The organism is Mesorhizobium sp. WSM3626 (assembly GCF_000513935.1).
Lineage (GTDB): Bacteria > Pseudomonadota > Alphaproteobacteria > Rhizobiales > Rhizobiaceae > Mesorhizobium > Mesorhizobium salmacidum.
The window spans coordinates 1-51151 of record NZ_AZUY01000046.1 but is presented as its reverse complement, the minus strand read 5'-3'; the positions used below and the strand labels follow the sequence as shown (position 1 = coordinate 51151).

Genomic DNA, 51151 nt, shown 5'->3' with positions numbered 1-51151 from the left:
ATTATCCGTTTCACGACAAGGCCGTCATCGTCACCACCTGCGGCCGCATCTGCTATAACAGAAAGAAGATCAATCTCAGCCTCGTCTTTGCCGGCCAGACCCTCGGCATCAAACAGGTCGAGGATCACATCTGGTTGGCCAGCTTCATGGACTATGATTTGGGATATTTCGACGATGAGACATGCAGGCTCGAACCACTCCAAAACCCGTTCGGGCCAAAAGTGTTACCCATGTCTCCGGTATAAACCGTAACCCATGTGTCCGGAACGGACCCCTGAAATTATGGCGATCCCGACAGGATTCGAACCTGTGACCATCGGCTTAGAAGGCCGGTGCTCTGTCCAGCTGAGCTACGGGACCGTCGGCCGGCCCACGGGCCGGCTGAAATACTTGGCACTGGCCGCAGTCAATGCGTCCAGGGCGCCTACGCCGAAAAGGAAGGACTTGCCCTCCGTGTCGAGGAACCGAAAGAGACCAAGCGCCGCCAGATTTCCTATGCGGAGAATTTCGGCCGTGACCGCAGGACGTTTCTAAACTGCCGGGCGGAAGGTGACCGGCAGGCGCTGCGGGCAGCGAATGACGTAAGACGGCATATAGACGACATCCTCCGCGGCGATGGTCAGCGCAAGATCCTCCAGCCGCCCGAACAGCGCGGGGAAGGCGCAGCCCAATTCCAGGCGCGCCAGCGCGGCGCCCATGCAGACATGCGGCCCCTCGCCGAAGGACAGGTGCGGGTTGTGCCCCCGGGTGACATCGAATCTGTCGGCGCCGGGACCGAAGGCCTTTTCGTCCCGGTTCGCCGCATGGAACACCATCAGGACGGCGTCGCCGCGGCGGACCCTGCATCCGTCGATCTCCACGTCCTGGGTGGCATAGCGGAACGGCAGATTGGCCACTGCGCTGCCCCAGCGCAGGATCTCCTCGATCGCCTGTGACCACGGAACTTTGCCGCTGCGCACCAGGTGCAGTTGCTGCGGATGTGTGAGTAATGCCAGCACGCCATTGCCAATGACGCCGGTAGTGGTCACGAAGCCCGCGGAGAGAACCATGAACAGCATGTCGATGAGCTCGGTGTCGGAAACGATCTCGCCGTTGTCGCGCGCGACGATCAGGGCCGAAGCCAGATCGTCGCCGGGCTGCCCCCGCTTGAGCGCGATCAGGCGACGGAAGAACTCCGGGATGCGCTGCCGCGTCTGTCGCACCTCTGCGGCTGTGGCTGAGGTGTTGGCCAGGCTGTAGGTGAGCTCGACGATCTCCTCGCGCTGTTCCTCCGGCAAACCGAAAAGTTCGGCGATTACGATGGTGGGCAGCGGAACGGCGAACTCGCACATCAGATCGGCACTGCCGCCGCGCTGCGCCATCTTGGCCAGGAGCCGATCGACGCATTGTTCGATCCGTGGCGCCAGCAAGGCCATACGAGTGGGCGCGAAGCTCCTGGACAGCAGGCCACGCAAGCGCCGGTGATCGGCGCCATGCGCCGTGACCATGTTGTCCACTTTGCACATCCCGATCAGCGGATGATCCTCGGGAATCTCGCCGTCCTGCAGCGCCCGCCACTGTCGCCAGTCCCTGTTGAAACGCTGGTCGGAAAGTACCCGCCTGAGCGTCTGGTGACCGCCTGCCGCCCAGGTTACCACATCGCCTGGCAGCGACACTCGCGCCATTCCCCCCTGCTGCAGAATCGCAGAAGACAGAATCTCAAGTTGCTTGGGAGCGACCGACACACCGATCACATCGCGATGATGGTTTTCTACGCGCATGCCAACAACTCCTTTTCCATCGCACTGTGGCAGCTCCAGGTCCATTACTATCGGCCGTTGGTCGAACGCATCATCCGACAAAGCCGAGCGGCGCGTGCTGGACGGCGAGCCGGTACCGGCCGGCGAGAAGTTGGTCATCCTGTTCGAAGACCATGCCGCTATCGTCGTCAACGGCAGCCGTCTCGGAAAACGTATCATGGCTATGAATATGCAATTGGCATGCCACCAAAAGGCTTGTGAGCAGCGACCCTAAATCGGAGGTATCGCCCCGGCCGGCTTGATCCTAACCCTTGGGATGTCTGGATCTGAACTTGAACACAGATTGTCGTCAATCGGACGCGGAATTGGGCGTGTGAGAGCGGGGCTGAGCAACAGGCGATCGCGGGGCCGTCGAGTTGCGCAGCCGTGTGTTGCTGTTAGCGTGGCTACATGCGGCCGCAGGTGTGATCCGAGCGCAGAATGCTGGCGCCGCTCGCTGCATCCGGCGACCCATCTAGCGATCACTGATCGAGCGTGATCGAGTTTCAGACTGAGAGTATCTCGTTCGCTCGCTCGTCCCGCTGCGGCCGTTCAAGGCTTCGCAGATTCCGTTCTGCATCGGCTTTGGATCGAAGGTGCTGCCCTCCTGCCGTCCAGGCGAGCATGGCGTTCGAGATGGACCCGGTGCCGTGGTCCGCCGGAAATCAGATTGCGTCTCGCCCCGACTTGGCAAGCCAGACGGATGAAAGACGAAGCCTCTATCCTTCTCTTGAAGCTGCTGCTTGTCCTTAGCTAGTTTCCGTCCATGAACGGCAAAGTTTGAGCGAGTCGTAGCTTTGCGCAAGCAAGGCCCGGCGGCTTCAGGTAGTTTTGCATCATGCCTCTGATTCCAAATCCCTGCCCACGCCGGAGCCGACAACGCGTCAAGAACGCACCGTCTAAGTCAGCTTACTCGATCTTTTCGCCGCGCCCGAGATCGGTCCCGAGTTGAAGCGATGTCGCGATGGCTGGATGAGTATCGCGATTAGCTTGGCTTGATGGCTCGCGATTTGGTGCGGGTCGGGGGTCAAGGCCACCGGGCGGCGGGGCCCGCCCGGTGAAGCAGTTGCGCTACGCTGCGCTCTGCTGAATCGGCAACTGGAGCTACCAGGAGTTGGCCTTCCGCCTCAAGGATTCAGCCTCGTTCGCGCGCCTTTGCCGGTTCCGTTGTCCTGGAGCCCGCAGAAGTCGGTGCTGCAAAAGACGATCAGCGCCATCCGGTCTGAGACTTGGTTGCAGATCAATCGGATACTGCTGTCGGGTGCCCGGCAGGCGACGCGCCGATCCTTGCGGTGGAGAGGGCTGTGCACGGACCAGGACCGCTTTGAGATCCTCACGAAAGGAACCCAAAAGAACGGTTTCACCTCTACATCGCGCCGATGGCAAAGCCGTTGACGGGCAGGCTGTGACGTCCTTCTCGTCGGCGATAGCGTCGACCCGAACAGCGCGAGCCCGTCGGAAAGTTCGATAGGGAAGGGGATGCCGTCCTGCATGGCTCGCCGCCGGCACGAAGGCCCCGCGGGACGGGTGGCAGCGAACTTTGTCCGGGCGGCCATAGCGGGCCAGCAAGGCACGAAGCGATCAGCAAGAATTGTCGCCCGCGCCGAGCTCAGGCAACCGCAAAGCGAAGGTGCAGCAGCTTGCCGGTCGCGCCTTCGATGTAGACGAGCAGCGTCGGCCCATTGATAGCCGGGAGTTTTGCCGCGGGGTCCGCTAGGTGCGTGTCCGCCTCCCTCGGGTACGTCACGAGCCGTGGTAACCGGTCGAGCGCGATGCACGTGCTTGGAGACCATCTTGTCTACCATCTTGTCCGGTGCTTGGAGCGGGGCGATTTGTCGGCTCTCGACGCAAGGGGACCTTTGCTGATTCCCGCTGATGCCGGGCACTGCCTGTGCCTCGGATGTATTCGGTCCGTCCATTTTGTAAGGAATTCGACAAACCAACGTTGCCCGCTCACCTCGAGACGTGATGGAATTCAACAAGAACCGACTGCTGCGCCTCTGGCATGGCTCTTGCTCTTACAGCTGTGACATTACACGCCAACTACAGGTAGCTATCTCAGTACGGCGAAACGACAGTCCCATCCCCCATACACGAGAATATCCATGACACGCGCCCTTGCAGCAGCAGCTTTCCTCCTCACGGCTTTGGCCTCAGCCCAAGCCGCATCAAATGTTAGTTCGCCTTCGAACACCTGGAACAGGCAGCCGGGACACACATTGAACCGTTCGCCGTGCAGTCCTCGCTATGTGCCGTGCTTGACGCATTATATCCCTTGGTGCGAGCCGGACCCAGATGGTCCCGCGGCCGACCGCGATCATGCCCCAGGGGGTTCTCTAATCGCCTCTGTCAATGCGCTCCTTTCTCGCAATTGATGCAGCGCGTGCCGGGCTCAGAGTTCTCTCCGGGGTCGATCGCAAGCGTCGTCGCGTGTTTGCGTCGGAACGGGTGGGTCGAAGTGGTGTTCGCGGGTTCCGTTGGCCCGCATGCCAGGGTGCAAGCTCATCCGCGCGGCGTCCCGGCAGGACACCTCTCGGGAAAAGGAGTTGGGGTAGGACGGCGAAGCTCGTCCTCAGGCTGCAGCATCCGCGTAGCGGAACGGCTCCTTCGTCTTGCACATTCCGTGCAGGATGACGGCGAAGTTGCGCGCCACCGCGACCTTTGCCTTCTTGGAGCCGGCGCCCTTGAAGCCGTTCAGAGAAGAGAAGCCGATCTGTCGCGTGAGGATAACATTGGAGGCTTCATATTGGAGGGTTCGCGTGAGCTCGTCGCCGGGCTTCGAAACGCGGACCTTTCGAGTGACCACGCCGGATTCATAGCGCTTGGACGCGAGACCGAGATGGGCGCCGGCAATGGAGGATCGACGAAAGCGGAAGCATCGTCGCAGGTAGAGGCAGAGAGTGAAGCGCCACCATGTCCGAACAACCCTTGCCGACTTTGCCGATGTGGCGCGTAGATCACATCGAGCCCTCGCCCGAGATGTTGGCGCTACGCGCCAATGGCCCGATCCACCGCGTGCGCTTCCCGTCCGGGCACGAAGGCTGGTGGGTGACAGGCTACGACGAGGCCAAGGCAGTGCTGTCCGACGCGGCGTTCCGGCCCGCGGGAATGCCGCCGGCGGGATTCACCCCGGATTCGGTGATTCTCGGTTCGCCGGGGTGGCTGGTCTCACACGAGGGGGGCGAGCATGCCCGGTTACGCTCGATCGTGTCGCCGGCCTTCAGCAACCGCAGGATGAAGCTGCTCGCGCAGAAGGTCGAGGCGATCGCCGCGCAGTTGTTTGAGACGCTGGCGGCCCAGCCCCAGCCCGCCGACCTGCGGCGCCATCTCTCCTTTCCGCTTCCGGCCATGGTCATCAGTGCACTGATGGGCGTGCTCTACGAGGATCACGCCTTTTTCGCCGGGCTGTCCGACGAGGTGATGACGCACCAGCATGAAAGCGGCCCGCGTAGCGCGTCGCGCCTGGCCTGGGAAGAACTGCGCGCCTACATTCGCGGCAAGATACGGGAGAAGCGTCAGGATCCGGGCGACAACCTGCTGACGGATTTGCTTGCGGCGGTCGACCAGGGCAAAGCGACCGAGGAAGAGGCGATCGGCCTGGCGGCGGGCATGCTGGTGGCCGGGCACGAGAGCACTCTCGCGCAGATCGAATTCGGCCTGCTGGCCATGTTCCGCCATCCGCAACAGCGCGAACGCCTGGTCGGCGATCCATCCCTGGTCGACAAGGCGGTGGAGGAAATCATGCGCATGTACCCGCCGGGTGCGGGCTGGGACGGCATCATGCGCTATCCGAGGACCGACGTGACCATCGCAGGCGTCCATATTCCCGCGGAGAGCAAGGTGCTGGTCGGCCTGCCGGCGACGTCGTTTGATCCGCGCCATTTCGACGACCCGGAAATCTTCGACATCGGACGCGACGAAACTCCGCACCTGGCGTTCTCCCACGGGCCGCACAACTGCATCGGCATGGCGCTGGCCAGGCTGGAACTCAAGGTGGTGTTCGGTTCGATCTTCCAGCGCTTTCCCGCGCTGCGCCTGGCCGTCGCCCCCGAAGAACTAAAGTTGCGCAAGCAGATCATCACTGGCGGGTTCGAGGAGTTCCCGGTGCTCTGGTGATGCCCGGACGCCGCGGGGAATTGCGATCTTCTCCGCAATTTGCCGGCGCGCCTGGCGCGCGCCGGTCAGATCAGCCAGCCAACAGGTAACCAAGATGGACGTGCAAGAAACCACGGTGGCATGCCGGGACGCCTTCGCCGAACTGGCGTCGCCAGCGTGCATCCACGACCCGTATCCGTTCATGCGGTGGTTGCGCGAGCACGATCCGGTGCACCGCGCGGCGTCGGGCCTCTTTTTGTTGAGCCGCCACGCCGACATCTGCTGGGCGCTGAAGGCTACGGGCGATGCGTTTCGGGGACCGGCGCCAGGCGAACTGGCGCGTTATTTCCCGCGTGCGGCGACCAGCCTGTCGCTGAAGCTACTGGCGTCCACGCTAGCGATGAAGGAACCACCGACGCATACACGTCTGCGCCGGCTGATCTCGCGCGATTTCACCATGCTCCAGATCGACAACCTGCGGCCGAGCATCGCGCGCATCGTCGCAGCGCGCCTGGACGGCATGGCGCCCGCGCTGGAGCGAGGGGAGGCGGTGGACCTGCATCAGGAATTCGCGCTGGCCTTGCCTATGCTGGTCTTCGCCGAATTGTTCGGCATGCCCCAGGACGACATGTTCGGGTTCGCCGCAGGGATCGGCGCCATTCTGGAAGGCCTGAGGCCGCACGCCAGCGATCCCCAGCTCGCCGCCGCGGACGAGGCCAGCGCCACGGTGCAGGCCTACTTCGGCGACCTCGTAGAGCGCAAGCGCACCGATCCTCGCCACGACATCGTGTCGACGCTGGTCGGCGCCCACGACCACGACACCGACACGCTGTCTGATGCGGAGTTGATCAGCATGCTGTGGGGCATGCTGCTGGGCGGCTTCGCCACCACTGCTGCCACCATCGACCATGCGATCCTGGCGATGCTGGCGTATCCCGAACAGCGGCACTGGCTGCAGGGAGACGCCGTGGGGGTGGAGGCATTCGTCGAAGAGGTCCTGCGCTGCGACGCGCCCGCCATGTTCAGCTCCATTCCACGTATCGCCCAGCGCGACATCGAACTGGGCGGCGTGGTGATCCCGAAGAACGCGGACGTGCGCGTGCTGATCGCGGCCGGCAATCGCGACCCGGACGCCTTCGCCGATCCGGACCGCTTCGATCCCGCGCGGTTCTACGGCACCAGTCCGGGCATGTCGACCGAGGGGAAGATCATGCTAAGCTTCGGCCACGGCATCCACTTCTGCCTCGGTGCGCAACTGGCCCGGGTGCAGTTGGCCGAGAGCCTGCCGCGGATCCAGGCGCGCTTCCCCACACTGGCATTGGCCGAGCAGCCGACCCGGGAGCCCTCCGCGTTCCTTAGGACATTTCGCGCGCTGCCGGTGCGGCTGAATGCGCAGGCGGGGGGCTGAGATGCGCGTCGTGGTCGACCAGGATCTGTGCGGAACCACCGGGCAGTGCGTGCTGACACTGCCGGGCACCTTTCGCCAGCGCGAACCGGACGGCGTGGCCGAAGTGTGCGTGGCGACCGTCCCGCAGGCGCTGCACGCCGCCGTGCGGCTCGCGGCCAGCCAGTGCCCGGTCGCCGCCATTCGGGTCATCGAAAGCGACGCTGGCAATAACGAGCGCGCCAGCACCAAGCCTGCGCCTCTGCCTCTGGCGGAGGCCGGGCGGCCTGCCGCGGAAGATCAACGCAATCCAGGAGGACCCGATGGGACGGTTTGACGGCAAGGTTGCCGTGGTGACCGGCGCCGGCGCCGGCATCGGGAAGGCGTGCGCCCTCGCCATCGCGCGCGAGGGCGGCAGAGTGGTGGTGGCCGACATTGATGGTTCGGCGGCCATCGCCTGCACCGCGCAAATCGCGGCCGAAGCGGGCCACGCGCTGGAGCTGGCCATGGACATTGCAGATGCGCAGGCGGTGGCAGCGCTGTTCGAGACGGCGGAGCGGCACTTCGGTGGGGTCGACCTGCTGGTGAACAACGCGAGCGCCATGCATCTGACCCCGCGCGACCGCGCGGTCCTCGACCTGGACCTGGCGGTCTGGGATCAGACCATGGCGACCAATCTGCGCGGCACGCTGCTCTGCTGCCGGCAGGCCATCCCACGGATGATCGCCCGCGGCGGTGGCGCGATCGTCAACATGTCGTCGTGCCAGGGGCTCAGCGGTGACACCGCGCAGACGTCCTACGCCGCGTCGAAGGCGGCGATGAACATGCTGTCGGCCTCGCTCGCCACCCAGTACGGCCATGCGCAGATCCGCTGCAACGCGGTTGCGCCGGGTCTCATCATGACCGAGCGTCTCCTAGCCAAGCTGGACGAATGCATGCAACGGCATCTGCACCGCCACCAGCTCCTGCCGCGCGTCGGCCGCCCCGAGGACGTGGCCGCGCTGGTGACGTTCCTGCTCTCCGACTCTGCTGCGTTCATCACCGGCCAGGTCGTGTGCATCGACGGCGGCATGCTGGCGCATGTGCCGACATACGCCGATGGCGGCAACAGCCCCGACGCGCGGGCTGCCGGCGACACTGTCGAAGCGGCGCGCGGCTGATGAATATGCTGCTCAACCCGCTGAACCGTCGGCACCGGCTGCGGTACGACATCCCGGTCGTGCCCGGCGCCTTCCCCCTGGTCGGGCATCTTCCCGCCATTGCCTGCGACCTGCCGCGCCTGCTGCGGCGCGCGGAACGGACGCTGGGCAGCCACTTCTGGCTGAATTTCGGCCCTGCCGGACACCTGATGACCTGCATGGATCCTGATGCGTTCGCACTGCTCCGGCACAAGGACGTGTCCTCGGCGCTGATCGAAGAGATCGCGCCCGAATTGCTTGGCGGAACGTTGGTCGCCCAGGACGGCGGCGCGCACCGGCAGGCGCGCGATGCGATCAAGGCGGCGTTCCTTCCCAAGGGGCTGACCCAGTCTGGCATCGGCGACCTGTTCGCGCCCGTCATCCTGGCGCGGGTGCAGGCGTGGCGCCACCGCCGCGAGGTAATCATCCTGCCTGAAACCGGCGACCTGATGCTCAAGCTCATCTTCAGCCTCATGGGAATCCCCGCGCAGGACTTGCCGGGATGGCATCGCAAGTACCGGCAACTGCTGCAGCTGGTCGTCGCGCCCCCGGTTGACCTGCCCGGACTGCCCTTGCGACGCGGTCGCGCCGCCCGCGACTGGATCGACGCGCAGTTGCGCCAGTTCGTCCGCGACGCGCGCGCGCATGCCGCGCGCACCGGGGTGATTAACGACATGGTGAGCGGCTTCGATGGCAGTGACGGTGCGCTTTGTGATGACGTCCTGGTCGCCAATATCCGCGTGCTGCTGCTTGCCGGTCACGACACCACCGCCTCGACGATGGCCTGGTTGGTGATCGAGCTGGCGCGGCGGCCTGTGCTGTGGGACGCCTTGGTCGACGAGGCGCAACGCGTGGGCGCGGTGCCGACCCGGCACGCGGACCTGGCGCAGTGTCCGGTGGCCGAGGCGCTGTTCCGCGAGACGCTGCGCGTACATCCGGCGATCACGCTCCTGCCGCGCCGCGCGCTACAGGAATTGCAACTCGGCCAGCGGCGCATTCCCGCGGGCACCGATCTATGCATCCCGCTGCTGCATTTCTCGACCTCGGCGCTGCTGCACGAGGCGCCTGATCAGTTCCGCCTGGAGCGGTGGCTGCAACGCACGGAGCCGATCCAGCCGGTGGACATGCTGCAGTTCGGTACCGGCCCCCACGTCTGCATCGGCTACCACCTGGTATGGCTGGAAATGGTGCAGTTCTGCATCGCCTTGGCGCTAACCATGCATAAGGCTGGGGTGCGTCCGCGGTTGCTGAGCGGCGTCGAAAAGGGCCGGCGCTATTACCCGACCGCACATCCGTCCATGAAAACCCGCATTGGATTCTCATGAGCTGGCATCGCATGCCCCGTCTGGCGAGGCAGCGGCGCCGGCGACGCACGGCATTGCTGCACCTTGCGCGCGCTCGGTGCGACCCCGGCAACACCACGGCGGCTGCCGCTCGCCGTGGCCGTCCCCTGTCAGGTACAAGGACATGAACAACGTGCAGACCGGTTCCACGCTACATGACGACCGAACTGGCGTTTCCGCGCTCGGCAGATTCGGTGCGCAGGCGTCCGGCGCATCCGGCAGGCTGCTGCCGGAGATATGGACGCAGGACGGCGCAAAGCGCATCGAACAGGCGTTGGCGCGTCTTCTCTGCGCCGAAGAGGACGGTGGGACCGAACTGATGGCGGCGATGCGCTACGCCACCTTGCATGGCGGGAAGCGCACCCGCGCCTTGCTCTGTCTGGCTGCCGGCGCACTGGTCGACACGCCGGCGCACATGCTCGACGACGTAGGCGCCGCCATCGAGATGATGCACGCCTGTACCCTGGTTCACGACGACCTGCCCGCGATGGATGACGACGTGCTTCGCCGCGGCCTTCCAACCGTGCACGTCAAGTTCGGCGAAGCCACTGCGATCCTGGTCGGCGATGCGCTGCAGGCGCACGCTTTCCTGACCCTGGCGAGCCTGGATGCGCCGGGCGACAACCGTATCGCGCTCGTGCGCGAACTGGCGCAGGCGGTGTCCGCCGAGGGTGCCGCAGGCGGGCAGGCCATGGATTTGTCGCTGGTTGGAAAGCACGTCGAGCTGGACACAATCGTGGCGATGCACCGGATGAAGAGCGGAGCGCTAGTGCGCGCGTCCGTCCGCATGGGCGCGCTATGCGCCATCGCGGAAGATGCCGCACACGCTGCGCTGTACTGTGCGCTCGATCGCTATGGCGCCTGTTTCGGGCTGGCGTTGCAGGTGGTCGACGACATTCTCGACGCGACAGCGGACGCCGCGACGCTGGGCAAGACCCCCGGCAAGGACGCGGCCGCCCGGAAGCCGACCTGCGCGTCGATCATGGGACTGCAGGCAGCGCGGCAGTTCGCGCTTGATTTGTTGCACGACGCCGGCGAGGCCATCGTCCCGCTGGGGCCGCGTGCGGAACGGTTGGCGCAGATGCTGCAGCGGGCCAATGCGTATCTGTTGAAGCACGCGCCATGCGCATGAGCGCGCTCATCCGCTTGGAGTCGTCCGTGTGCCGCTGCGATCGGCTGAGCGCAGCGGTGGATGCTGCTGCACCGTGTTCGAGTCCGCGGCGCCGATTGCAGCAGGTGGGCAGCACGGCCACGGCCCACGCGGCGCGTTACGCGCAGCAACCCTATGCGGCGGACCGGCGTCTGCCCGATCCTGATTCTCGTCAACCGGCTGCAGAAGGAACGTCCGCGTGAACGCGCTGTCCGAACAGATCCTTTCCGAATTGCGCCACCTGCTGAGCGAGATGGGCGACGGCGGCGGCGTCGGTCCGTCCGTCTACGACACGGCGCGAGCTCTGCAGTTCCACGGCAACGTCACCGGTCGGCAGGACGCATACGCGTGGCTCATTGCGCAGCAACAGGCCGATGGCGGATGGGGAAGCGCGGACTTCCCGCTGTTTCGCCATGCGCCCACGTGGGCGGCGTTGCTGGCATTGCAGCGTGCCGATCCTCTTCCCGGCGCTGCCGATGCAGTCCAGGCTGCAACCCGATTCCTCGAGCGCCAGCCCGATCCCTATGCGCACGCGGTGCCGGAAGACGCGCCGATCGGCGCGGAGCTGATCCTGCCGCAGTTGTGCGGCGAGGCCGCATCCTTGCTGGGCGGCGTGGCCTTTCCGCGCCACGCGGCGCTGTTGCCGTTGCGGCAAGTGCGCATGGTCAAGCTGGGGGCGGTGGCGACCTTGCCGAGCGGCCATCCGTTGCTGCACTCCTGGGAAGCCTGGGGGACCTCGCCGACCACCGCATGCCCGGATGACGACGGCAGCATCGGCATCAGTCCGGCGGCCACTGCCGCGTGGCGTGCGCACGCCGTGACACAGGGGAGCACGCCGCAGGTCGGGCGCGCCGACGCGTATCTGCAGGCGGCATCGCGGGCGACCGGCAGCGGGATCGAAGGTGTCGTTCCCGGTGTCTGGCCGATCAATGTGTTCGAGCCGTGCTGGTCGCTGTACACCCTGCATCTGGCCGGGCTGTTCGCGCATCCCACGCTCGCCGAGGCGGTGCGCGTGATCGTCGCTCAGCTCGACGCTCGCTTGGGCGTGCGCGGTCTGGGCCCGGCCTTGCACTTCGCGGCCGATGCTGACGACACCGCCATTGCGTTGGGCGTCCTGCGCCTTGCAGGCCGCGACCCGGCGGTCGATGCATTGCGCCAATTCGAAACCGGCGAGCTATTCGTCACCTTCCCCGACGAGCGCAATGCCTCGGTGTCGACCAACATCCATGCCCTGCATGCGTTGCGACTGTTGGGAAAGCCCTCTGGCGGCACCAGCGCCTACGTCGAGGCCAATCGCAACGCGCACGGTCTCTGGGACAACGAAAAATGGCACGTTTCGTGGCTGTATCCCACCGCGCATGCGGTCGCTGCGCTTGCGCAAGGCAAGCCCCGGTGGCGCGACGAGCGCGCGCTGTCGGCACTGCTGCAGGCTCAGCGCGACGACGGCGGCTGGGGCGCCGGTCGCGCGTCCACATTCGAGGAAACCGCCTATGCGCTGTTCGCGTTGCACGTGATGGACGGGGGCGAAGAGCGGACAGGGCGCCGGCGCATCGCGCAGGCGGGGGCGCGTGCGCTGAAGTGGATGCTGGCCCGCCATGCGGCGCATATATTGCCGCGGGCGCCGCTGTGGATCGGCAAGGAACTGTATTGCCCCACCCGGGTGGTGCGCGTGGCCGAACTCGCCGGGTTGTGGCTGGCGCTCCGTTGGGGGCGGCGCGTCCTGGCCGAGGGAGCAGGAACGGCGCCATGATCCAGACCGAACGCGCTCTGCAGCAGGTGCTGGAGTGGGGGCATCCCCTGACCGGGTTCGCCGACGAGCATGCCGTAGAAGCGGTCACGGGCGGCCAGTACATCCTGCAGCGCATCCACCCGAGCCTGCGCGACACCAGCGCCCGCACCGGCCGCGATCCGCGGGACGAAACGCTGATCGTGGCGTTTTATCGCGAATTGGCGCTGCTGTTCTGGCTTGACGACTGCAACGACCGGGGCCTGATCGCGCAGGAGCAGCTCACCGCCGTGGAGCAGGCGCTGGGGAAGGGCGTGCCGTGCGCGCTGCCCGGATTCGAGAGCTGCGCTGTCCTGCGCGATTCGCTGGCCGCGCTCGCATACGATCGTCGCGACTATGCTCAGCTTCTCGACGATACCCGGTCTTACTGTGCGGCGCTGCGCGCCGGACAGGCGCAGGCGGCAGGGGCGGAACGCTGGTCCTACGCCGAGTACCTGCACAACGGCATCGATTCGATCGCCTACGCGAACGTGCTCTGTTGCCTGTCGTTGCTGTGGGGGCTGGACATGGCGACCTTGCGCGCGCGTCCCGCGTTTCGCCAGGTCCTGCGGCTCATCTCCGCGATAGGGCGCCTGCAGAACGATCTGCATGGACGCGACAAAGACAGGTCGGCCGGCGAGGCCGACAACGCGGCGATCCTGCTGCTGCAGCGCTACCCGGCCATGCCTGTGCTGGAGTTCCTCAACGACGAGCTGGCCGGCCAAACGCGCATGCTGCACCAGGTCATGGCGGAAGAACGCTTTCCCGAGCCATGGGGACCGTTGATCGAGGCCATGACGGGCATCCGCGCGCAGTACTATCAGACCTCGACGAGCCGCTACCGCAGCGACGCTGCGGGGGAGGCTAGCGTGCGCCGACCTGAACGCGCGGGAGGCGGCGGTGTGCGCGCGCTGCCGTCGGTCCCCGATTCGACGGATGGAGCCAGCATGAGCGACACCGCCCTGAGCCGGCGCAAGGAGGACCATTTGGACATCGTGCTGGATCAGCGAACGGCGCGGGCCACGGTCGCCGCCGGCTGGGAGTATATCCGTTTCGAACACTGCGCATTGCCCGAGTTGGACCTGACGCAGATCGATCTGCGCGCTTCGCTGCTGGGCAAGACCATGCGTGCGCCGCTGCTGATCAGCTCCATGACCGGCGGCATGCCACGCGCGGAGGCCATCAACCGGCATCTGAGCGAGGCAGCGCAAGCCTTGGGCATCGCCATGTGCGTCGGTTCGCAGCGCGTAAGCCTGCAATCCCGCGACTCCCGGGGGCTGACGCACGCGGTGCGCCGTCTGGCCCCAGACATTCCCTTGCTGGCCAATATCGGCGCCGCGCAACTGCGGGAGACCGACGGCCTGGACCTGGCGTGCCGGGCGGTGGATGCGCTGGAGGCCGATGGGCTCATCGTCCATCTCAATCCGCTACAGGAAGCGGTACAGCCGGAGGGCGACCGCGACTGGCGCGGCATCCTGGCGCAGATCGCTCGCGCCGCGCGCAGTGTGGGCGTGCCGATCGTGGCCAAGGAAGTGGGGTCGGCCCTGTCCGCCTCGGTGGCCTGTGCGCTCGTCGAGGCGGGCGTGACGGTGATCGATGTCGCCGGCGCTGGCGGCACCAGTTGGGCCGCGGTGGAGGGCGAGCGTGCCCGCGGTGCCACCGACCGTGCAGTGGCGATGGCGTTCGCCGATTGGGGGATTCCGACCCCGGCCAGCGTGAAGGCGGTACGTCGGGCGCTGCCAACTGTGAAGCTGATCGCGTCGGGCGGGATCCGCGACGGCGTTGACGTGGCCAAGGCCATCCGCCTGGGCGCGGACATCGCGGGGCAAGCGGCCGGCGTGCTGAGCGCGGCGACAGTGTCCACCGAGGCGGTCGTCGCGCATTTCGAGATCGTCATCCGCCAGTTGGCCGTTGCCTGCTTCTGCACCGGCTCGGCCGATCTGGCGGCGTTGCGTCAGGCGCGCTTGTTGTCCTCGGCGCATCTGCCCGCCGGTTGATGCTGGCGTCGCCCGCCCGTGGCAGCGGGCACCCTATCGCTGGCCGAGTTGCTGGACGAGTTCGGCCTGGCGCAAGACGACGCGGGCGGCGAGCGATTTGGCCGATTCGCTTCCACAACTGGCCAACACCGAAGGCGCGGTCGGGATGCTGACCGGCAGCTAGACGCGGCAACGCGAACTTTCCATCCTGCACGCATCCCGACTCGCCGCCTCAGTCACCGAATCTTGACATCACTTTCATAATCCACTCGCGCTCAGACGACACGCGCGTATACACACCGTACTTCAGGGCCCGTCCGCAACCATCCCCAAAGGATACAATTCCAACCAAGATGGCGTTCTCTGGGTTATTGCCTTTGGTCAGAGGACCTCCACTGTCCCCTTGGCAAGCATCGGTCCCGCCGCTGGCACTTCCGGCGCAGATCATCCCAGCAAGGATCTCCCCATTATATGCCTCCGGACCATTGCACGTTTCGTTGTCTACGTACGGGACGGTGCCCTTTAGGAGCTGGTTTGATGGTTCTCCGTCGTCTGATTCTTTGCTTTCTTGCGTGTCTCCCCAACCCGTCACAGTAAGGTTCTCGCCAATAGCAATTTGCGTACTGGCGGTAGCAAGGGGGATGACTGCTGCGGGTCGCGTACTGTCCACCCGCACCAGCGCCACGTCATGTTCATATGTCTTCGGGTCATAGTCTTCGTGAACAACAAAATTCGTTGCCTCGATCGAAACGCCATCATAGTAATTGTCAGCGCCTGCCTTGACCTGGACCTTTACGTCGTCTGTTTCATCCGCCAAACAGTGCGCCGCTGTGACGATCCAATTCTCTGCGATCGCCGATCCACCGCACTGGAAACTCCCGTCAAGATAGAGTGCGACCTGCCAAGGATGCTGTCGGATCTTGGTCGGCTCGCCACCCACGATTTTCTTACTAAAAAAAGTCGTGGTCTCCGGCGGTGACTCGCCCGTTATATCTCGAGCATGGGCGTGTTGTCCCCCAACAAGGATAGCGAGCGCGCACAGGGTAGGACGGGTGATTGGTCGCATCAGTTTTCCTCTTACTATTTGGCTTTACATATGTACGGCCGAGTGCCGTACGGGCAGGTTGAAATGCTACATACGCCCTCCTGCTTGCCATCCCGGCACTTCGGCCAGGACCAGCACAACTCATGCCGGATCTCTGTCGCGCATGCACAAGGGACTATATTTGAGTGCCTTCAGCTTTGGCGGCTGCAGCTACGAGCCTGGCCTCACCCATCACAGCCTCGCCTCGGGCTTTCAACGTCTCGCCGGCATTGCGAATGTCGCGTTCCTCTTTGTTCTGACTGAGCTTGGATTTGCCGAAGAGCCTGGTGATCTCAATCTCGATGCCGACGATTGCCTTGAGCAAAGTGTGGATGAACTCTTTCGGACTGTCGGTCATCTTCCAGGGCACTGTCTGCTCGGCCTCCTGAGTCCTGTCAGCCGGGCAACCATACCTCGGACATAGCGTTCGTCGTCATGGATGGTGGCATGCCCATAGGCGTGCGCGACGAGGTAATTCCAAGTCGGAACCATGTTTGTGGAAATCGTGCTTGCTGGGATACCAGTTGGGCGAGATGTAGGCGTGTGCTTGGCGGAAGATGACCAACACTTCGTCGCCGGTTGCGAGGTCCTGCCAGATCGGATTGGCTCGTGCCACGTGGGAGTGCAACACTCCAAGATGCCCTTGCTCCTTACTCAGTTCGAAAGGAAGGTGGTTGGCGTCAAGTCAGTTCTTGCCGTTTGTAATAAGACTACCAAACGGGTTTTCTCGATGAGACTATGCAGCACCTCGGTGCTTGACTCGGCGAAATGTGGCGGGACGTGCATGGAGTTCCTTGGCAATAAATGGCGCAGAAGAAGTTCGCGTTGCTAAGCAATCGGCAGTTCCTATTCAGATCTCGACCATGTCGAAATTGGCTGCCCCGCAATCGGGGCAGATCCGGTCATCAGCAACCTCTTCTCAGCGGGTGCCAAGTGGGATGCCTTCCTCTGGTCTGCCGTCGCGTTCGTCGCAAATGAAACCGCACAGCCTGCAGAGCCAGGTCTTGTACGCAAGCGCTTCGGCGGCGCCTGCAGAGGAAACGTCAATAGGTTCACTCATGCCACGTCTTGGAGCCGACATGGTTCGTCAAGCCTCACTTGGAAGGATCTTGCATAATCCGTGGACCATACAGAAGGGCCAGTTTGATGAAATCCATGCAGTCCAGTCCCGGCCGTATCTTAATCAGAGGCTCATGAGCGCTCCGCGGAGCTACCCTGTGACTTCATCAGGGAGGCATTTGAGCGTCTCCGCTATTTGATGTCTTGCTGCGTCGGGCAGGGGCAAGATCGGGCGCGGTGGCTCTGCCCGGCAGATCCCGATCATGTCGGCGAGAGCGTAAACCACCCGCAAGCTGGAGAATTGCCTGAACAGACTCCAAAGCGGCGCCAGCATGGCATCGATCCGGCGCGCTTCCTCGGCGTTGCCTTGCCGGGCTGCGATTACGATCTGTTGGCACGGTCTGGGAAACAGGCCGCCCAGCACACTGTGCCAGGTGTCAGCTCCGGCGATCATGGCTTCGGTCGCGTGCCAGTCTCCGCTATAGCCGATGGAAAAGGTCACCGGGACGACGGCGCGCTGTTCAGCCAGATGGCGCGTTGTCTCATCGCGATCGCCGGCTGGGTTCTTGATGCCGACAATACCAGGTACTGCTGCAAGCCGACCGACAAGCTCTGGAGTAAACCGAAAATGGGTCGTGCCAGGATTGTCGTAGATTAAAATCGGCAGGCCAGTTTCGAGCGCCACAGTGGAGAAATGTCCAAATACTTCGTCATCGGTTAGGCTGGTATAGGATACCGCCGCCAGCAATCCAGCTGCCGCGCCGATAGCTTTCGCGTCCTGCGCCAGCTTCACGGCATCGTCTGTCCGCAGCGCCCCTATCCCGACCACTATAGGCGTCCGCGCGCCAGCTTCGCCCACTGCAGTTTCCAGGGCACGGCGGCGCTCTTGCCGTGTTAAATACATGTATGTGCCGGTGCTGCCCAGGAGCCCGATGGACTCGACACGCGCCTCGACCAGACGTGCCACCAGCTTCTGCAGGCCAATCTCATCGACATTGCCGTTGCTGGAACTCGGGGTGATCGGAAAGGCGGACAAGCCGCGTGGAATCGTCACTCTTGCGTACTCCCCTGGTTCGATGCGAAAAACGGCAAACTCATAGGCCGTATTCGCTCGGCAGGCTTATTTGCGGGCACGACTCGTTCCTGGATCGAATCCAGCATCAGTCGGTTCCTGTCAGGCCAGGCCGATAGAAACCGTCGGGCGTCGGCCGCCTACCGAAAATCACCAGTCAAAGCCTCTCGGATCATAGCCGTGGTGAATTGCGCGTGTTGCGAAGCCGAGGTCTGCCTCCCCATGGTCGATCTGGTTTGTCGGATGATCGAGTTCTTCGTTGCTTCTGATCACGATCTATTTCCTTCTGGCCTTCGCTGTAAATAGCTGCAAGCTGGATACCTAAACACACCCAGTTGCGGAGATTTTTAATGGTCCAGTTGTCCGAAGCTTGAAAGAAAAGTCGCGCTGGTGGAATGGGCGCCAGGCAGATCTATGAGGCGCTTAAGGACCAGATCGTCAAGGGTGTCTATGGCAAAAATGCCTTGCTCCCGTCGTCGCGGGGTCTTGCTGCCGAACTTGACGTCTCCCGAACGACGGTAACGGCTGCCTACGAACAATTGGCAGCTGAAGGATTTGTGGACCTGCGCCAGGGCGCGCGTCCCCGCGCCATGCCAGCATCCATAGATCAGCTTGGCACCAAGCGATCCCCCGAGCACCATCCAAGGGGGCAGTTGTCCAGTTACGGAAAGCGACTAAAGGCTATTCCTCCGAGGCCCAAAGTGCTTCAGCCCTGGCTGATTTCCGTTACGGCGACCTGGCTCCCTCGGATTTTCCAGTTCCTGCGGTTTCTCCGCTTCCTTCACAGGAAAGGCGCACCAAGAACGGGGCACACCTCGATACAAGCGTCGGCAGCCTTCAACATTCGTTCGCTCGGATTGAATCCTGGGAGCATTTGCCCGAGGATCATAGCATTAAGGAACAGCGAGCCACCTAGACGCGGATGGGTCGTGTGCCCTATCGCCAAACTAAGATTTGAAGGGCGACCACCATAGCGGAATGCAATATTGCGTGCGTTTGAAACGCCAGCGATACCACGCTTCTTTTTTCCTTCCGCGCTCATTTCTGTTTTTCTTTCTATTTATTCTGTCGTAAAAATTGTGCAATAAAGTACTGCGCCACCGTAACCGATGGCGTATGCTTGCGGCTCATTGTCTTCATGTTGCGACCAAGGCTGTTGCCACCCTTGCGCGACTTTTGTGGGTCTTGTTTCCCTCTCAGAGGGGGTACACGGGTCCAAGGGAGGAGCGCATCGCTTCTCTTGCGCATTTGGGCGCAGTCACCCTCGTTCCGTGTTGCCACCTCTCAACTTACAAAGACCGTGCCAGCACCTCAGCGCCCAGCAAGCGCGATTTGCCGTCAAAACCTCCACAGTGCCCAGAGGTGTTGTAGTGAACCTGACATTTTGTCTGTCGCTGTCAGCTTTTGGACACGGGGTCACGCAGCTTCGCGCCGCCGGAAAAGACGTGGCCAGCGCCCAACGTCGTGTGAAACATCGACGCCAGGCGCCGCGGTGTCGCCGCACGCCAGAGCGTCCTGAACGAGACGTACAAGCTTGGTCCGGGAACTCGAGCCGAAATCGAGGTTTTGGCTTGGTTGTGGGGCGCCGTGCCGCTGTTTGCGCCGCCAACCGATGAATGAGCGGACAGGGCAGGGTGGCGGGGATCCCGCCGCCGGTCCCGTCGCCCGTCGCCGAGTTGAATGGGCGGGTATTCGCCGACGAGTGCTGGAATCCGCAAAAGCGCGGCGCGAGAGGCCCTTATGAATCCCGGAAACCTGCCGTTTGTCGGCGCTGTCGCAATTGGCACGGAGCTTGCTGCGACCTTGTGAGCAACCTTCGACCGGAGCGCAGCGACCGGAGATGCCGGGGAGGGAGGAGCCCACCTCGATTCAGGAGACAGTATGTTGATTTTTGTGACCTGCAAACAGAAGCGCGAGTCCCGCGGCCCGCAACCCCTCTTTGCTGCCCTGCCGTTCACTGTTGGTTGGAGCCAGATCCATGCCTGAACCAAGAGCCGCCAGTACCGTTGTTTTAATCCTGGCCCTGCTTCTTGTCGGGCTTGCAGCGCAATCTCATCCGCCTGTTCCAGACTTCCTGCGCCAGCGCGAAAACCGTCGCCTGCTCGAGGCGGATTGGCCGAAGCTCATTCCGGAGCGGCGCGACGCACTCTTCAACGATCCCTCTGCGCCAACTGCTGGCAACCCGAATGGTGACGTCCCTCTGGTGATGTTTTTGGACTACAATTGTCCGCACTGCCGGGCGGGAGACCCTATCATCCAGCAAGCCCTCAAGAACGATCCCAAGCTGAAGGTTGTCTACAAAGAGTATCCGGGCAAGGCACCGGGTTCCAAATTCGCCGCCGTGGCGGCGCTCGCCTCCCGCAAACAGGGAAAATATGAGCCGTTTCATCACGCCCTTATGGCTGCTCGCGGCCAGGTCAGCGAATTCTCCATTTTGACTATCGCACGACAGGTGGGCCTGGACGTTGAGAAGCTCAAGCGGGACATGGAAGATCCCGCCATCGAAGACACCCTCCAGCGCAATCGCACGCTTGCCACGGAACTGTACATCACCGGCACGCCGGCCTTGGTTCTCGGCGAGGAAGTGATCGAAGGGGTGCCCGAAATTTCCACGTTGGAAAGCTTAATCGCCAAAGCGCGGGAAAAGCTAAGCGTCGATACCGTGCCGGATCACCACTTCGCCATTTTTTGACAGTGGTGACGGCCGGCGCATCCCGTTCTGTGGACATGGGTGCTCTCGCCGGGCCAGATCGCTTATGTGGCCCGGCAACGCGGTAGTGGGCGCACCACGCCGTTCCATCGGCAGCGTGCATCCCGCATTCAGCGGCGCTTTCCTCAAAGTCTTCGAACGGGACCGCACAGCTCGGGCGCGATACCCAGCCGTAGCGCTCGGCTAGCTCGCTAGCGTCATGCGGCATGCTTGCCTCTTTCTCGAGGTTGACCGCGATGCGCAGAGCGTCGTCCGGAGTTCCGGTCCTTACAATGTTTGTCGACCTTACTGAAAAGGTTCCCTTCGGCAGGATCCAGCCAAAGCCCGCTTTCACCAGATCACGCAGTTCATGATCAGTTCTCTAAAAGCGCAGGCGATTATCTGGTTCACAAACCCAAAGCGAATAGGAATATATACATAATTATATACGTGACAAAGCATGAGCGCTCTGCTACAAAGATGGCAGGGGAGCAACCTAGCCATGAAACTCGACAGCCCAATCTTCCAAGACGCCGACGCCGCCCGCATTCATTTGGAAGCGCAGCGTTGGCCGCATGGCCCTAATTGCCCGCATTGCGGCAATGCCAATCCCGACCGTATCACCAAGATGGAAGGCAAGGCGCACCGCCCCGGCCTGTACAACTGCATGGAATGCCGTGAGCAGTTCACCGTCACTGTCGGCACCGTGTTCGAGCGCTCCAAGATCGCCTTGAACAAGTGGCTTCTGGCAACGTTCCTCATGGCTTCATCCAAGAAAGGCATGTCCGCGCACCAGCTGCACCGTATGCTTGGCGTCACCTACAAGACCGCTTGGTTCATGGCGCACCGCATTCGTGAAGCCATGGCGGAAGACGTTAAGTCATCTGGCCCGCTTGGCGGCGAAGGCAAGATCGTAGAGGCCGACGAAACTTACATCGGGCGCGTCGATCGCGATTACCTTTCGCCGCAGCGCAAGGGCCAGCCGCGCTTGAAGCGCAAGATGAAGCCGAAGCGCACTGTTATTGGCCTTGTCGAGCGTGGCGGCAAAGCCCGCATGGTTCACGTCCAGCACGCCACCAAGGCCGTTGTGCGCGATATCCTGGTACGCAATGCCGACCGCAACTCGACGCTCTACACCGACCAATCCAAGCTCTACACCGTGACCGGCGAGGAATACGCCTCGCACAAGACCACTAATCATTCCGCTGGCGAATACGTCCGCTATGAGGACGGCGCGTCGATCCATTCCAACAGATTGAGAACGTGTTCTCGGTCTTCAAGCGCGGCATGGTCGGCGTGTACCAGCATTGCGGCGAAGCTCACTTGCACCGCTACCTTGCCGAGTTCGATTTCCGCTACAATCGCCGCACCGCGCTTAAGGTCACCGACACCGAACGCCACGACCAGTTGCTTGCCATGATCGAAGGCAAGCGCCTTACCTATCGGCGGATTGGTGAAGCCCGTCTCGCCTAAGCAGAAGGCGAGGAGGCTCCTTACATTGCGAAGAAAGCGCCCGTCACGACAGTCGTGACTGTGATTCATATTCCCTTGAGAACACGATACTAGCGCGTTTGACCACCATAAGCAGGGTAAGAAAGAAATGAACGTAGAGCGCGAAAACAATGCCAGATGTCGGCGGGCATTCCCATTGCATCACGTAAGCGAATAGCAACATGGTAATAAAAATAACCGACAACAATATTAGATATGAAATGTTGTCGTTAAGCTCCTTTATAAGGCTGTCTCTCGACCTTTTGAGATCTTCAAAGTTCTTTGTTTTCTTTGGATCATCCGGCGGCGAAAGAGGTCGAAGCGATACACTATAAAGCGCTACCTGAACGCTCAGAAGAAGCGCGGCAAAGATAGAAAAAACAGTAATCGATAGACCTAACGCATCTTTTGGTATCATCCCGTTAAGCAAGGAAAATACTATTCCCATCGTGATAGGCAGCACATAAAATGTGCCGATATCGGACCACAGAACTTTACCTCCATCATCTCTGAGAGAATTCAAATGCCACGCTACGATGCCCAGGATATTGATCTTCTGCATGGCTATGTCTTGATGCCGTGGTAAAAATCTTCCATCAGGCCATCAACCTCGTTTTCGATGCTTTCAAACTCAGGATGACCGCTGGGATAGCGCTTCACGTCTTCTGAAACATCTATCAGGCCCGCGTCATAACCCGACCCATATATCCCGACTGTGCGGCGCTTTCGCCCCATTTTCACGTCAGCTTTTACGCCTTCGAACTCGTGTCCATCGAATTCAACGATCCCATCACCGGGGAATCTGTCGCGCAATTCCTTGTATGTCGACAAGGCCGAGCCGCGCTTGCGGGCCCGCACGGTAACCTCATAGTCGACGTCGTCGGCTGGCCTACCTAAGAGATAGCGATCAGCCTTGTCTTTAACAGTCCTAGGCTTGAAGAAAGTCACGGTCTTGACAGGCGCGGTGTCGAGGAATGAAGCGGTTGAAGCAACGACCCTAAATGTCATTGCATAGCCGTGATGTTTGTCTTCGAAGTCCCTAATCATGGACGACCGAACAAAAGAGACGCAAGACCTCCCCTGAAACGACTGGAACGCCATAAGGGCAAATTCAGAGTTACTAGGCACCCATATCTGGAAATAAAGCGGGATTTCCTCTAAATCGGAGGCCTTCCTTTGATACTTTTCCTTCCGAGTCGTTACGTCCTTAAACTTGCTTTCGAAGCCGTGGGTGCCATAATTTATGTAGCCCTGAACCGTACGAATGGAGTTTGTTTTCTTAGGTTCAAAAAACCATGTTCGCTGTTCTGACGTTTCAACGGTCGGCTCTCTCTTGCGAGCAGCAAAGTCATTCGCGAAATCGATTAGATCACAAGGTTCTGCGCCGGGGCCGATCTTCATCGGAGTCTTGTCACTTTTCCTGATTATCCCAATTCGATAGAAACGAAGCCCAATTGCGAATGACATGCGTCAGTACCCCTCCATGCGCCTCGCGCATAGAAGCATGATTCCCGGTTAAGCGCTAATGGGATAGAAGTGTTAGAAATCGGAAGGGTAAATACAATCTGGATGCGGCACCTAGGACTGCTTCGCCGGATCTGTCTTTCCAGACGTCGCGCGGTTCCCCTTTAGCTTATTCTTTGTAGGCTTTTCACGCTTTGGCGGCGTCTTCAGCATCCGCTTCAGCGTCTCGTTGAAGCGCTTTTCGTCGGAATCCTTGGCCGGTTTTCCACCGTTCATGCCTGTATCCCCAGAAAGCCTTGAAAAGAATCGGTTTTTGGGCCGGGACTCTTGTCGGACCAAGACGAATCAATAGGGTCGAATGTTCCAGCGCGATGGAGGGGGTGAGTCGGCCCGCAAAGCGTCTCACACCCCGCCCCACCGGGCGTCGCTGGATGGCGCACCCCGCTACGGGTGCCTTCTTCCCCGAGCCATCCGGGGAAGTCGTAGTGGGGGTGTGGGGCTGGTGCCCCGGCGCGCTGATTACCGACCACCGCATTCGGGTTCGATCCCCGACACCTCCACCGACTCAGGATGTAACCAGATTGGTTACACCCGGTAAATACGTTTACGCATAAACGGGACGAATTGTCCCCTATTCACATTTGCCGGCCTGTCGGGGATTTCATAGCCGAATCAGCCTTGCTTTGTCACGTATATAATTAGGAATATATGCCTGATAGGCCGGCACGTGGAATTTTGTACGCATTCGGACATGCCATTGCGAACAGGTCCGCTTAGGAACATGCTCAACCTTCACCGGCTCATGCCCCCAAAAGCCGGTCCGGCCCGGCCTGCGGGATGATCCTGTGTCACACGATGAGCAGGCCGGGCGTCCTTTGTGCGTGGTGCAGATGACTGACAATTTCGGTCACGCCTTCGAGATGAAAATGGCCCTTGCGGCGATTGGGATCATCCTGGTTGTCATGGGCATTTTCTGAAGGACGCTAGTCCCGTACAAGTCAGGCGCTATCCAGCCCGTAGGTTCGGCTATCCGGGCCAAAGCATTTCAGCCCCGAAGAATGCGGCAATCCCCAGTGCCGCCAATGCCACAGCCAGGACCACTGCGGCCTCGATCGGGCCGCCGCCATTACCTTTGTCCGTCATTTGGATCATCCCCAACGCACGCCAGCAAATCATACATGGCGCGGGCCTTGTCGCGGCAATGGCCAAAGCGCAGGGCTGTGAGGCTGTTGGTGTCACACGGCCCAACTCATCGTGCAAGGAAACGGTAGTTCAAGTGCATTCGCACACTCCCATTAAGCTGCACACGCTATGCGAACGATAATGCAACATTATTATTCGTTTTGTCTCGCCGACAGGCTGTGCGTTTTGATGCGAACTCCGTGGCCAAAAGCGCACCGCCGCGCTACCTTCCAAACCCATGATTCGCCTCGATCTCGCGACCGCCAGTCCTGCCCCGCTGCCCGCCGTTCCGGCTTGGGCGCTCGCAAGCGCTGGCACGCAGAGCGACGGTGATGCCGCTTTCCGGGCCGGCGCCGCCTTGGGTGCGCTCGACAGCCTCGCCGGCGCGCAACCTGCCTGGGCCGGCGCCTGGCGCCAGCGGCTGGCGCTCAACTGCGCCGGCGCCAGCATGCGGCTCGCCGGCCGCGCCGAGGACGTGGCCGCCTTGCGCGATGCCTGGCAGCTTTGCCCGGCCGGCGCCGATCCCGGCCCCGCCGGCGCCATCCTTGGCGCCTGGCGGCAGTTGGCCGCGCAGCCGCTCGCCGTCTGCGCCGACCGGCTCGAAAAGATCGTCGACCAGTTCGGCCTCCACTGGGACGGCGCGGCGCTCACCGACCTCTGCACGGAGATTGAAAAGCTGGCGATATCGCGCCATCCGGCGCCGTTCGCCGCCGCGGCGATCGCCGCGCACGTCATCACGACGCGGCCCGACTCCGAGCTTTTGGCCTGGGGGCTTGCCGACCTGGTGCTGGCGCAAAGCCTGCGCTGGCCGCGGCCGCTGCCGCTGCTGATGGCCCAGGTTTTTTCGCCAGCCTTCCGCGCCGAGCCCGGCGGCAGGCGCATCCGACCCGGGGAAAAAGGTTTTGAGCGGGCGGTCTGCGTTGCGCTGGTTCAGGCGGCGGCCGAAGCCTGCCGGTTGGCCGCCGAGCTGTCGCGACGCGCCGAAAAGCTGCTGGCAGTGGCGCCAAAACTGCGCGCCAAGGGCGCCGGCGACGTGATTTTTTTGCTCCTGAATGAAGATGCCGTTTCCGGCTCGCTTGTGACAAAGAACCTGTCGCGCTTTGCGACGCGGCGGCTGTTCGAACGGCTGCAACACCTCGAGGCGGTGCGCGAGCTTTCCGGCCGTTCCTCTTTCCGGCTGTTCGGGCTCTAGCGATGAGCCAAGCGTCCGCCCGCCGCAAAGCAAACGATCAGCCGGCGTTGCTGGACACGGAGCTCGAGCATCTGCCGGTCGAACTGCGCTGGCGCGAATGGATGGGCCGGGTCGAAGCGGTGATCTTTGCCGCCAGCGAACCGGTGACACGGAGTGTCCTCGCGCGGGTGGTGGGAAAAAGCTGCAATCTCGAGCTGATTATAGACGACATCCGCGCCGAACTCGCCGGCCGCCCCTACGAGCTGGTCGCGGTCGCCGGCGGCTGGCAGCACCGGACCAAAAAGGCTTTTGGCGACGTCATCCACGCCGCCTTCGGCACGGCAGCGGGCGAGGGGGCAAAGGAGCTGAACCAATCGGAGGCGCTTGTGCTGATGTGCATTGCCTATTTCCAGCCGATCACGCGTGGCGAGCTGTCTTCCTTCTTCGGCAAGGAGGTGTCGCGCGATCTGATCGGCGTGCTGCGCGCGCAGGAGCTGATCGCGTCGGGTCCACGCTCGCCGCAGCCGGGCGCGCCCTACACCTATGTGACGACCAAGAATTTCCTGTCGCAGTTCGGGCTCGACACGCTGCGCCAGCTGCCGGATTTCGAGGCGCTCGAGGACGCCGGGCTGCTGTCGAAGGAGAAGCTCCTGGCCGGCGACATCATGCCCCACTTAGCCGCCGGTCAAGACGACATCGGCTTCGAACTCGACGAATAGGAGGGGCTTTTGGTGTGTGAGCCATGTCCGAAATCCGTGGCATGTTTTCGGACATCCCCAGCGTGGGAGCGGCAGCATCAGCTTTCGACAGGAACTGAGGAGCTCCACTGGCCCGAACGAAAGCCCTGCTTGCGGCGCAGGGCGATGATGTTCCAGCTCCAGTATCCAATTGCTCGCGCTCACCAAGGCTGATCGTTATGATCACTGTTGATGGAGCCTTTCACATCCATGGGTTCTCTTTGCCTGCAGGGTCACTTTCATCTCGCCAGATAGGTGGGCACCGGAACGATGGCGCAGCGTCCAACCTCTTGGCGCAAATAGGCGACGCAGCCGAGGATCCAGCGGTCGAGTTCTGCGACCGTCTCGAGCGGATGGGCCACTGGAACGCTAGGTTGCCGCCACCAAAGGGCAGCGCTCGCGAGATGCATGCGTTCAACCGTGAGACCAAACAGCAGATCCTCTGCGACCCCCGGTGCCGAGATGTCGCCAAACTCCATGGCAGCGTGCTGATCCGTTGGTTTGTCGAACCGCGTTGGGGGCTCTGGGGCACGGGCACGAGCGCTTTCGAGGACATCGAGTTGCCAGTGCGGATGCCCTGCTCGATTGAGGAAGGCATTGCTTCGGCGACCGATCCATTCGCTCCTGAGTACCTGAGGCTTCTTAATTTCGCCCAGACGGCCAACGTGCAGGGTGAAACCACCTTCTACGAACCGGAAGCTCTGCTCGATCCCCTGTTTTTGCCACTGCTCACGATAACCGATCCAGGCGAGAACGTCGCCGGTAACTGGACAGAGTGGGAGGACTCTGTGAGCCTTGCCGAGGTTGCGCGCAATGACCTCGCTGGCGCGGCCGGCGAGCGTCATAATTGCTGCCGTGCTGCTGATCTCCGGTGCGAAAGCGATCTCTCCGGTCGACTGTTCCAGCGCTTGGGCGAAGAAGACTGCAAGTGATTTGCAGCGCTGGTTGAATCCCACGGCTGACAACTTGGGCTCAACCGGGTCAGCCTTCGGCAAGGTCGGGCACCCCATAGAGCTGCGCAACCCACCTGTCTACATCGCCTGTATTCACAGGCTCTCCCCGTTCGGCCGCAGTGGCTACGCGCGCCAACCGGCGCACATACTCTCCAAAGCTTGGATCCTCAGACTTCTCCCAGAGATCGGGTAGGAATACGGGAGAGATAAAGCGACTGCTCAAATCGAACTGGCCTCCGGCGATGGTCACCGACCGGAACGAGACCAATCGCATAAACGCTCGGGAGTTGAGTAGCGCAACATAGGCTCGCAATACCTCAGCCAAGGCGAACTCATTGACGCCCTCACTAACCTCCCCAGGAATTTCCTCTTCGAAACCCTCTTCCTGCTGCGGAAAATCACGCTTCGGAGTCCAAACGTGGCCAGTCGAAGGTAAATAGCGCGCATCAGGATCAAGCGCGAAGCTGCCTTCAGCGCCGAAGAACTTAGAAACAATCCGTGGGCGGCTATCGAACGCAAATGTACCGCTGCGTGGGTGCATCAGCCCCCACCAGTCCGCACGGTTAGCTCGCACAATCGAAGCTCGAGCCTTGAGCGCAGGTTCATTGCGCTTGAGTATGGCGCGGTAATATGTGGGGACGGCTGCCGCGACCGACGCTTCATCGGCGAACAAAGGGCCATCGCGCCCGTGTGGGAAGAACAAATGGTACACCTTTACGATCCGACCATCCTCGATCGAGTCTGTCATCAGTGCATCGCGAAAATACCGTTTCTCCTTCGGAGAGAGGCCAAGCTGACGGAAGGCATAGTCGTCGAGCAGAAAAACCTTCAAGTTGCCAGTCTGAACGCCCTGCGCGATGTCGAACAGACTACCGACGGTGGGAGTTTGCGCAGCCTCCAGGGCGTCGAGCAGGGCTCGCTGCTGCGGCGTCAGGATTCGCCACGGAAGCTTGCGATCAAGCACTGCTGCATCGGTCGCGAACAGCTTCCACTGCCGGTCACCGTTTGCGATTGCGGGCGGCATGCCATGGGTTTTGCGTAGCTCTCGGAGCGCATCGCCTGTGGCGCCCGGCTCGTTACCGGTTACGAGCGCGGTGAATTCGTCGCGACGTGGCTGGCCCTTAGCGATCACCGCACAGGCGACGTGGACAAGTGCTTGGCTGAAAAGCCCGAAATCACCGATACTCGCCAGAAGACGGACGTTACCCTCGCTCGCCAGTCGCTCGCGCCACGGAGTTGCTGCCTCATGGGTCAGAAGGTTTGCAGGAAAAAGCGTCCCCATTGCGCCTCCATCTGCGAGCGCGTCCAGCGCTTTCGTCACGAACGCCATGCTGTAGTCGCCGCGGCTACCGGCCTTGTCGCCGACCACAGCGCGTAATTGGGCCTTTTGCTCGGGCGTCTGGGCGATGACGGAGATAAATGGTGGGTTCATAACCGTTATGTCGGCCGCCGGAAAAGCGGGCGCGGCAAGTGAATTTCCGACGGCCAGATCGAGGACCGCGCCGCCGGCGGGTTTCCAGTCGCGTAGTGCCAAAGTCAGGGTGAAGCGGGCCATCGCAATGGCGGGGCCTGATATGTCGCGGCCGATGATCCGAAGAGCACCATCGAAGCCCACCCGCCGCAAACCTCGCAGTGCCTCGTGGAGAAACGCCGCCGAGCCACAGGCCGGGTCACTTATGGTGAGTTCGGGGCGGCCGGGAAGATCTTCGACTTGCAAAATGGTGTGGTCGACGATGCTGCGGGCGAGTGCCGGTGGAGTAAAATGCGTGCCGCCTCGCGAACTGGGTTCAGCCGTCGCTATATCAACATAGCCGAACATGTCGGGCGGTGGCGCGCGCACCAGATCGAAATGCGCCTCTTGGAAGAGTTGGCCGCCGGCATGGCGGATAGCGAGGCTCGGGTGCAACGTGAGTGCAGACAGCGCGGCCGGGGCTGAACGGATGTCGCGCAGGGTCTCCTCCAGCGACGGACCTCCTAGCGCCGTGCGTAATTCGGCGGCGTCGTCAGGCAGCCCGAACGTAGTGGCATCGGCGGGCGCATCCTCGCTGGCTATCAGATCGCCGAGAATGGTTACGAAGGCATCGATCGCGCGGTCGTCGGGAAGCCGGGCATGTGCGACGAGTGAGCGGACGCGGCCGAAAAGGTTGATGAGGTGCTGAACGACGGTTCGATTGGAGCGGAGCCGGTCGCGACAAAGGAAACGATAGAAACCGTCAAGGTCGCGATTGACTGAGTCCAGAGAGTAGATCTGCGCGTCGGTGGCCGCGTCCCAGCGTACCACCTGGATATCGGACTTAGTGATCGCAACATGGTGCGGAAGATCACTCGACCAAGCCCACCCCGCTGCGGCAGCCGGATCGGGCCGCTCTTCGACGACCGAAAGGCCGAACGAGCCATGCCCACCATCGAGAAGAACGTGATGATCTCCACCCGCGCGCTCCTCCTCGGAGGCGAACATGGGTGATTGGGCGAGACCGAATCGCTGGCTCCACAATTCGCCCGTGGCAGTCATCGCAACGATCCCAGTTGGGTCACAAGCGGCAATTGACCCTGGAGTTCCTCGGGCGTGGCTTGGTTGGCTATCACTTTGAGGTGCAGATCGAGCGGCACGATCAGGGCGGCGCCGGGCAGTCGGGCGGTAGAGAGGGCACCGAGTGTGGCGGAGTGCTGATCAGCGAAGATCGCCGACTTGCCCCACAGATTGGGAAAGAACTGGCCGTCAAGCCTACGCCGCAGTTCGGCTATGCCGATAGTCCAGCCGCTTGCACGTCCCCCAAAGACTGAGACGATCTCGCGGTAGATGCGTAGTGCGATGATATCCTGCCAAGAATACAACGCCAGACGGCCGGGACCGCGCGCAGGTACAGTGGGTTGGAACAGCCCCCGCTTTCCGCACCATTCACGCAGCTGGCTCTCCGAAAGTTCGGTGAGACGCAATGCATCGGAAAATTGCACAGTTTCCATGCCGAATGGGTATGAGACCCACTCGGCTTAGTCAATTGGCCTCATGTTGGAAATTGTCTCTCAACCGCTCTGGGTCCGCTGATGCGCGGTCCCTTCCAGCAGCCGGCAATCGACAGAGCTTCTTGGTCCTCTTGAAGACCTGTTCTAGACGGTCGTTTCCCGATAGGTGTTCACAGCAAAGAATTCACTGTCGCTGTCACCCCCATTATAGGATACCGACAGTGGTTGACGGCGACCTGGCTGCAATTTGGCGACTGGACCGTGTATCGCGAATATGGACCGATGAGCACCTTAGATCTTTTCAAGCACGATTTCGTTCTAAGCATCAAACCGGAATATGCGACCAAGATCGTTGCCGGATTGAAGACGGTCGAACTTCGCCGGCGGTTTCCGTACGGCACTGTCACCGGTGCCATCATGTATATTTACGCGACCGTGCCGCTGCAGGCGGTAATCGGATACGCGACGATCTCCACGGTCGAAGAACTGGCGGTCGAGCGTATTTGGCAGCTCTACGGTGACGTCGCTTACATCACGCGCCCGGATTTTGATGCCTACTATGCCGAGCGTAAGTCGGGGTTCGTCATAAAGCTCGAAAAACCTGTCCGAATCGAGGAGCCCATTCCGCTCGCTCGGCTTAAGGATAAGCTAAACTTCACCCCGCCCCAATCCTTTGCATATGCCGACGACGCTTTCCGTCAGCTCATTTTCGGTGCCGGTAAATGAAACTACTGATGGATACCAACGTCATCATCCACCTCGAGGACGCCCGCGAGGTGATGACCCATTTCTCCGATCTCCAGCGCAAGTGCCAGGAACATGGCGTTGACATATTCGTTCACGAGGCCTCCCTAGAGGACATCCGGCGGGACAAGGACGAAAAGCGGCGAAACGTTACGCTCAGCAAGATCAAAAAATTCCGTCAGTTGAAGGGGGTACACGTCCCGGCTGATGCAGAGCTTGCGGCGCTCTACGGGAAGCTCACCAAGCCGAACGACGTGTGCGACGCGAAGATGTTGTACTCGGTCGGGGCCGGCGTCGTGGACGTCTTCGTCACGGAGGACGACGGCATTCATCGGCGGGCCAAGGCGGCGGGCCTGAGCGACCAGGTGCTGACGGTCGCCGACGCCCTCACATGGATCAGGTACCTGTACGAGCCCGAACAGGTCTTCCTGCCGTCGGTTCAAGCGGTTAAGGCCTACGGCGTCAACTTCGAGGACAAAATCTTCGCCGAATTGGCATCCGACTATGGTGGTTTCGACGTTTGGGTTGCTAAATGCAAAAAGGAGCACCGTGATTGCTGGATGATCATGGACGGCAAGAAGATCGCCGGCATCGTAATTCGCAAGGACGAGGGGGCGGTCGCGGCTGGCACAAAGCATGGCGGCCCGAAAATCCTCAAGATCTGCACCTTCAAGGTCTCTGAGGACTATCGGGGCCAGAAGCTTGGCGAGCAACTGCTCAAGCAGATCCTGTGGTTTGCCCAAAGAAATAGGTATGATCTTACCTATCTGACCGTCTTCGAGAAGCAGGAGGCGCTGATCCGCCTCATCGAGGAGTACGGGTTCGAAAGGACTCTGACGCGACCCAATGGCGAGTTGGTGTTCGAAAAGCCGATCGGGCATGGAGCGCTTGCAATTGCGGCCGGCCAGTCGGTCCTTGCGACGGACCGCAAGAACTATCCCCGGTTTGCGGACGTGAACTCGGTGCGCAAGTTCGTCGTCCCAATCAGGCCGGGATATCATGCCAAGCTCTTTCCCGAAGTCACAGCGCCGCCGGCCGGGACCGGAAACCCACCGGGCGGCAAGCCCGGCAACACGATCAAGAAAGTTTACATCTGCCATGCGCCCACCGAGCAGATGCGGCCCGGCGACCTCCTGTTCTTTTACATGACGAAGTCAAGCACCTACGGTGCACAATCCATCACGAGCATCGGCGTCGTGGAGTCGGTGCGCAGAACATCGGACGTCGCCGAGCTTCGTCGATGGACCGCCAAGCGCTCGGTCTTCTCGGACGCCGAATTGGCCGGTTGGGTACAGGCCAACCGTGCGCTAAAGGTTATCGACTTCCTCCTGATCGGTCATCTCGAGCCGACAGTGTCTCTCGCGGCGCTCACGCACGAAGGCATCATGGTGTCGTGGCCCCAGTCCATCACGCTGCTTTCGCCTGTAGCCTACAGCAGACTGAAACCGTTCCTCAATCTGGGGTTCAACGTCTAGATAGAGATAATGTCGCGCGCGGGATCGTAATTCGCCCTGGTTTGCATCCCGTTCGCTGCGGCAAGCTGGAACGCGTAGATGCACACGGTATCATCGAGATCGAGACGTCCGTAGAAGCTCTCCAGCGTTTCCAACAGGTGATACCTGGAGTCGAAGCCATCGTTCTCAGCATCCGAATCAGAGAGTTCGTCAACGGTGGCATATCGAACACTGACTATTCGCAAATCGGCGAGACAGCGAGCATTGCCGCGGTCTTGGCCTTCTTCGAGCGAGTAGAGCGGCAACAGGGATTCGGCGGGATATTCAACGGCGTTGCGATCATACCGGATAGTGGTGCATTTCCGTCGTTGCAGAACCATTTCCGCCAAATACTCGGCCATTACAAACCGTCGTCTCGGCACGGACGCCAGCCCCGGGAATTCCTGGGCCAACTTGGTCTTCAATCGCTCGATCGCCAAGCCGGTAGAGCCATCAGGAGTCTGAAGATTGAATAGCATGGTATGGTCCCGTTGCAGGCTCTTTCTACTCGATGCACCCTCAGATCGAAACGGCTTGGGAGGACCTTCCCCTGAAAAACGCCGCCTCGCGGATCGTTGCCGTCATATTAGGTCGTGCGGTCGTGCGCCCACGTTAGATGGGTTTTCGTAGTACTCGGAGGGGCATCGTGAGGACTACCGTAGTGGTCGGCATATAAGGGGTCGGCAAGTCTCGATTGATCAGGGAGTGCTGCGCAAGTCGAAATCGGAGTGGCGGCGGTGACGAGGACGCGGCGCGGCTCGTCTGATTCTCGATCCTACGATACGAGGCTGCGGAGTTCGATATCCTCGAACCAGCGCAAGGTGAACAGCGTGCGCTCGATGGCCGATTTCGCGTAGCGCGGCCGCTAGGCTGTTCTGCTGCCGGTAGGCTGAGAGTTTCTTCAAAATGGGCGGCGGCGTCACCACCCGGTTCCTGAGCGCATCGACACCTTCTGAATATCATCCCAATGCGCCCGCATCAGCCCCGCGTCGAGACGGTGGCCGAACAGCAGTGCCAGACCGCCATAGCGGGCTTAGGTTCGAACGCAAGGAACCAGGGTCCGATCTGCTTGACACGTGCTCATGGCAAAGCACGACGGTCGAGGCGCTGGCCAAATTGCCGACGCCTTTCCGGCAGGGCGGCACGGTGACGGCCGGCAATGCTTCCGGCGACAATGATGGGGCGGCGGCGCTGATCGTTGCCTCGGAAACGGCCGTCAGGAAATACGGCCTGACGCCGATCGCCCGTATCCTTGGCGGTGCCGCTGCTGGTGTCGAGCCGCGCATCATGGGCATCGGCCCGGCGCCGGCGACGCAGAAGCTCTGCGCGCGGCTTGGCCTGACGCCGCAACAATTCGACATCGTCGAACTCAACGAAGCCTTTGCCTCGCAAGGCATCGCCGTGCTGCGCCAACTCGGCGTCGCCGAGGATGCCGGGCACGTCAATCCGAATGGCGGCGCCATTGCGCTCGGCCATCCCCTGGGCATGTCGGGCGCCCGCATCTCGGGGACGGCCGCACTTGAGCTTCGCGAACGCGGCCGCCGTTATGCACTGGCCACCATGTGCATCGGCGTTCGCCAGGGCATCGCTGTGGCAATTGAGCTGGCCTGAGGACCTTCGAGCGCTCTCAATCTAATGAGCCGGCTGTTTTCGCGATGGTATTCACCATTCAGGTATCGCATCGTGCGAAACCTCCGACTTCGCCTCGATGAGCGGCTTGCCCATCTCAACATTGAGATCGCTGCGAGGTCGTCGGCGTGGTCGACATCAGCTGACGCCAACGCCAGAGAATGTCGCTGCGCTCTCTGGCGGTTAGCGCCGCCCATCGAGACTGCGCGACATGGGCTTTGCCGATCGCGGCGCGTGTCTCCTCGATGCCCATGTCGGCAAGCTTCGCTAGCAATTCGCCAGTCGAGGGATTAAAAATCTCGAATGTCTGATCGCTCGCCGGCGAGCTAGGCCAAAGGCGGGCGCAGCGGCAATATTCAGCCATTAGCAAAAGGTAACAAGCCCGCCGAAGCCGCGGGAAAGGAGCCATGGCTATTGATCTGGATCCTTCGGGATGAACCAGATCCATGCGACTCGATCCGTGTGGTACTTCCGGGATCGGTATTCGAGATCACGAAATCCGGCAGTCTGAGGTCACAAGGGAAAGTTGGAACGCTAGGTCCTGTGCTTGACAGTCGGCAGGTGGCGACCAACATAGCCGATCTCAATAGTTTGGTCGGCGGCAAGCTTCAAAAGATGAATGCGGTAAAGGCTGTCTACGTAGATGTGCTCCTCATAGGTTGTGCTTTGACCTTGCGCATTACGAAACCTCCGCTGAAGTGCGTATTGTGCCATAGTCGGATCGGACTCCGGCTTTATGCGGGGACGATGGTCAGGGAACAAGCTCGTGTCTTTCCAAATCGCTGCACGACGATCGAGATCGGCGAACCGGCGGAACAATAGCGGTATCAAACCCCCGTCGAAGCGGGCGAGTTGGCCTTCGACCTCGATGCCGAATTTGAGATTTGGGAACAACCTGCCCCTGCTTTCCCATAGATCCCGTGCTGTGAGCGCTCTCATCATGTCTTGGGTGCGACGGTCACGGATCGCGATAGCGTGCGCCGAATTGCTCAAATGATCGAGATGGTAGTCCTTGTCCCCTGACTTGAAGGCAAGGTGGTCAACGTTCCAATGGCCCTGGCGGGAGAGGCCCACCAGCAGGTCACCGGTGACTGCGCATAGCATTGCGTCTGGCGCTGCCTCGACGGCGCGCCCAAAACAGGCTTCATGATCTTGAGCTGCATGCTGAGGCTCAAGCCGCAAGACCGCCTCGATTTCTGCTTCCTCAAGATCCGAATCCGCCGGCGCCATTCTTTGCAAGGCATCAAAATACTCGGCAGCCTCGTGCTCGCCAATCGCATAGAGGCTATGGGCGACATCGCCCATCGACAAGGCTGCGTGGGGCTGATCGACTAATAGGATGAGCCATGGGTCATTGTAGGAGCGGAATGCTGGCAGAGCTTCCGCTTCGTCATCGAGGGCCGCCAGCGCCTTAGCTAATTCCAAGAACTCGACCTGCGCAGCCTGAAGGCTGTCGAAGCGGGCAGAGACCGACGCTCGGTTAAGGACGTAGTCGGCCATGATCACTTCGCCGGCTTAACCAGCCGGGCGGTATTTCTTCGATGCTGATCGAAAAAGTGCGCTGGCCACGCACTCAATTTGCCGGAGCGGTCTATGCTTGGAGTCTCGACCGACGATTTTGAGCCCGATCGAGTAAAATAGTGGAAGATCGCGTCCTCGGGGTCGATGATGCCTTCGCGCACGGCGATCCTGACGCCATCCATTAGATGGTCCGAATGGGTCTCGACGAGAACCTGAACGCCGGCCGCAGCCGCGCGGGCGCATAACTCACCGATCCTGGTCTGGCCGCGGGGATGCAGATGCGCCTCCGGGTTTTCGATGAGCACCAAGCCGCCGGGAGGGGTTGCCAGAAGCGCGACCAAAACGGGTAAGATATAGCTCAGTCCAAAGCCGACATTGGTTGCCCGAAAGCTCCGGCTGCGCAGCGATCCTTCGCTGCCAAACGTATAGCCGCCCACAATAAGATCAGCCTGGGCGAGCGGTGTGAGATCGAGTCGGACGCCGGGGCTGACCTCGCTCAACCAAGCCTCGACCAGATCTCTGAGGCGGGCGCCGTGCCCCTCGATGCGCCTCGGATCGCTGCCGCTCAGCGTTGCGCTGTCCTGATGCTCAAACAAGGCCTGCAGCACGTACTCACCTCGCGTGCCCAGCTCCAGCCGACGTCTTCCGGACATCGGCAGCGATTTTCGCGGTCCGTTTCGCTCCGCATGAAGATATTGGAACGCGAGGTGATCGGCGCCAGGTAGTTCTCCTGTTAGCAGAGCGCTTGTCGTTGGGTAAGCCAGCATCCTTTGGATGGCGAGCTTGTTTTCCGGCGCATCGACAGCGATCGCGATCGATCTATCTTCGGTAATGTCAAACGCGAGGCGGATCGATTCTGACCGGTCGTCGCAGATGAACGAGAACTCGATCCTGTCCTCGGAGGCATCTTCGAAGAGCACCTCGCCGGCAGAGCCAAGATCGACAAGCTCGCCGGAGAAGTTGAGAAGCCCTCGCTGCAATTCGCCACTTTTATAGGACTGCCTTATGGCCAAAAGCGCCTGCATGACGCTGCTTTTGCCGGCACCGTTAAGGCCGGTCAACAAGGTTATCCTGCCAAGCGGCAGTTCGGCGTCAGCGATGCTCTTGAAGTTCTTGATATGCAGGTTTTTCACGTCAGGTCTGCCAACACCGTGAGTAAAAGAGAGGCGATTTCATTAAAGCGCTTCGCAACGCGCTTGGGAACGCCGGTGGAATAGGAAATCGAAATAACGAATTCCGGATCGCTTCGGATGAGATCATTGAACGATCTGACAACAGTTTCGCGGCGCTCACCGAGATCAGAAAGAGCTCCATCGCTCAAGGTGGCCAGCGAAACTCCCCATGCCTCGAAAAGCGGCTTGCTCACAGGATTGCGATCGGATTTTAGATTGCCGTTCTCGTCGAATCGAGGCTTGCGGAAGGCCAAGCGGTCAAAGATGTGGCGCGCGGCGCTCATCGCCCGAACGAATTCGCTGGCCAGCGCCTCCCGTTCGAGGTCGGTCATGGCATTGATGCGCCGCATGGCATCGTTCAAGAACGTGTCCAGGTCATTAACCCTGTACTCCGCCGGCGGTGTCATCCGGAATGCGAGGAAGCGCAGGACCATCTCCTGCGCGTCCATCCGGTCATCTCGCACAGTGCCGTCTGTCGCTGAAATGAACGATGGATGCTCGGCAAGCTCGCGAAGATAGGAACGCACGGGCCCTTTGTTCAGCGCATTGCGTATTTCTTGCCCGGTGAGGGGAACGCCGCCAGTGTTGATGCGCTTGAATATGTTGATCATGACCTCTTCGGGCGTGCCCGGCTGGATCACGTTGATGACGAGTTCCGTTTCCTCTATTCGGCGTTGCATCGCCCGATCGAGCTCGTTGAACGCCTTGCCGTCCAGCACCCTAAGGTATTCCAGACCCGACAGGTGAAACTCGCCGGACATAAAATCAAAGATGGTTGTCAGTCGCTGAAGTCCGTCAACGACAGCCCAGTCGTCCTTTTCATTGGCCGCTACATAAAAGACGGGCAAGGGGATGCGCAGCAAAAGCGATTCGATCAATTGGCTCTTGCGGTGAATATGCCAAACGCGAGCCCGACGTTGGAATTCCGGCGCAAGATCGATCTCGCTATGCTGAATGCGCCTCACGATGAGATCGATGTTTTTCTTTTCGGTGGTGACGCGAATCTTACTTGGATCAAACGGCCGATCGATTACTAGAGACTGGTCGAGCGGTTCGGCCTCGACGCCGATGATGTTTTCGGCCACTTCTGTCTCAAGCGTAGCTTCATCCTCAGTCTCGTTCATTGCTATCCTTGATTACGGCCGGCTGGTCGGTTGCCGCTGCGAGCACGCTATACCACAGTTCGCAGCACTGTCGCCGATGGGTCAAGAGTATTCGCGGACGTAGGGGACCTGGTTCGTCAGAGTGAGGTTCTGCCCCGCTCACCCCCCGCCCGATTCGTATGCACTGCGGCAGTCGCAGTGGAACATCCGGAGGCGCAAGGTTAATTGCCGAGGTGACCCAATCGTCAGCCTGCAATCATGTTCACTTTTTGTGCTTCGAAAGTTGTCTAATTGCGATGGGGTCGTCAACCGTCTTTAGGCGTTTCGACGGCACTGCCGGTGCATGGTTGTCTACGCGGTCGACAGCAGCCGCCGCACGATGGGGCTTCGCGGGAGGAGCCTTCCAATGTCGCATACGCACGCCACTCAATCAGCGTGCAACTTTCGAGGCGGAATGACTCTGCCCACGTCCCGGCAGGGACGTCTGAAGCGCTCGGATGTTGAACGCTATTCACAAAAATCTCATGCTGCGACTCCTCCGAGTTGCCGATCGAAGTATGCACTGGTCTTGAGCATTGCGAGCATCGTCACGGCTAATTTGCGCGCAACGGCTACAGCAGCACGTTTGAAGCCAACCCTTTCCTTGAGTTTGAGCCCCCATGTCCGCAGGCAACTGGCAGCCGAACTGCGGGTCAGCATGACCGTCGCAGCTTCGTAAAGAAGGGTGCGCAAACGAGGATCGCCCCGCCGCGAGATGTGACCATCATAATCAATCTCGCCCGATTGGTAGCGGCGGGTTGTCAGGCCGAGCCAGGCACCGACGGAGCGAGATGTCTTGAAGTTGCTCGGATCTTCGATGGCCGCCGCAAAGGACGTTGCAACAGTCACACCGACGCCGGGGATCGACATGAGAATTTTACAGGTCTCGCTTTGGCGCGCATCCACAATGAGTTGACGGGCGAGATCGGCAGCGCGCATGCGAAGGCTGCACCATGCTTTCAGCAGTGGCAGGATAACAGGAGCCAGTTGCTCTTGGTCCGCAAGGAGGCGTTGGACATGCCTCTCGAACATGTTCCCCTTGCCCGCCGGCACGATTATGCCGAAGGTTTTCATGAGCCCGCGGATCTGGTTGGACAGCTCAGTGGTCATGCGAACCAGCCGGGCGCGGGCCCCGACCAGCGTGCGGGTCAGCATGCTGTCGAATCCCTTGACGCGTACTTCACGGTAAAAGCCCACCTCCGCCAGATGCGCCAAACCATCCGCGTCGTTGGCATCGGTTTTATTGGGCGCCATATCGAGCGCAGCCTTGGCATGACGTGCATCGATGCAGATTGCCGGCAATCCCTCAGCGCGAAGCGCATGATAGAACCATACCGACAGGGGGCCGGTTTCGAACACGACGCGTTTCACGTCCGGCGCGCGCTTGTGAACAAGCTCGGCAATGAGCTTCGGATCAGAAGCACATTTGCCCCGCCAGACGCGGGCGCCGGCGCGTCGAATTGAGATTGCCGTCTCTTTCATCGAGACATCAAGGCCGATAAAATCATCCATGGCTGCTCTCTCCGATAGTTGCCTGGGCCCGTGGGAATCGTGAGCCCGTACGTCCATCTTATCGGGGGAGCAGCCGCCTCCCATTTGGGATTGGTTTCATGGGGCTTCGCTCCCGCAATTACCCCATGTCGCATAATTGGCAGTCTGGAATTTCAGAGAATTTCCAGAAACCGCCATCTCTTCACGGTTGCGGTGAACCTGCCGGCATCGCCAAAATTTGCGAACGAATTCATTCGATCGGAATAGCGGTATGAGCCGTTTCGGCGTCAAGGCTATGCATTGATCGAGGCGTTCCAACGTAGCCTTTTTGGCATTGAAGCTGATGACCTGCGTGCGCATCTGCCGAGCCTCCGTCAATCGTATTTCTCTGATCCAGCCCAGGCCCGCGTATATTCAATGACCCACCATCCATGCAGCGTGGAGTAGCGTCCGAACTAACACCGAGAGATTCGGCCCTAAGCCTCGTTTCAGAACAATCTTAGTTGATACGGTAACGGCCGTTTCAGAGCCTTTAATTAAATAAGCAGTGCCAAACCCCAAAGAAGCAACATGACGCCTCGCAGCAAGCGTATTCTAGGCAAATCAATAGTGGTCACGACAATCGCAATCGTCGCGACCTTTGCTCTGTCGTTCACGGCGAGAATCGCCTTGCGCATGCCCATCGATTGGCTGAGTTGGGTTGAATGCACCCTCATCCCCATCCTGATTGGAATGCCGGTCGGGGCCTACATCTTCGCCCAGTCGGAAACGATCCAGGACACATGTGACAAGCTGGAGAAATCGTATACGGCCCTGAGAGAGACCCACGACAGGCTGGCGTTCGTCACCAGCCACGACCCGATGACGGGGCTTCTTAGCCGCGGCGGGTTCATGGCAAGGATGGACAGGAAGCGTGATGAGGGTGAATACGACACGCTTCTCCTTGTCGATCCGGACCACTTCTCCATGTTCAACGACAGGCACGGACATTCCAAAGGTGACGAGGCCTTGGTGAGAATCGCTAAAGCACTTGTCTATCTGACGCGCCCTGGCGATTCAGTTGGTCGCCTTGGTGGCGAAGAGTTCGGGGTCCTGCTGCGAGGGATGCGCAAAGAGCAGGCAATGACCATCGCGGAGAACATCCGCCGTCTTGTTGAAGGGATACCATGGATCAAAGGGCAACAGGACGATGTAAAGGTGACGGTCAGCATCGGGGGTGCGGAAATCCCTCCCGATGCAGATACGCAGGATATTCTTCGCACAGCAGGACGATGCCTTTCTGAAGCGAAACAGCGCGGCCGGAACCGCGTTTCCTTCGACTTTGAAGTAGCCAAACTGCGTGCCGTGACACCATAGCCGGCCCTGCTTGGCCTTCCAGTTTACGTCGCTGGAAGAGGTGGTCGGGGCAAACCACGAGCATTTGGTGACGGCCGGGCCCCCAGGGGGCGTGCGGATGTGGTGGTCAGCCGCCCCATGCCTCCCAGTAATACCCGTGATGACGCTGATGCAGTTGCCAAGCTGCCTTCTGGGCGATAAACGCCAGCGCGGAACAGGAAACTGGCGGCGACTACCCGCAAGCTACCGTGACCTCTTCGAAAATGATGCTCACGAGGAAGCAACATGAGGCGTCAAACGCGACCATTCATCCTGGAACTCAAGCGCAAGCGTGGCATTCAAAAGAAGCCCCGGTCCATTTGGGGAGATATTGATATTTCAGCGGCCGTCGCCGAGACAAACCGAGAATCGAAGGCGACAGAGTTGCGCAATTGTCAGACGATTGACTCCGACATAATCTGCGCCGATCCTGAATATCTGTTCAAATCGCACGCGGAGATTCCTATGCCGGACTTAAATGGCGCTGAAGCTGTAGCATCCCCCTCTGAAATCACTGCGAAAGCAGCGAAGCCAAAGGCCAAGAGAAGAGTTGCGCAATCGCTCAAGCCGAAGCCCGGCAAAACATCGCCTGCTCATAACAATGGTGCCGTAGCTCAGACTCCGACATCGGACTCGGGGGCAGCAATTGGAAGTGGCCGGAAAATCTACTCGGCAAAAGAGCGAGCCGAGAAGCTCTCCGAGATGCAGAAGTCAATGAACGGTGGCGCCACTCTGAAGCTGGCCGCAAAGCAGGCGGGCATATCGGAGCAGACCTATTATCATTGGAAGCGCGCCTCGGCACCTGCAGCCGGAAGCGACGATCTGAAAGATCTTCTCGCCCTCGAGGACGAAAACAAGCGGCTAAAGAGCCTTCTCGCGCAGCGCCTCCGGAAGGAGAACTCGGAACTGAAGATGAGGCTCGGCTTGGTGTAAAATCGTTCTTGAGTCGCGGGCCGGCGCGCTGGTGACTGCCAGTGCGACATGTCTCACCAGGCGTAGGTCTAGCAAGGATTTGCCGCAGGCAGCAGACGGAGGCGGGCAAACCAATTTTGTCCTTCGCCGTCTGGATGATGATAGGTTGAGCGATCGAAATCGGCTGGCGGCTGCCCAGCGTGACCTCCATCGGCAAGGCTGCGACCGTGCCACGACGCGCATCGCGATCCGGCGTGTTAGCCCGAGACGATGCAGCTTTGAGTTCGGGCTTGACCGGCATCTACACCTGGCAGACCAGCATCAAATGCCCGGCTCCCGTTCGCTCGGGCTACCGGCGAGGCGACTTCGTGCTGTATGACGCTCCTGCTCCTTCGACCTTAGCGTGTCAGGAAATCAGCCTTGTTCCGGCATTGCGCAAACAAACATTAGTCGAACTCTCGAAAAACGAAATGTTCATAGGTCTTTTCGACAATCGATCATTGACGGGCGATGAATTTATGATTGCTATCTTCGGGAGGCGCAAAGACGATAACTGTTCGTGAGGCCGGCGGGCGTCGCTTTGCGCGGACAAGATGTGTCAAGCACCCTAACTCGTTCGATAGCAAGAGCGATTCCCTTGACCTTGATCTAACCAGCTTGGAAACGGCACAGAAGCTGCTTGAGCAAGATGGCATCGTCAATGTTGGCACACGCGAAAAGTTGACGAACACGATGAGACCACGCTTCGATGAGCTTTGGGCAAGGCCGCCGGCTGAAGCTGGTTGAGAATACAAGTCGTTCCAGCAGCAAAAAGTTGTCTACAAGCCTCTGTTGCCCTTGAGAGGAATGACAACCAGTCCTTAGAGTGGGCTGTCGGAAGCTCGGAGGCATTTCATGTACCGTTTTGTTTCGATAACTGCCCGGTCGCTTGCCGCAATCCTCTTGGCTACCCTCTCTCTCGCTGATGCGAGCGCGGACGATTGGACCGTCTCCGGCGTCATGCTCGCCCCGTCCGGGACCATCATTCCCGATGGAGCCATCGCGGTGTCAGGGCAGAAGATCACTTCGGCGGGCGAAAGCTCCACCGTTCCGTCCTCAGCGACAGCGATCAAGGTGCCAGGCATAATCCTTCCTGGCTTCATCGACCTGCACAACCATCTGACTTGGAATATCCTGCCCCGCTGGTTGCCGGGCAGGACGTTCGCCAACAGGTACGAATGGCAGGACAGCGCCGAATATGACCGCTTTCTCACCACTCCGCACAACCTGGCTCTCAATGCAGCCGCGTGCGAGTCGGAGATCTATGCGGAGGTCAAGGCGCTGGCGGGAGGTGCGACGTCGGTCGTCGGAAGTCTGCTGCCTGGAAGCCATCCGGAAAATGCAAAATGCGTAAAGGGGCTTGCCCGCAACCTGGACGTGGCGTCGGGTCTGCCGTTCACGCCTCCGGCGGCCGACGATCCGTGCAACAAGGGCGCGGGATCGGCCATTCCGCTGGATGTCGTGGACTACGAGGTGTTTCCGTTGGAGATGCCACATGCTCGGCTCGACTACCTTCTCTGCGAACTAGGCACCGGAAACCTGCGGAGCCTGATCGTACACCTTTCCGAGGGAAGCGCTGGCGATTCCGGTGCTCATCGTGAGTTCACGATGTTCAGCAAGAGCTCAACGATGCCGCCCGGTCTGATCTTCGTGCACGGGACGGCATTGCGGCCCGAAGACTTCGCGAAGATGACCGGCGTCGGATTGGTATGGTCACCCCGGAGTAACGACGAACTCTACGGTTCCACGACGAACATCGCCGCCGCGCAGCAGGCGAAGATCGCGGTGTCGATCGCTCCGGACTGGAGCCCGTCCGGGAGCGCGGGCGTCTTGCAGGAGATCGCCTACGCTGCACGGCACCACTTCATCGCCGCCGATCAACTGATCGATATGGCCACGGGTTCTCCCGCCAAGATGGCCAGGCTGGATGCCCAAATCGGTACGCTCGCGGCGGGCAAATTCGCAGACATCATCGTCGTTGATGCCAAGATCGACACGACATCGAAAAGGCCGCTGGATCCGGTGGTCAAAGCGTCCCCGGCCGATATCGAGCTCGTCGTTGTCGGAGGTCAGGCGCTGTACGGCGATCCTGCGCTCCTGGCGAAATTCCTTCCGCAGGGCACGAAGCTCGACACTCTCACCGTATGCGGAGTGCAAAAGGCTGTTTACCTCGGCCAAAGCGGAGCCGCCGACCTCGGAAAAAATCTGTCCGACATTCAAGCCACCTTGAACGATGCGCTGGCAAAAGCCGGATCAAAGATACCCGACATCGAATGCTATTGAAGATCGGGTAGTTTGCTCCAAGAGTGAGGTTGGAATGGTCAGCGGACGGCGGCGCATTCCGACGGTTGAGGTATGGCCCGGCCGACGGCGTCTTTCTTGAAGAAGCCGATTTGATTTTCGAGAAGTCGGGCCGTTCAGCAGGATTGCAGGCTGCCGCACTCCAACCAGTATTCAGCCGTTGGGCGAACTTGGCGAACGAACGAGGCAGGGACTTGGAATCATTATCGGTCAACTGCGCATATTGCTCGCATCGGCTGATAAGTGGGCGCGTTCACGAGGCGATTGAAATGCTTCCACGCAGGGATCAGGGGGAATAGTTGGATTCTGGAATTCGCCTCGAACATTTCGGCCTTCTGGAACAATATGGTGGTGCGCCGTGGACGCGAACAGCCGATCAAGTCGCTGCTCGCGACCGCCTGCGTGAGCCTTATAAAGCGACGAAGGCATGGGCGGAGGCACTCCAAGTCAAGCTCTTCCCCGACGGCCGGACGGACGGCCGAATGGCCGTGATTAATCAGGGGCAACACTTCTCACGCTACACTTGGTGGCGCATCTACCCCCGAAAATCCTCGCCTCATGAACTCGCCTACACCGTCGGAATTGATTGCTCCGGCGAGTTCATCGTCAAGCTAGATACTTACCAAGCCGCAGCCCCGGTTCACGCCGCTTATGTTGCAGAGAGCGGTCCTACGATTGCAGCTTCGCCTTTCGCAGCGGTTATGTCTGCCGAGGAAGGCGTTAACTTGTCCTTCGAGGCGCTGATCGATTGGTCCATTGCAGCGATCGCCGACTTCTATCCAGGCTACGAGGAGCTGGCAAACCGTATCGGGCTCGCCCAGACGAGGTTGCGGCTTGTGATCGACCCTCATGTAACCCGACGCCAACTCGACCGCTGGCGCGCGGCAGTACTCGAGGGGTCAATCGCTCGTAAGGGTATTAGATGGGTGCCGGATAGCCCGTTTGTCGTTCGTGTAGTCAAGGCGCCCGATGGCCGAATCCGGACGGAACTCGGTCATGATCCGTCAGGAAAGAACTGGACCGTCGAGATCAACGAAGCTCGACAGACTGGAAATCCGAATTCGCTTTCTGCGGTGGCCGTTGATGCACAGGGCCGTTCTTATCTTCTGAGGCAAGGCCTACTTCGGAAGAACGGCGAGACCGAGAAGGGAGTCTCACCTTCCGCGTTCGCATCAAGGACGGGCCTGACGCCGGTCAATGTTGAAGTATCGCCAACTGGAATCGAGCGGGCCTGGTTCTTGGTGGCTGCGCTAGAAGAGAAATCAGATCTTATTCGAAAAATGACAGGGCGGTTCGTACGAGCCTGCGCGCTGGCAAGGTCTACGAGATCTCCGGCACCGACAGCCGAAGATGTCGGTTACCGGCTCGGAGCCGACGAGAAGGGCGGAACCTATGTGATCGGATCGACCGGCCCCCAGGATGAAAAGATCGTCTCCCGCAAGCAGGGATTTGTATGGCTCGCCTTGCAGGAACGGCTGCTAGAACGGGATATCAAGATCGAAAAGCCAGGTCATTCGCTTGGTTACGAGGTCGATGCAACCGTCAAGCGGCCGGGAAAACGCCCGTTGCTGATAGAGATCAAAACGGGAGCGACTGCTGCCGACATTCACACAGGTGCCGGGCAGTTGCATCTCTATCCGGCGTTGATACCAGCGATCGCAGGGCATGAGAGGATCCTTCTCCTACCTGGACGCCCCCATGAAGATGTTGTCGCCGCCCTCGCCAAGTTAGACATCGTGGTCTTCACCTACGATCCAGGCATTGAACCTGATGGGAGCGGCATTCGCTTCACCAGCGACTTTTTGGAGCTTTGCGGCCTCGACTAACATGGCAATAGAAGGGCGGGTTATCTGCACACACGGTTGCGCTCGAGGAACGTAATCCTTCGAGGCGATGCCGAGCACCCAGACCTGCGCGATCAGGAAGCCAGCGACGCCGACCACGGCGGCCGCCATGGAACTGCAGAGCGGTTTCGTGATTGCCTTTTGGGTGCCAACCGCCAGCTGGGAGTCGGTCGTGTACCTTTCATAGGTGCTAGGTCTCCGTGCCTGCCGCTTTGCAATTTTTTCCTTACCCGGACGCCGATCTCAGGCTCTCTGAATTGAAAGGCGCAATGAGGCTTGGCGCGCCCGAATTGCATTCCGTACTCTGACATCCAGCCGGTCCCGTAACATCTATGTCCGAGACCCGACACACCGACGCGCTGGCATTTCACCCCGCGGGTCACGAATTATCCGTTCCTCTCCCACCACCTCTGCGATGGCACGACGGTTGCTTGGCACACTCTAGCCGAGGTGTTCGCCTCGATGAATAAGATGCAGGCCAAGGAATATGACGGCGGGAAAACATCCAGGGACGGAAATAGCTGATGCGGGTTGCTTCGCATGAAAACACAGGGTTGTCCGGGGTTCGAACACCGCGAGCAGGTCTGCAGTGCGAAGGCGATAACGGACTGCTCCTCGCCCTAGAACGGTTCATGCCACCTGATCCCCAAGGTCGGGACGTGCGGCTCTGGGCTCAGGACACTGCTTCGCTGAAGGCCAAAGCCGGCCCTTTCGAACAGGACAAGCTCCCACGCCAACCATCCGGAATCAAGGAACCGCCATGTACATTGCCATGAACCGCTTCAAGGTCCAGAACGGCTCGGAGGCCGACTTCGAGGCCATCTGGAAGAACCGCGATTTCAGCCTCATCGAGATGAAGGGGTTTCGAGAACTCCATTTGCTGCGCGGCCCAGTCAACGAGACCGAAGGTTACACGCTGTTTGCCTCGCACGCCCTGTGGGCAACCCACGACAATTTCGTCGCCTGGACCAGATCGGAGAATTTCCTCGCTGCCCACAGGAACCTCGACGAGACGAAGGTCCACTACCTCGGTCACCCTCAGTTCGAGGGCTTCTCCGTCCTCGAGGGCGCCTAAGTACCGACTTGGTCTGTGCAGCGGCCATCAGGCTGGCCTTGCCGCCCCCGGCCGCCGATCGCGCCATGCCCTTGGCTACCTGCCTCGGCATTTGCCGCCTCGGCCGCGTAGATATGGGCTGATGCTCAAGCGCACCCCGATCCATGTCGGTGACCAGCCGGCCGCGACCAGGCGCGCATTGGTCTTCTTCCATGTGGCTGCACCAAGTCGCTCGACCGGTCCCCTCAATCGCAAGCCAAAGCATAGTGCTGGCCGACGTCGTGCCGGTGACCGCGGCGAAGGAACGGCCTTTTGTCATTCGACTTCGATAGGCCAGAGTGCGATCGGCTGGTAGCGAGCATAAACATATCCGGCCAAAAGCAAGCTGAGCTACGAGCACCCAGTCTCACAGTGCACGCTGCTGGGGACCGACCTTCCGCAGAAGCTGAGACGCCGTTCGGCAGCGCGAGCACCTAGACCGTCCATCTTTCAAGGCAGCTGCCATGTCCTTGGCCGAAGCTTGAGAGCGTTCGTGCGCCAAATCGGTCCTGCGTGCTCAGATGCCGCCCATGCACAGGTATTTGATTTCGAGGTAGTCCTCGAGCCCGTGACGGGAGCCTTCCCGGCCGATGCCGGACTGCTTTATCCCACCGAAGGGGGCCGCTTCCGAAGACATTCGGCCGGTGTTGATGCCGACCATTCCATATTCGAGCGCCTCCGCCACGCGCCAGACTCGCTTGAGATTGGACGCATAAAAGTAGGCGGCAAGCCCGTAAATCGTATCGTTGGCCTCATGAACGACCTGTTCCGCATCTTCGAAGCGGATGATCGGAGCCAACGGCCCGAATGTCTCCTCTTGCGCGATGGCCATTGCGCTGGAGATGTCAGTGAGCACCGTCGGCTGAAAAAACGTGCCCGCTTTGCCGATGCGCTCGCCCCCGCATTCAACCGTGCCCCCTTTTTGGACGGCATCCGCGATATGGGATTCGATCTTGGCTAAGGCATGCCTGTCGATCAGCGGTCCGATAGCCACCCCCGGATCGAAGCCGTCACCAACCGAAAGGTGGCGGACTTTTTCCACGAATTTCACGACAAACGCATCATGGATGCTCGCCTGCACATAAAGCCGGTTCGCTGAAACACAGGTCTGACCAGCATTGCGGAACTTCGCCTGGATCGCACCATCCACCGCGGCATCAAGGTCGGCATCGTCGAAGACAATGAAAGGCGCGTTGCCACCGAGCTCGAGGCTGACTTTCTTGATCTGGTCCGAACACTGGCGCATGAGCAGCCGCCCGACCTCGGTCGAGCCGGTAAAGCTAATCTTCCGGACCTTGGCATTGGAGCACAGCTCACGGCCAATCATATCGCCTTCGGAAGCGAATATCAGGTTGAGGACGCCTTCCGGAAAGCCAGCTTCGCGGGCGAGGGCAAACATTGCACCGGCAACCAGGGGGGTCTGCTCAGCGGGCTTGAGCACGATTGTGCAGCCCGCGGCTAGGGCCGGCGAGATCTTGCGTGCCACCATGGAGGCCGGAAAATTCCATGGCGTGATCGTGCCAACAACGCCGATCGGCTGCTTGATCACAAGCATGCGGCGGTCCGTGGATGGCGCGGCGATCGTCTCGCCGTAGATGCGATTGGCCTCCTCGGCATACCATTGCAAGTACGCGGCCGCATGCGACACCTCCGATTCTGCCTCGGCAAGCGGCTTGCCCATCTCGGCGGTGAGAATTGCCGCGAGGTCGTCTGCGTGGTCAACGATCAGCTGGTGCCAGTGCCAGAGTATGTCGCTGCGCTCCCGCGCGGTCAACGCAGCCCATGCAGGCTGCGCCTTATAGGCCTGGTCGATCGCGGCTCGCGTTTGCTCGACGCCCATGTCAGGAAGCTCGGCCAGCAATTCGCCGGTCGATGGATTAAAAACGCTAAACGAGCGGTCCGCAGCCGGCCTACCAAGCGACGGTATATCGTCGATCGCGCCGAACAGGTCGGAGGCTTTCAGGTGGCGGGTAATCGGCAGGAATAGAGGCAATATCGGCTTCCTCAAAGCGACGAAGGTGTCGATTGGCAGGTTGCCGATGTCTATGCCCACGTCGCGCTTTTCACATAGAGCCTCGGATCCACGGCGGGTAGACCCACCGTGATTCTACCGCCGGAAGAAAAGCTGACACTCCGGCAAAGAAGCAACGGCGAAACCGAGAGTCCTAAGAAAAATTGTGCCTGCGGCAGGTCACGAACGGTCTGCGGTTCGGCCCATTGGGTAAGGACAAGTTGTCATGACATGGGATGGTTTGACGATGCGCGATGCATCGGCAAACAGCACGGCTCATCTGCCGGCTCGACGTCACCGAACACCTGGCCCGTGACGACCATCGCCGCTATCCGCAGTCGTTACAAACCAGGGGGAGTGTAATCGACGGGAGGAGGTTTACGCCATCAAAGACATTTGACAGAAACGCGTCGCCCGATAGAGATATAGCGGCGCAAGCCTTCGCCATGCCAGCCGAGACGATCATGAGCAGATACAGAGACCATCGCAAACCACGCCGGGATCGAGATGGGGACGAGCCCGATTCTTTTTCTGAGCGGGCTCCCGAGCCCAGCTACTTTCAACGGCCGTCTCCCACCTCCTCCGATCATGTTGATGCCGAGGTGAAGTGGTTCGACGCGAGCAAAGGATTTGGCTTCGTCAAGCTCTCAGACGGCAGGGATGCCTATCTGCCCAGCAGAGTACTTGAGGTAGCCGGAGGCCGCAGTGTCTCTGAGGGAGCGCGTCTCAAGGTCACCGTCGAAGAGCGGCCAAAGGGTCCCCAGGTTTCCCAGGTGCTGGAGAATGGCGATCCCGTGAAAACTTCGCCAGATCTCAGTGGTTCTAAAGGATCCGCCTCTGCAGCGGGTGAATCGATCGAGAGCGCTGGCACGGTCAAGTGGTACAATCCCGAAAAGGGCTTCGGCTTCATTGCTCCTGAAGAAGGCGGGCAGGATGTGTTCGTTCATGCCACGGCGTTGGTCCGCTCTGGCCTCGGTGGGCTGGTGGAGGGGCAAAAGGTGCTTGTCGAATGCGGGCAGGGCAAGAAGGGGCTGGAAGTGCAGAGCATTCGCATCGCTTAGAGCCAGCGCGCGTGCAATCGCGCGAAACTCATCGCTCACGCAAAAGGCCCGCTGCCGGGAGGAAATAGCAGCGGGCCGATATCGAAAACAGCGCGGAGGAGGTGCGCTGCATTTCAAAGCCGGCATCGCATCTGGGAGGAGTAAGATGGCCGACGGCGGAACGTTACCCATCGAGCAATCTAGTGCAATGCACAAAAAATTGTTTGCAGCAGCGAGGGCCTAAGCGCCGCCTCGAACGAGCTGCCATAACTATGACCGTTAGCTCCGATCGACAAAAGGAAAAGGGCGGCATCGCTGCCGCCCTTCCGGGATAGTCACATTTGCGCTGTCAGAAACCCATCCCGCCCATTCCGCCCATGCCGCCGCCAGGCATACCAGCCGGCATGCCGCCGCCAGCCGAGTCCTTCTTAGGAGCTTCGGCGATCATGGCTTCGGTGGTGACGAGCAGGCCGGCGACCGAGGCCGCGTCCTGGAGGGCCGCGCGCACGACCTTGACCGGATCGACGATACCCATGACGATCATGTCGCCATATTCGCCGGTCTGGGCGTTGTAGCCGAAGGTCGCNCNNNNGTTNTCGAGGATCTTGCCGGCGACGATCGATGCTTCCGCACCGGCGTTGGCCGCGATCTGGCGGGCCGGAGCCTGCAGCGCACGACGAACGATGTTGATGCCGGCGGCCTGGTCGGCGTTGACGCCTGTCACCTTGATGTTGGCCGAAGCGCGCAGCAGGGCAACGCCACCGCCGGCAACGATGCCTTCTTCCACGGCCGCGCGGGTCGCGTTGAGGG

At 60.7% G+C, this 51151-nt stretch carries 39 protein-coding genes, 1 tRNA gene and 9 pseudogenes; 27 read left to right on the top strand and 22 right to left on the bottom strand.

Annotated elements, in window-relative coordinates; translation table 11 throughout:
• Nucleotides 1-245: pseudogene (locus M653_RS0125265) on the top strand (integrase); the annotation flags it as partial.
• Nucleotides 246-283: 38 nt separating this feature from the next.
• Here the strand turns inward: M653_RS0125265 and M653_RS0125260 are convergent.
• Nucleotides 284-360 (bottom strand) — tRNA-Arg (locus tag M653_RS0125260).
• A gap of 170 nt (nt 361-530) precedes the next feature.
• Nucleotides 531-1664: a cytochrome P450 gene (locus M653_RS0125255; RefSeq protein ID WP_245262322.1), complete on the bottom strand. Its 1134-nt coding sequence runs from the start codon at nt 1662-1664 to the stop codon at nt 531-533.
• Between the two features lie 114 nt (nt 1665-1778).
• Here M653_RS0125255 and M653_RS1000000136935 point away from each other — a divergent pair.
• Both M653_RS1000000136935 and M653_RS1000000136055 read left to right on the top strand, forming a co-directional pair.
• A pseudogene (locus M653_RS1000000136935) lies at nt 1779-1941 on the top strand (ISNCY family transposase); the annotation flags it as partial.
• Nucleotides 1942-2714: 773 nt separating this feature from the next.
• Nucleotides 2715-3050 (top strand): annotated as a pseudogene (locus M653_RS1000000136055) (ISNCY family transposase); the annotation flags it as partial.
• A gap of 1300 nt (nt 3051-4350) precedes the next feature.
• On the opposite strand, the gene M653_RS01000000133460 reads toward M653_RS1000000136055, so the two are convergent.
• Nucleotides 4351-4665, bottom strand: a complete 315-nt coding sequence (locus M653_RS01000000133460) for a transposase (RefSeq protein WP_156938265.1) — start codon at nt 4663-4665, stop codon at nt 4351-4353.
• Between the two features lie 26 nt (nt 4666-4691).
• Between M653_RS01000000133460 and M653_RS0125230 the strand changes: the two genes are divergently transcribed.
• The 9 genes and pseudogenes from M653_RS0125230 to fni all read left to right on the top strand — a co-directional run bounded on the left by M653_RS0125230 (nt 4692) and on the right by fni (nt 14690).
• The gene (locus M653_RS0125230; RefSeq protein ID WP_027145826.1) at nt 4692-5894 is read left to right on the top strand and encodes a cytochrome P450; all 1203 of its coding nucleotides are present in this window, start codon (nt 4692-4694) and stop codon (nt 5892-5894) included.
• Between the two features lie 94 nt (nt 5895-5988).
• Complete coding sequence (locus M653_RS0125225) at nt 5989-7281, top strand: cytochrome P450 (RefSeq protein ID WP_027145825.1); 1293 nt, start codon at nt 5989-5991, stop codon at nt 7279-7281.
• Nucleotide 7282: 1 nt separating this feature from the next.
• Nucleotides 7283-7594 (top strand): ferredoxin, encoded by a 312-nt coding sequence (locus M653_RS0125220; RefSeq protein WP_027145824.1) that lies wholly within the window; start codon nt 7283-7285, stop codon nt 7592-7594.
• Nucleotides 7581-8417: an SDR family oxidoreductase gene (locus tag M653_RS0125215; protein WP_027145823.1), complete on the top strand. Its 837-nt coding sequence runs from the start codon at nt 7581-7583 to the stop codon at nt 8415-8417. Before M653_RS0125220 ends, M653_RS0125215 begins: the two co-directional genes overlap by 14 nt.
• A complete protein-coding gene (locus M653_RS0125210; protein ID WP_027145822.1) occupies nt 8417-9760 on the top strand; it encodes a cytochrome P450 in 1344 nt (447 codons plus the stop codon). The genes M653_RS0125215 and M653_RS0125210 overlap by 1 nt, the downstream gene beginning before the upstream one ends.
• Nucleotides 9761-9902: 142 nt before the next feature.
• A complete protein-coding gene (locus tag M653_RS0125205) occupies nt 9903-10910 on the top strand; it encodes a polyprenyl synthetase family protein (RefSeq protein ID WP_198028832.1) in 1008 nt (335 codons plus the stop codon).
• Nucleotides 10911-11127: 217 nt separating this feature from the next.
• Nucleotides 11128-12678, top strand: a complete 1551-nt coding sequence (locus tag M653_RS0125200) for a hypothetical protein (protein ID WP_027145820.1) — start codon at nt 11128-11130, stop codon at nt 12676-12678.
• Nucleotides 12675-13547, top strand: a pseudogene (locus tag M653_RS1000000136050) (hypothetical protein); the annotation flags it as partial. The gene M653_RS0125200 and the pseudogene M653_RS1000000136050, both read left to right, overlap by 4 nt.
• A 93-nt stretch (nt 13548-13640) precedes the next feature.
• Nucleotides 13641-14690, top strand: a complete 1050-nt coding sequence (gene fni, locus M653_RS0125195; RefSeq protein ID WP_027145819.1) for a type 2 isopentenyl-diphosphate Delta-isomerase — start codon at nt 13641-13643, stop codon at nt 14688-14690.
• Between the two features lie 211 nt (nt 14691-14901).
• Here the strand turns inward: fni and M653_RS01000000133455 are convergent, their stop codons facing one another.
• The 5 genes and pseudogenes from M653_RS01000000133455 to M653_RS1000000138140 all read right to left on the bottom strand — a co-directional run bounded on the left by M653_RS01000000133455 (nt 14902) and on the right by M653_RS1000000138140 (nt 18157).
• Nucleotides 14902-15735, bottom strand: coding sequence for a serine protease (locus M653_RS01000000133455; RefSeq protein WP_051442794.1), 834 nt, complete (start codon nt 15733-15735; stop codon nt 14902-14904).
• Nucleotides 15736-15889: 154 nt separating this feature from the next.
• A pseudogene (locus tag M653_RS1000000134690) lies at nt 15890-16245 on the bottom strand (FMN-binding negative transcriptional regulator).
• Nucleotides 16187-16384, bottom strand: a complete 198-nt coding sequence (locus tag M653_RS1000000138145; protein ID WP_280940119.1) for an FMN-binding negative transcriptional regulator — start codon at nt 16382-16384, stop codon at nt 16187-16189. The pseudogene M653_RS1000000134690 and the gene M653_RS1000000138145 overlap by 59 nt, the downstream one beginning before the upstream one ends.
• Nucleotides 16385-16963: 579 nt before the next feature.
• Complete coding sequence (locus tag M653_RS0125180; RefSeq protein ID WP_027145817.1) at nt 16964-17866, bottom strand: dihydrodipicolinate synthase family protein; 903 nt, start codon at nt 17864-17866, stop codon at nt 16964-16966.
• A gap of 168 nt (nt 17867-18034) precedes the next feature.
• A complete protein-coding gene (locus M653_RS1000000138140) occupies nt 18035-18157 on the bottom strand; it encodes a hypothetical protein (RefSeq protein WP_280940118.1) in 123 nt (40 codons plus the stop codon).
• A 122-nt stretch (nt 18158-18279) separates the two neighbouring features.
• Between M653_RS1000000138140 and M653_RS1000000137830 the strand changes: the two are divergent.
• Nucleotides 18280-18399: pseudogene (locus M653_RS1000000137830) on the top strand (GntR family transcriptional regulator); the annotation flags it as partial.
• A gap of 266 nt (nt 18400-18665) precedes the next feature.
• Here the strand turns inward: M653_RS1000000137830 and M653_RS1000000137825 are convergent.
• Entirely contained in the window at nt 18666-18926 is a 261-nt protein-coding gene (locus M653_RS1000000137825; RefSeq protein WP_245262324.1) for a hypothetical protein, read from the bottom strand.
• A 936-nt stretch (nt 18927-19862) separates the two neighbouring features.
• On the opposite strand from M653_RS1000000137825, the gene M653_RS01000000133445 reads away from it, so the two are divergent.
• Together M653_RS01000000133445 and M653_RS1000000134685 are read left to right on the top strand one after the other, a co-directional pair.
• Entirely contained in the window at nt 19863-20576 is a 714-nt protein-coding gene (locus tag M653_RS01000000133445) for a DsbA family protein (RefSeq protein WP_051442793.1), read from the top strand.
• 499 nt (nt 20577-21075) lie between these two features.
• Nucleotides 21076-22046: pseudogene (locus tag M653_RS1000000134685) on the top strand (IS1595 family transposase).
• 43 nt (nt 22047-22089) lie between these two features.
• Here M653_RS1000000134685 and M653_RS0125160 read toward each other — a convergent pair.
• The gene (locus M653_RS0125160) at nt 22090-22626 is read right to left on the bottom strand and encodes a hypothetical protein (RefSeq protein ID WP_027145815.1); all 537 of its coding nucleotides are present in this window, start codon (nt 22624-22626) and stop codon (nt 22090-22092) included.
• Between the two features lie 2 nt (nt 22627-22628).
• Nucleotides 22629-23465, bottom strand: a complete 837-nt coding sequence (locus M653_RS0125155; RefSeq protein WP_027145814.1) for a hypothetical protein — start codon at nt 23463-23465, stop codon at nt 22629-22631.
• 1483 nt (nt 23466-24948) lie between these two features.
• Between M653_RS0125155 and M653_RS0125135 the strand changes: the two genes are divergently transcribed.
• The gene (locus M653_RS0125135) at nt 24949-25902 is read left to right on the top strand and encodes a DUF1403 family protein (protein ID WP_027145813.1); all 954 of its coding nucleotides are present in this window, start codon (nt 24949-24951) and stop codon (nt 25900-25902) included.
• Between the two features lie 2 nt (nt 25903-25904).
• Nucleotides 25905-26600 (top strand): SMC-Scp complex subunit ScpB, encoded by a 696-nt coding sequence (locus M653_RS0125130; protein WP_027145812.1) that lies wholly within the window; start codon nt 25905-25907, stop codon nt 26598-26600.
• A gap of 257 nt (nt 26601-26857) precedes the next feature.
• Here M653_RS0125130 and M653_RS1000000136930 read toward each other — a convergent pair whose 3' ends face one another.
• The 3 genes from M653_RS1000000136930 to M653_RS0125115 are packed head-to-tail and all read right to left on the bottom strand — an operon-like array spanning nt 26858 to nt 30526.
• Complete coding sequence (locus M653_RS1000000136930; RefSeq protein WP_156938264.1) at nt 26858-27613, bottom strand: hypothetical protein; 756 nt, start codon at nt 27611-27613, stop codon at nt 26858-26860.
• Nucleotides 27600-30083, bottom strand: coding sequence for an N-6 DNA methylase (locus M653_RS0125120; protein ID WP_027145810.1), 2484 nt, complete (start codon nt 30081-30083; stop codon nt 27600-27602). Before M653_RS0125120 ends, M653_RS1000000136930 begins: the two co-directional genes overlap by 14 nt.
• Complete coding sequence (locus M653_RS0125115) at nt 30080-30526, bottom strand: hypothetical protein (protein ID WP_156938263.1); 447 nt, start codon at nt 30524-30526, stop codon at nt 30080-30082. Before M653_RS0125115 ends, M653_RS0125120 begins: the two co-directional genes overlap by 4 nt.
• A 234-nt stretch (nt 30527-30760) precedes the next feature.
• Here M653_RS0125115 and M653_RS01000000133430 point away from each other — a divergent pair, with 234 nt between their 5' ends.
• Nucleotides 30761-31261, top strand: coding sequence for a hypothetical protein (locus tag M653_RS01000000133430; RefSeq protein ID WP_051442792.1), 501 nt, complete (start codon nt 30761-30763; stop codon nt 31259-31261).
• An 8-nt stretch (nt 31262-31269) separates the two neighbouring features.
• Nucleotides 31270-32754: a GNAT family N-acetyltransferase gene (locus tag M653_RS0125105; protein WP_156938262.1), complete on the top strand. Its 1485-nt coding sequence runs from the start codon at nt 31270-31272 to the stop codon at nt 32752-32754.
• On the opposite strand, the gene M653_RS01000000133425 is transcribed toward M653_RS0125105, so the two are convergent.
• Nucleotides 32751-33251 carry an ASCH domain-containing protein gene (locus M653_RS01000000133425; RefSeq protein WP_032936027.1) on the bottom strand — a complete coding sequence of 167 codons (501 nt, stop codon included), beginning with the start codon at nt 33249-33251 and terminating at the stop codon, nt 32751-32753. The two genes, M653_RS0125105 and M653_RS01000000133425, sit on opposite strands and share 4 nt — an antisense overlap.
• A 607-nt stretch (nt 33252-33858) precedes the next feature.
• On the opposite strand from M653_RS01000000133425, the pseudogene M653_RS01000000133420 reads away from it, so the two are divergent.
• A pseudogene (locus M653_RS01000000133420) lies at nt 33859-34383 on the top strand (3-oxoadipyl-CoA thiolase); the annotation flags it as partial.
• A gap of 59 nt (nt 34384-34442) precedes the next feature.
• Here M653_RS01000000133420 and M653_RS1000000137820 read toward each other — a convergent pair.
• From M653_RS1000000137820 to M653_RS0125070, 5 genes and pseudogenes are all read right to left on the bottom strand, one after another.
• Nucleotides 34443-34726, bottom strand: a pseudogene (locus M653_RS1000000137820) (aldehyde dehydrogenase family protein); the annotation flags it as partial.
• A 209-nt stretch (nt 34727-34935) separates the two neighbouring features.
• Nucleotides 34936-35901: a hypothetical protein gene (locus M653_RS0125085; protein WP_032936024.1), complete on the bottom strand. Its 966-nt coding sequence runs from the start codon at nt 35899-35901 to the stop codon at nt 34936-34938.
• A 2-nt stretch (nt 35902-35903) separates the two neighbouring features.
• The gene (locus M653_RS0125080; protein ID WP_027145805.1) at nt 35904-37055 is read right to left on the bottom strand and encodes a DUF3696 domain-containing protein; all 1152 of its coding nucleotides are present in this window, start codon (nt 37053-37055) and stop codon (nt 35904-35906) included.
• Nucleotides 37052-38218 carry a DUF262 domain-containing protein gene (locus tag M653_RS0125075; RefSeq protein ID WP_027145804.1) on the bottom strand — a complete coding sequence of 389 codons (1167 nt, stop codon included), beginning with the start codon at nt 38216-38218 and terminating at the stop codon, nt 37052-37054. The genes M653_RS0125080 and M653_RS0125075 overlap by 4 nt, the downstream gene beginning before the upstream one ends.
• A gap of 501 nt (nt 38219-38719) precedes the next feature.
• The gene (locus M653_RS0125070) at nt 38720-39748 is read right to left on the bottom strand and encodes an IS110 family transposase (RefSeq protein ID WP_027145803.1); all 1029 of its coding nucleotides are present in this window, start codon (nt 39746-39748) and stop codon (nt 38720-38722) included.
• Between the two features lie 549 nt (nt 39749-40297).
• Between M653_RS0125070 and M653_RS01000000133415 the strand changes: the two genes are divergently transcribed.
• The 6 genes from M653_RS01000000133415 (at nt 40298) to M653_RS0125030 (ending at nt 47272) form a co-directional block, all read left to right on the top strand.
• Nucleotides 40298-41083 (top strand): GGDEF domain-containing protein, encoded by a 786-nt coding sequence (locus M653_RS01000000133415; protein WP_084636839.1) that lies wholly within the window; start codon nt 40298-40300, stop codon nt 41081-41083.
• Between the two features lie 264 nt (nt 41084-41347).
• On the top strand, nt 41348-42034 hold the full coding sequence (locus M653_RS1000000136920) for a transposase (protein ID WP_156938261.1): 687 nt from the start codon (nt 41348-41350) through the stop codon (nt 42032-42034).
• Between the two features lie 269 nt (nt 42035-42303).
• On the top strand, nt 42304-42576 hold the full coding sequence (locus tag M653_RS1000000136915) for a hypothetical protein (protein ID WP_156938260.1): 273 nt from the start codon (nt 42304-42306) through the stop codon (nt 42574-42576).
• Nucleotides 42577-42907: 331 nt separating this feature from the next.
• Nucleotides 42908-44335 carry an amidohydrolase family protein gene (locus M653_RS0125045; RefSeq protein ID WP_032936020.1) on the top strand — a complete coding sequence of 476 codons (1428 nt, stop codon included), beginning with the start codon at nt 42908-42910 and terminating at the stop codon, nt 44333-44335.
• A gap of 317 nt (nt 44336-44652) precedes the next feature.
• Nucleotides 44653-46179, top strand: a complete 1527-nt coding sequence (locus tag M653_RS0125040) for a hypothetical protein (protein ID WP_027145800.1) — start codon at nt 44653-44655, stop codon at nt 46177-46179.
• A 778-nt stretch (nt 46180-46957) separates the two neighbouring features.
• Nucleotides 46958-47272 (top strand): antibiotic biosynthesis monooxygenase, encoded by a 315-nt coding sequence (locus M653_RS0125030; RefSeq protein ID WP_027145799.1) that lies wholly within the window; start codon nt 46958-46960, stop codon nt 47270-47272.
• Between the two features lie 535 nt (nt 47273-47807).
• On the opposite strand, the gene M653_RS0125025 is transcribed toward M653_RS0125030, so the two are convergent.
• Nucleotides 47808-49283 (bottom strand): NAD-dependent succinate-semialdehyde dehydrogenase, encoded by a 1476-nt coding sequence (locus M653_RS0125025; protein ID WP_027145798.1) that lies wholly within the window; start codon nt 49281-49283, stop codon nt 47808-47810.
• Between the two features lie 482 nt (nt 49284-49765).
• Between M653_RS0125025 and M653_RS1000000138135 the strand changes: the two genes are divergently transcribed.
• Entirely contained in the window at nt 49766-50362 is a 597-nt protein-coding gene (locus M653_RS1000000138135; RefSeq protein ID WP_084636841.1) for a cold-shock protein, read from the top strand.
• A 328-nt stretch (nt 50363-50690) separates the two neighbouring features.
• On the opposite strand, the gene M653_RS01000000133405 is transcribed toward M653_RS1000000138135, so the two are convergent.
• The coding region (locus tag M653_RS01000000133405) for a TCP-1/cpn60 chaperonin family protein (protein ID WP_032936018.1) at nt 50691-51151 on the bottom strand (461 nt) is incomplete at its 5' end.

What these genes read in the sequence shown, in the direction of transcription:
- M653_RS0125255 (WP_245262322.1), bottom strand. Translation starts at nt 1,664, where the DNA reads ATGGCGCGAGTGTCGCTGCCAGGCGATGTGGTAACCTGGGCGGCAGGC.
- M653_RS0125230 (WP_027145826.1), top strand. Translation starts at nt 4,692, where the DNA reads ATGTCCGAACAACCCTTGCCGACTTTGCCGATGTGGCGCGTAGATCAC.
- M653_RS0125225 (WP_027145825.1), top strand. Translation starts at nt 5,989, where the DNA reads ATGGACGTGCAAGAAACCACGGTGGCATGCCGGGACGCCTTCGCCGAA.
- M653_RS0125220 (WP_027145824.1), top strand. Translation starts at nt 7,283, where the DNA reads ATGCGCGTCGTGGTCGACCAGGATCTGTGCGGAACCACCGGGCAGTGC.
- M653_RS0125215 (WP_027145823.1), top strand. Translation starts at nt 7,581, where the DNA reads ATGGGACGGTTTGACGGCAAGGTTGCCGTGGTGACCGGCGCCGGCGCC.
- M653_RS0125210 (WP_027145822.1), top strand. Translation starts at nt 8,417, where the DNA reads ATGAATATGCTGCTCAACCCGCTGAACCGTCGGCACCGGCTGCGGTAC.
- M653_RS0125205 (WP_198028832.1), top strand. Translation starts at nt 9,903, where the DNA reads ATGAACAACGTGCAGACCGGTTCCACGCTACATGACGACCGAACTGGC.
- fni (WP_027145819.1), top strand. Translation starts at nt 13,641, where the DNA reads ATGAGCGACACCGCCCTGAGCCGGCGCAAGGAGGACCATTTGGACATC.
- M653_RS01000000133455 (WP_051442794.1), bottom strand. Translation starts at nt 15,735, where the DNA reads ATGCGACCAATCACCCGTCCTACCCTGTGCGCGCTCGCTATCCTTGTT.
- M653_RS1000000137825 (WP_245262324.1), bottom strand. Translation starts at nt 18,926, where the DNA reads ATGAGCGCGGAAGGAAAAAAGAAGCGTGGTATCGCTGGCGTTTCAAAC.
- M653_RS01000000133445 (WP_051442793.1), top strand. Translation starts at nt 19,863, where the DNA reads ATGCCTGAACCAAGAGCCGCCAGTACCGTTGTTTTAATCCTGGCCCTG.
- M653_RS0125160 (WP_027145815.1), bottom strand. Translation starts at nt 22,626, where the DNA reads ATGCAGAAGATCAATATCCTGGGCATCGTAGCGTGGCATTTGAATTCT.
- M653_RS0125155 (WP_027145814.1), bottom strand. Translation starts at nt 23,465, where the DNA reads ATGAAGATCGGCCCCGGCGCAGAACCTTGTGATCTAATCGATTTCGCG.
- M653_RS0125135 (WP_027145813.1), top strand. Translation starts at nt 24,949, where the DNA reads ATGATTCGCCTCGATCTCGCGACCGCCAGTCCTGCCCCGCTGCCCGCC.
- M653_RS0125130 (WP_027145812.1), top strand. Translation starts at nt 25,905, where the DNA reads ATGAGCCAAGCGTCCGCCCGCCGCAAAGCAAACGATCAGCCGGCGTTG.
- M653_RS0125120 (WP_027145810.1), bottom strand. Translation starts at nt 30,083, where the DNA reads ATGACTGCCACGGGCGAATTGTGGAGCCAGCGATTCGGTCTCGCCCAA.
- M653_RS0125105 (WP_156938262.1), top strand. Translation starts at nt 31,270, where the DNA reads ATGGATACCAACGTCATCATCCACCTCGAGGACGCCCGCGAGGTGATG.
- M653_RS01000000133425 (WP_032936027.1), bottom strand. Translation starts at nt 33,251, where the DNA reads ATGCTATTCAATCTTCAGACTCCTGATGGCTCTACCGGCTTGGCGATC.
- M653_RS0125085 (WP_032936024.1), bottom strand. Translation starts at nt 35,901, where the DNA reads ATGGCCGACTACGTCCTTAACCGAGCGTCGGTCTCTGCCCGCTTCGAC.
- M653_RS0125075 (WP_027145804.1), bottom strand. Translation starts at nt 38,218, where the DNA reads ATGAACGAGACTGAGGATGAAGCTACGCTTGAGACAGAAGTGGCCGAA.
- M653_RS0125070 (WP_027145803.1), bottom strand. Translation starts at nt 39,748, where the DNA reads ATGGATGATTTTATCGGCCTTGATGTCTCGATGAAAGAGACGGCAATC.
- M653_RS01000000133415 (WP_084636839.1), top strand. Translation starts at nt 40,298, where the DNA reads ATGACGCCTCGCAGCAAGCGTATTCTAGGCAAATCAATAGTGGTCACG.
- M653_RS1000000136920 (WP_156938261.1), top strand. Translation starts at nt 41,348, where the DNA reads ATGAGGCGTCAAACGCGACCATTCATCCTGGAACTCAAGCGCAAGCGT.
- M653_RS0125045 (WP_032936020.1), top strand. Translation starts at nt 42,908, where the DNA reads ATGTACCGTTTTGTTTCGATAACTGCCCGGTCGCTTGCCGCAATCCTC.
- M653_RS0125030 (WP_027145799.1), top strand. Translation starts at nt 46,958, where the DNA reads ATGTACATTGCCATGAACCGCTTCAAGGTCCAGAACGGCTCGGAGGCC.
- M653_RS1000000138135 (WP_084636841.1), top strand. Translation starts at nt 49,766, where the DNA reads ATGAGCAGATACAGAGACCATCGCAAACCACGCCGGGATCGAGATGGG.